This window comes from Streptomyces dioscori (genome assembly GCF_003024195.1).
Taxonomy (GTDB): Bacteria; Actinomycetota; Actinomycetes; order Streptomycetales; family Streptomycetaceae; genus Streptomyces; species Streptomyces dioscori.
This window is the reverse complement of record NZ_KZ679057.1, coordinates 57,672-115,342: the sequence shown is the minus strand read 5'-3', so window position 1 is coordinate 115,342 and position 57,671 is coordinate 57,672. Positions and strand designations below refer to the sequence as shown.

General features: G+C 70.0%; 44 protein-coding genes, 1 pseudogene and 1 riboswitch (1 of these 46 only partly in view). Of the genes and pseudogenes, 13 read left to right on the top strand and 32 right to left on the bottom strand.

Annotation, left to right across the window (positions count from 1 at the left end):
- The 4 genes from C6Y14_RS38255 to C6Y14_RS38240 form a co-directional block, all read right to left on the bottom strand.
- Positions 1-51, bottom strand: the 5' portion of a protein-coding gene (locus tag C6Y14_RS38255) for a thymidine kinase (protein WP_107021513.1). The gene continues 600 nt to the left of window position 1, outside the view; 51 of the gene's 651 nt are visible here — the first part of the coding sequence; the start codon lies at positions 49-51; the stop codon falls past the left edge of the window.
- 82 nt (positions 52-133) lie between these two features.
- The gene (locus tag C6Y14_RS38250) at positions 134-1,321 is read right to left on the bottom strand and encodes an alkaline phosphatase family protein (protein ID WP_107021512.1); all 1,188 of its coding nucleotides are present in this window, start codon (positions 1,319-1,321) and stop codon (positions 134-136) included.
- Positions 1,321-1,908: a DUF5998 family protein gene (locus C6Y14_RS38245; RefSeq protein WP_107021511.1), complete on the bottom strand. Its 588-nt coding sequence runs from the start codon at positions 1,906-1,908 to the stop codon at positions 1,321-1,323. Before C6Y14_RS38245 ends, C6Y14_RS38250 begins: the two co-directional genes overlap by 1 nt.
- A gap of 40 nt (positions 1,909-1,948) precedes the next feature.
- Entirely contained in the window at positions 1,949-4,996 is a 3,048-nt protein-coding gene (locus C6Y14_RS38240; RefSeq protein ID WP_107021510.1) for a bifunctional acetate--CoA ligase family protein/GNAT family N-acetyltransferase, read from the bottom strand.
- A 254-nt stretch (positions 4,997-5,250) separates the two neighbouring features.
- Here C6Y14_RS38240 and C6Y14_RS38235 point away from each other — a divergent pair, with 254 nt between their 5' ends.
- Positions 5,251-5,532, top strand: a complete 282-nt coding sequence (locus C6Y14_RS38235) for an HPr family phosphocarrier protein (protein WP_107021509.1) — start codon at positions 5,251-5,253, stop codon at positions 5,530-5,532.
- A 364-nt stretch (positions 5,533-5,896) separates the two neighbouring features.
- Here C6Y14_RS38235 and C6Y14_RS38230 read toward each other — a convergent pair whose 3' ends face one another.
- From C6Y14_RS38230 to C6Y14_RS38215, 4 genes are all read right to left on the bottom strand, one after another.
- Positions 5,897-6,589 carry a GntR family transcriptional regulator gene (locus C6Y14_RS38230; RefSeq protein ID WP_107021508.1) on the bottom strand — a complete coding sequence of 231 codons (693 nt, stop codon included), beginning with the start codon at positions 6,587-6,589 and terminating at the stop codon, positions 5,897-5,899.
- A 254-nt stretch (positions 6,590-6,843) separates the two neighbouring features.
- Positions 6,844-7,617 (bottom strand): M23 family metallopeptidase, encoded by a 774-nt coding sequence (locus tag C6Y14_RS38225; protein ID WP_107021507.1) that lies wholly within the window; start codon positions 7,615-7,617, stop codon positions 6,844-6,846.
- A 13-nt stretch (positions 7,618-7,630) separates the two neighbouring features.
- Positions 7,631-7,784: riboswitch (cyclic di-AMP (ydaO/yuaA leader) on the bottom strand.
- 263 nt (positions 7,785-8,047) lie between these two features.
- Complete coding sequence (locus tag C6Y14_RS38220) at positions 8,048-9,436, bottom strand: M16 family metallopeptidase (protein ID WP_107021506.1); 1,389 nt, start codon at positions 9,434-9,436, stop codon at positions 8,048-8,050.
- The gene (locus C6Y14_RS38215) at positions 9,433-10,821 is read right to left on the bottom strand and encodes a M16 family metallopeptidase (protein WP_404828890.1); all 1,389 of its coding nucleotides are present in this window, start codon (positions 10,819-10,821) and stop codon (positions 9,433-9,435) included. Before C6Y14_RS38215 ends, C6Y14_RS38220 begins: the two co-directional genes overlap by 4 nt.
- Positions 10,822-11,351: 530 nt before the next feature.
- Here C6Y14_RS38215 and C6Y14_RS38210 point away from each other — a divergent pair.
- Positions 11,352-13,802, top strand: a complete 2,451-nt coding sequence (locus tag C6Y14_RS38210) for a DNA gyrase/topoisomerase IV subunit A (protein WP_107021505.1) — start codon at positions 11,352-11,354, stop codon at positions 13,800-13,802.
- Here C6Y14_RS38210 and C6Y14_RS38205 read toward each other — a convergent pair.
- Entirely contained in the window at positions 13,799-14,917 is a 1,119-nt protein-coding gene (locus C6Y14_RS38205) for a CobW family GTP-binding protein (RefSeq protein WP_107021504.1), read from the bottom strand. The two genes, C6Y14_RS38210 and C6Y14_RS38205, sit on opposite strands and share 4 nt — an antisense overlap.
- A gap of 359 nt (positions 14,918-15,276) precedes the next feature.
- Between C6Y14_RS38205 and C6Y14_RS38200 the strand changes: the two genes are divergently transcribed.
- From C6Y14_RS38200 to C6Y14_RS38180, 6 genes and pseudogenes are all read left to right on the top strand, one after another.
- Positions 15,277-15,777 (top strand): DUF6082 family protein, encoded by a 501-nt coding sequence (locus tag C6Y14_RS38200; protein ID WP_263973121.1) that lies wholly within the window; start codon positions 15,277-15,279, stop codon positions 15,775-15,777.
- Positions 15,778-15,950: 173 nt separating this feature from the next.
- Entirely contained in the window at positions 15,951-16,187 is a 237-nt protein-coding gene (locus tag C6Y14_RS38195) for a hypothetical protein (protein ID WP_107021594.1), read from the top strand.
- A 450-nt stretch (positions 16,188-16,637) separates the two neighbouring features.
- Positions 16,638-16,805, top strand: a complete 168-nt coding sequence (locus C6Y14_RS44360) for a hypothetical protein (RefSeq protein WP_159074390.1) — start codon at positions 16,638-16,640, stop codon at positions 16,803-16,805.
- Positions 16,806-16,996: 191 nt separating this feature from the next.
- A pseudogene (locus C6Y14_RS38190) lies at positions 16,997-17,936 on the top strand (sucrase ferredoxin).
- A 158-nt stretch (positions 17,937-18,094) separates the two neighbouring features.
- Complete coding sequence (locus tag C6Y14_RS38185) at positions 18,095-19,780, top strand: ATP-binding protein (RefSeq protein ID WP_107021593.1); 1,686 nt, start codon at positions 18,095-18,097, stop codon at positions 19,778-19,780.
- Complete coding sequence (locus tag C6Y14_RS38180; protein WP_107021502.1) at positions 19,777-20,457, top strand: response regulator; 681 nt, start codon at positions 19,777-19,779, stop codon at positions 20,455-20,457. The genes C6Y14_RS38185 and C6Y14_RS38180 overlap by 4 nt, the downstream gene beginning before the upstream one ends.
- A gap of 33 nt (positions 20,458-20,490) precedes the next feature.
- Here the strand turns inward: C6Y14_RS38180 and C6Y14_RS38175 are convergent, their stop codons facing one another.
- The 6 genes from C6Y14_RS38175 to C6Y14_RS38150 all read right to left on the bottom strand — a co-directional run bounded on the left by C6Y14_RS38175 (position 20,491) and on the right by C6Y14_RS38150 (position 27,412).
- Positions 20,491-22,083, bottom strand: a complete 1,593-nt coding sequence (locus C6Y14_RS38175) for a solute symporter family protein (RefSeq protein WP_107021501.1) — start codon at positions 22,081-22,083, stop codon at positions 20,491-20,493.
- Positions 22,080-22,568: a DUF485 domain-containing protein gene (locus C6Y14_RS38170; protein ID WP_225891485.1), complete on the bottom strand. Its 489-nt coding sequence runs from the start codon at positions 22,566-22,568 to the stop codon at positions 22,080-22,082. The genes C6Y14_RS38175 and C6Y14_RS38170 overlap by 4 nt, the downstream gene beginning before the upstream one ends.
- A 104-nt stretch (positions 22,569-22,672) precedes the next feature.
- Positions 22,673-23,353 (bottom strand): response regulator transcription factor, encoded by a 681-nt coding sequence (locus C6Y14_RS38165; RefSeq protein ID WP_107021499.1) that lies wholly within the window; start codon positions 23,351-23,353, stop codon positions 22,673-22,675.
- Positions 23,350-24,501 carry a sensor histidine kinase gene (locus C6Y14_RS38160; protein WP_107021498.1) on the bottom strand — a complete coding sequence of 384 codons (1,152 nt, stop codon included), beginning with the start codon at positions 24,499-24,501 and terminating at the stop codon, positions 23,350-23,352. Before C6Y14_RS38160 ends, C6Y14_RS38165 begins: the two co-directional genes overlap by 4 nt.
- Positions 24,498-25,031, bottom strand: coding sequence for a DUF1453 domain-containing protein (locus C6Y14_RS38155; protein WP_107021497.1), 534 nt, complete (start codon positions 25,029-25,031; stop codon positions 24,498-24,500). The genes C6Y14_RS38160 and C6Y14_RS38155 overlap by 4 nt, the downstream gene beginning before the upstream one ends.
- A 257-nt stretch (positions 25,032-25,288) precedes the next feature.
- Complete coding sequence (locus C6Y14_RS38150; RefSeq protein WP_107021496.1) at positions 25,289-27,412, bottom strand: DNA gyrase/topoisomerase IV subunit B; 2,124 nt, start codon at positions 27,410-27,412, stop codon at positions 25,289-25,291.
- Between the two features lie 441 nt (positions 27,413-27,853).
- Between C6Y14_RS38150 and C6Y14_RS38145 the strand changes: the two genes are divergently transcribed.
- Entirely contained in the window at positions 27,854-28,084 is a 231-nt protein-coding gene (locus C6Y14_RS38145) for a DUF7455 domain-containing protein (RefSeq protein ID WP_107021495.1), read from the top strand.
- Positions 28,085-28,216: 132 nt separating this feature from the next.
- On the opposite strand, the gene C6Y14_RS38140 is transcribed toward C6Y14_RS38145, so the two are convergent.
- The 7 genes from C6Y14_RS38140 to C6Y14_RS38110 all read right to left on the bottom strand — a co-directional run bounded on the left by C6Y14_RS38140 (position 28,217) and on the right by C6Y14_RS38110 (position 39,087).
- On the bottom strand, positions 28,217-29,032 hold the full coding sequence (locus C6Y14_RS38140; protein WP_107021494.1) for a serine protease: 816 nt from the start codon (positions 29,030-29,032) through the stop codon (positions 28,217-28,219).
- A gap of 135 nt (positions 29,033-29,167) precedes the next feature.
- Positions 29,168-30,706: an RNA polymerase sigma factor gene (locus C6Y14_RS38135; RefSeq protein WP_107021592.1), complete on the bottom strand. Its 1,539-nt coding sequence runs from the start codon at positions 30,704-30,706 to the stop codon at positions 29,168-29,170.
- A gap of 407 nt (positions 30,707-31,113) precedes the next feature.
- Positions 31,114-32,001: a FadR/GntR family transcriptional regulator gene (locus C6Y14_RS38130; RefSeq protein WP_199855007.1), complete on the bottom strand. Its 888-nt coding sequence runs from the start codon at positions 31,999-32,001 to the stop codon at positions 31,114-31,116.
- A 162-nt stretch (positions 32,002-32,163) separates the two neighbouring features.
- Positions 32,164-33,981: an ABC transporter ATP-binding protein gene (locus C6Y14_RS38125; protein WP_107021492.1), complete on the bottom strand. Its 1,818-nt coding sequence runs from the start codon at positions 33,979-33,981 to the stop codon at positions 32,164-32,166.
- A gap of 127 nt (positions 33,982-34,108) precedes the next feature.
- On the bottom strand, positions 34,109-34,867 hold the full coding sequence (locus C6Y14_RS38120; RefSeq protein WP_107021491.1) for an NUDIX hydrolase: 759 nt from the start codon (positions 34,865-34,867) through the stop codon (positions 34,109-34,111).
- A 124-nt stretch (positions 34,868-34,991) separates the two neighbouring features.
- Positions 34,992-37,076, bottom strand: a complete 2,085-nt coding sequence (locus C6Y14_RS38115) for a glycogen debranching N-terminal domain-containing protein (protein WP_107021490.1) — start codon at positions 37,074-37,076, stop codon at positions 34,992-34,994.
- A 229-nt stretch (positions 37,077-37,305) separates the two neighbouring features.
- Positions 37,306-39,087, bottom strand: coding sequence for a DUF4192 domain-containing protein (locus tag C6Y14_RS38110; protein ID WP_107021489.1), 1,782 nt, complete (start codon positions 39,085-39,087; stop codon positions 37,306-37,308).
- Positions 39,088-39,219: 132 nt separating this feature from the next.
- Here C6Y14_RS38110 and C6Y14_RS38105 point away from each other — a divergent pair, with 132 nt between their 5' ends.
- On the top strand, positions 39,220-41,382 hold the full coding sequence (locus C6Y14_RS38105) for a RecQ family ATP-dependent DNA helicase (RefSeq protein ID WP_107021488.1): 2,163 nt from the start codon (positions 39,220-39,222) through the stop codon (positions 41,380-41,382).
- A gap of 221 nt (positions 41,383-41,603) precedes the next feature.
- Positions 41,604-42,230 carry a hypothetical protein gene (locus tag C6Y14_RS38100; protein ID WP_107021487.1) on the top strand — a complete coding sequence of 209 codons (627 nt, stop codon included), beginning with the start codon at positions 41,604-41,606 and terminating at the stop codon, positions 42,228-42,230.
- Positions 42,231-42,668: 438 nt separating this feature from the next.
- Here the strand turns inward: C6Y14_RS38100 and C6Y14_RS38095 are convergent, their stop codons facing one another.
- The 3 genes from C6Y14_RS38095 to C6Y14_RS38085 all read right to left on the bottom strand — a co-directional run bounded on the left by C6Y14_RS38095 (position 42,669) and on the right by C6Y14_RS38085 (position 44,866).
- A complete protein-coding gene (locus C6Y14_RS38095) occupies positions 42,669-43,298 on the bottom strand; it encodes a hypothetical protein (protein ID WP_107021486.1) in 630 nt (209 codons plus the stop codon).
- A 68-nt stretch (positions 43,299-43,366) separates the two neighbouring features.
- Positions 43,367-44,068: a ribonuclease HII gene (locus C6Y14_RS38090; RefSeq protein ID WP_107021485.1), complete on the bottom strand. Its 702-nt coding sequence runs from the start codon at positions 44,066-44,068 to the stop codon at positions 43,367-43,369.
- Between the two features lie 174 nt (positions 44,069-44,242).
- On the bottom strand, positions 44,243-44,866 hold the full coding sequence (locus C6Y14_RS38085) for a TetR/AcrR family transcriptional regulator (protein ID WP_107021484.1): 624 nt from the start codon (positions 44,864-44,866) through the stop codon (positions 44,243-44,245).
- 207 nt (positions 44,867-45,073) lie between these two features.
- On the opposite strand from C6Y14_RS38085, the gene C6Y14_RS38080 reads away from it, so the two are divergent.
- Positions 45,074-46,621: an MFS transporter gene (locus C6Y14_RS38080; RefSeq protein ID WP_107021483.1), complete on the top strand. Its 1,548-nt coding sequence runs from the start codon at positions 45,074-45,076 to the stop codon at positions 46,619-46,621.
- Positions 46,622-46,766: 145 nt separating this feature from the next.
- Here the strand turns inward: C6Y14_RS38080 and C6Y14_RS38075 are convergent, their stop codons facing one another.
- From C6Y14_RS38075 to C6Y14_RS38055, 4 genes are all read right to left on the bottom strand, one after another.
- The gene (locus C6Y14_RS38075; protein WP_225891499.1) at positions 46,767-48,230 is read right to left on the bottom strand and encodes a DUF4153 domain-containing protein; all 1,464 of its coding nucleotides are present in this window, start codon (positions 48,228-48,230) and stop codon (positions 46,767-46,769) included.
- 667 nt (positions 48,231-48,897) lie between these two features.
- Complete coding sequence (locus C6Y14_RS38065; protein WP_107021481.1) at positions 48,898-49,809, bottom strand: ADP-ribosylglycohydrolase family protein; 912 nt, start codon at positions 49,807-49,809, stop codon at positions 48,898-48,900.
- A gap of 215 nt (positions 49,810-50,024) precedes the next feature.
- Entirely contained in the window at positions 50,025-50,684 is a 660-nt protein-coding gene (locus C6Y14_RS38060; RefSeq protein WP_107021480.1) for a histidine phosphatase family protein, read from the bottom strand.
- Positions 50,685-50,820: 136 nt separating this feature from the next.
- Entirely contained in the window at positions 50,821-51,426 is a 606-nt protein-coding gene (locus tag C6Y14_RS38055) for a YdbC family protein (protein ID WP_107021479.1), read from the bottom strand.
- A gap of 153 nt (positions 51,427-51,579) precedes the next feature.
- Between C6Y14_RS38055 and C6Y14_RS38050 the strand changes: the two genes are divergently transcribed.
- Positions 51,580-52,113 carry a TerD family protein gene (locus C6Y14_RS38050; protein ID WP_107021478.1) on the top strand — a complete coding sequence of 178 codons (534 nt, stop codon included), beginning with the start codon at positions 51,580-51,582 and terminating at the stop codon, positions 52,111-52,113.
- Between the two features lie 153 nt (positions 52,114-52,266).
- Here the strand turns inward: C6Y14_RS38050 and C6Y14_RS38045 are convergent, their stop codons facing one another.
- The 3 genes from C6Y14_RS38045 to nrdR form a co-directional block, all read right to left on the bottom strand.
- On the bottom strand, positions 52,267-53,382 hold the full coding sequence (locus C6Y14_RS38045) for a hypothetical protein (protein ID WP_199855006.1): 1,116 nt from the start codon (positions 53,380-53,382) through the stop codon (positions 52,267-52,269).
- Between the two features lie 196 nt (positions 53,383-53,578).
- On the bottom strand, positions 53,579-56,482 hold the full coding sequence (locus C6Y14_RS38040) for a vitamin B12-dependent ribonucleotide reductase (protein WP_107021477.1): 2,904 nt from the start codon (positions 56,480-56,482) through the stop codon (positions 53,579-53,581).
- Positions 56,483-56,635: 153 nt separating this feature from the next.
- Positions 56,636-57,187 (bottom strand): transcriptional regulator NrdR, encoded by a 552-nt coding sequence (nrdR, locus tag C6Y14_RS38035; protein WP_107021476.1) that lies wholly within the window; start codon positions 57,185-57,187, stop codon positions 56,636-56,638.
- Positions 57,188-57,671 lie beyond the last annotated feature (484 nt).

Below are 57,671 nucleotides of genomic sequence, written 5' to 3'. Positions count from 1 at the left end.
CGTCGACTTCCCGCAGTCCATGGTTCCGGAGAAGAACACCAGCTCGGGCATGGGGAGTCGAGCACCTTTCAGCAGGGACGAGGCAGCGGTGAAGTCAGGAGTGGGCAGGTGATGAAGCCCGGCGGGCGGAGGGTCAGGAACGCACTTCCAGCAGTGGAATGTGTTGTTCCGCCGGGGTCATCGAGCCGTGGTTGCCGACCATCAGCGACTCCTTCGGCTCCCGCTCGGACGCGGTGATCAGCACGTCGTCCCGGGCGGCCGCGACCACGTCGCCGATGCGCGCGTACACCCGTTCGTCGACGTGCGGGCCGAACCAGCCCGCCGCGATCGCCTCGTCGCGCGAGGCCACCCAGAACTGCTCGCCGAGCACCTCGCGCCAGCAGGTCAGGACGTCCGACTCGGCTCCCGGGACCGCGTACACATGCCGGGCGCGGCCCTCGCCGCCGAGGAGGGCGACGCCCGCGCGCAGCTCCCAGTCCTCGTCGAAGTCGATCCGGTGCTGCTCGTCGAAGGGGACGTCGATCATGCCGTGGTCGGCCGTGACGTACAGGGCCGCGCGCGGCGGCAGTTGCTCGGCCAGGCGCTGGACCAGCCGGTCCACGTACATGAGCTGTCCGCGCCAGGCGTCGGAGTCGATGCCGAAGCGGTGTCCCTTGCCGTCGACCTCGGCGTAGTACGTGTAGACCAGCGAGCGGTCCCCCGCGGCCAGTTGCTCGGCCGCCATGTCCATGCGGTCCTCGCCGGTCAGCCGGCCGTGGAACGTGCCGCCGCTGAGCGCGATCTTGGTCAGGGGGGTGTTCTGGAAGTGCGGGGCCGACACCTGGGCCGTGTGCACGCCCGCCGCGTCGGCCAGCTGGAACACCGTGGGGTACGGCTGCCACTTGCCCGGCTTGGTCCAGGGGATCCAGCGGAGCTGGTTCATCAGCTCGCCGGTCTCCGGGTTCCGCACGGTGTAGCCGGGCAGTCCGTGGGCTCCCGGAGGCAGGCCCGTGCCGACCGAGGCCAGCGAGGTGGCGGTGGTCGCGGGATAGCCCGCCGTGATCGGCCGGCCGGTGCCGCCGCGCGAGCTGCCCAGCAGGGAGCTCATGAACGGGGCCTCGTCCGGGTGTGCCTTCAGCTGTTCCCAGCCGAGGCCGTCGATCAGGAAGACGCAGTTCCGGTCGGCGGGGCTCAGTTCGCCGAGCGAGGCGGTCATGTCCGGTACGTCCATGCCCGCGGCCAGGGTGGGCAGGAGGTCGGCGAGCGACCCCGTTCCGTACTCGGGCACGGGCGCGGATTCGACGGTGAGCGGTTCCGGATCGTCCCAGACTTGCTGGGACATCAGCGGGTGACGTCCGCGGTCGCCTCGGAGAGCGACTGCGCGAAGGCGAGCGTCTGACGCACGGCGTCCGGCCCGTCGCCGGCCTCACTGACGCGCAGGCTCAGGTCGTCGGCCGTCGAGCTGCCGGTGTAGCCGTGGTCCGCCTCGCAGTTGGAGTCGCCGCAGGCCGCGGGCTCCAGGTCGATACGGGCGACCGCGCCCCAGCCGATGGTGAGGACGACCTCGCGCGGCAGGGTCCCCACCACGTACTTCTCGGGGTTCGCCACGACCCGGCTGAGCACGACGGACGAGATCCGGCCAAGCTTCACGGACTCGGTGGACGTCGTCGCGTACGGCGTGGGCGACGTGCTGTCCGCCGCCTGCTCGTCGGTGTGGCTCACGATGAAACGGTTACCCGTGAGAACGAGCACCGTCACATGCCGACGCACCTCGTTCGCGTCGAACGTCGTCTCCTGGTGGACCAGATACGACCGGATGGGCTCGCCCCCTACCGCGGCCTCCACCGCCTCGGCCACGAGGGCCGGGTAGTAGCCGCTGCGCTCGATCGCCGCTCGCAGCCCCTGGGTCGTCGTACTGGTCTTGGCCATACGTCCATTCTACGGGGGCGCACTGACTGCGAGGCACCGCTCAGTACACAGGAAGGGTGCGGGGGCCGAGGTCGTCGCGGGCGGGCGGCGGCGCGAGCCGTACGGAGGCGCCGAGCACGCTCAGCCCGCGCGGGGCGACGACGACCGGTTCCAGGGACACGGAGACGACCTCCGGGTGGTCGTCGACGAGTCGTGACAGGCGCAGCAACAGTTCCTCCAGTGCCGCGACGTCCGCCGGGGCCGAGCCGCGCCAGCCGAAGAGGAGGGGTGCGGTCCGGATGGAGCGGACCAGCGAGGCGGCGTCTCGGTCGGTGACCGGAATCAGTCGGTGCGCGGTGTCTCCGAGCAGTTCGGACGCGGCTCCGGCGAGCCCGAAGGAGAGCACCGCTCCGGCGGCCGGGTCGATGACCGCCCGTACGACCGTGTCGACACCGCGCGGTGCCATGGCCTGTACCACCGGGCGCAGTTCCTCGGGCTCCCCGAAGAGGCTGGTCAATTCGGCGTACGCGCGCCGCAGTTGTTCCTCGTCCGCCAGGTCGAGGCGGACGCCACCCAGGTCGGCGCGGTGCCGCAGATGGGGGGCGGTGGTCTTCAGCGCCACGGGGTAGCCGAGGGACTCCGCCGCGGCGACGGCCTCCCCGGGTGTGGGCGCGGGCAGGGCGCGGCGGACGTCGATGCCGTACCGGGCGAGGAGGGCGCAGGTGTCGTCGGGGCCGAGGGTGAGCGCGCCCTCGGCCGGGCCGCCCGCTTCCGTCGCAGGCACCACCGCACCCGGCTCCGTCGTAGGCATCACCGCGCCCGGCTCCGTCTGTCCCGCACCCGGTTCCGTCCGTCCCGCGTCCGGCGCTGTTGCGGTGGTGCTGCCCTCGCCGTCGACCAGAAGGCGGCTGATCCGGTCGGCCGCGCCCTTCTCGTCGATGTCCTCGTACTCGGGCACCCGGCCCGGATCGGCGGACTCCTGCCGCCACTGGCCGTACTTCACCGCTTCCGCGAGCGCGCGCACGGCCCGCTCGGCGGCGGGGTAGGCGGGGATGAGCCGGGAGTCCGCCTCGGCGCTCTCCACCGGCTCGGGGAGGACGGGAGCGGCTTGCGGGGCGGGGCCGGCTGCTGCTGACGCGGTGCCGCCCGGGGTGGTGGCATCCGGTGTGGCGCCGACCGATGTGGTGGCATCCGCTGTGGCGCCGTCCGGTGGGGTGCCGACCGATGCGGCGCCTCCGGTCGGTGCGGTGCTGGCGGCCGCGGACAGGGCCTCCGCGAGTCCGCCCAGCTCCACGTGCACCACGAGGACCGGCTTGGCGGGAGCCGCCGCCGAGGCCGACCGGAGGGCCTCCGCCAGCGCGGCGTCCGCCGCGGAGCGCTCGCCCACCGCCGGAATGGCCGTGACCACGACGGCGTCGCAGGCGTCGTCGGCCAGGGCGTGCGCCAGCGCGGCCCGGAAGTCCTCGGCGGAGGCGCCCGTCGTCAGGTCGCGGGGCGGCAGCGGTTGCAGCCCCTGGGCGAGACACGCGTCGTACGTCAGCAGTCCGAGCGACTCGGAGTTCCCGAGGATGGCCACCCTCGGGCCCGTGGGCAGCGGCTGGCGTGCCAGCAGCAGCCCCGCGTCGACCAGCTCCGTGATCGTGTCCACCCGGATGACCCCGGCCTGCCGCAGCAGGGCGGACACCGTGGCGTGCGGCAGCCGGGTGGCCCGTACCGCGTGCCCCTGGGGCGCGGCTCCGCCGTGCCGCGCGCCCTGGACGACGACCAGCGGCTTGGCCGCTGCCGTACGCCGGGCGAGGCGGGTGAACTTCCGCGGATTGCCGATCGATTCGAGGTACATGAGCGCGACGTCGGTGTCCGGGTCGTCGTACCAGTACTGAAGGACGTCGTTGCCGGACACGTCGGCGCGGTTGCCGGAGGAGACGAAGGTCGACACGCCCGTCACCCCGGTGACCCCGCCGCCGCGCCGGTGCAGCCGGGACAGCAGCGCGATCCCGATGGCCCCGGACTGGGCGAACAGGCCGATGCGTCCGGTGCGTGGCATCTCCGGTGCGAGCGAGGCGTTGAGCCGGGTCCGGGGGGAGGTGTTGATGACTCCGAAGGCGTTCGGCCCGATCAGCCGCATTCCGTACGTCCGCACCTGGCGTACGAGCTCGCGCTGGCGTTCCCTGCCCTCGGGGCCGCTCTCGGCGTACCCCGCGGAGACCACGACGAGCCCCTGCACCCCGTGCTCGCCGCACTCCGCGACCGCTTCGGGGACCCGCTCGGCCGGGACGGCGATCACCGCGAGGTCGACGGGCTCGCCGATGTCGCGCACGGAGCGGTAAGCCGGGACGCCGGCCAGCTCCTTCTCCTGAAGTGCGCCGTTCACCGCGTACAGGCGCCCGGTGAAGCCCGCGTCGCGCAGGTTGTCCAGGATGCTGCGGCCCACTCCCCCAGGTGTGCGGCCCGCGCCGACGACCGCGACGGAGCCGGGTGCCAGGAGCCGGGCCACGGAACGCGCCTCGGCCCGCTGCTCCCGCGCGCGCTGCACGGCGAGCGAACGGTCGGTGGGCTCCAGGTCGAACTCCAGGCGTACGACGCCGTCCTCGAAGCTGCGCTTCTGCTGGTACCCGGCGTCCGTGAAGACTTTGATCATCTTGGTGTTGGCGGGCAGCACCTCGGCGGCGAAGCGGCGGATGCCGCGCTCACGGGCGACGGCCGCGACATGTTCGAGCAGGGCGGAGGCCACGCCGCGGCCCTGGTGGGCGTCCTGGACGAGGAAGGCGACCTCCGCCTCGTCCGCGGGGGCGGAGGCGGGCCGGCCGTCCGCGGCGATGCGGTCGTACCGTACGGTGGCGATGAATTCGCCGCCGACGGTCGCCGCGAGTCCCACCCGGTCCACGAAGTCGTGGTGGGTGAAGCGGTGGACGTCCTTGGCGGACAGACGCGGGTACGGCGCGAAGAAGCGGTAGTACTTCGACTCGGCGGACACCTGCTCGTAGAAGCTGACGAGGCGGTCCGCGTCGTCGGCCGTGATGGGCCGGACGCGCGCGGTGCCGCCGTCGCGCAGCACGACGTCGGCCTCCCAGTGAGCGGGGTACTCGTGCCGGTCCGTCGGGGTCTGCATGGGGCCCAGAGTACGACTCGGGTACGACAACGGCGGGTTCGCGTAGGGCGGGGACCCGGGGCAGTCTTGGGCACCCGGGGCTGTTCTGGGGCCGGGGGCAGCCTTGAGGGTCAGGGGCAGCCTTGCGGGCTGGAGCCGGTCCGGGCGCGCACCCCGCGCCCGGTCCGGGCGCGCACCCCGCGCAAGGCACGCCTCACTGTTCACCGTATGGAACACTGGTCTAGACAACCTTGACACCTGAAGGGCAGCATCACATGGCTGAGCGCCGCGTCAACGTCGGCTGGGCCGAGGGCCTGCACGCCCGTCCCGCCTCCATCTTCGTCCGGGCGGCCACGGCCACCGGCGTCCCCGTGACGATCGCCAAGGCCGACGGCAACCCCGTCAACGCCGCGTCCATGCTCGCGGTCCTCGGCCTGGGCGCCCAGGGCGGCGAGGAGATCGTCCTGGCCTCCGACGCCGAGGGCGCGGACGCCGCGCTCGACCGCCTGGCGAAGCTGGTCGCGGAGGGGCTCGACGAGCTCCCCGAGACGGTCTGACCCTCAGGTCCCCTCGGACCCCCCAGGTCCCCTCGGACGACCCCCCAGGTCTCTCGGGCCCCCTCCGGTCCCCCGGACCTCATCGGTCCCATCGGATCCACAGGTCCCATCGGATCCCGTACGGCGGAGCCGCGTCACCCACACCCCGGGCGACGCGGCTCCGCCGTTTGCGTGTACGGGGGCATGCCGGACCGTGCGGAACCGGGGCCATTCATTTCCTGCGCGCGGCATCTTGATTTCCGCGCGTCTCCGCCCGCTCCCGCGCGCACGGAAATAGCGTGCTCCACAATTTTGGGCACACGGAAGAAAAGGGCACCGAAAATAGGGACCCGCCGAATATCTCTCTTTGTATACGGCGCTTCTGTTAATGCCGCAGGCCCACTGTGTTTACGGGATGTTGCGAAGTCCTCACACGCTCGGCGCGCTCCCCGCCGGGAAAACGCAGCCGGTGCGCGGACATCGCCCGCTCCGTGTGCAGCGCCGTGATCGCCCTGGCCCGGTCGCTGTCACCGCGGGCCACGGCGTCCACGATGGCCCCGTGCTCGGTCCAGGACTCGGCGGGGTGTGCGGGCGCCTCGACCGAGTACATCCAAGCGATCTTGTGCCGCAGCTGGCCGAGCGTCGAGGTCAGCGCCGGACTGCCGGAGGACTGCGCGAGCGTCTCGTGGAACCAGCCGCCGAGCGAGCGCAGGTCCTCGCTGTTGCCCTGCCTGGCCCGCTCCTGGCCGAGCCTGACCAGGCCGCGCAGCACCTTGAGATGGGCCTCCGTACGCCGCTGGGCGGCCCGGGCGGCGCCCAGCGGCTCCAGCAGCACACGCATCTCCAGGAGGTCGGCGGCCTCCTGCTCCGTGGGTTCCGCGACGCACGCGCCCGCGTGCCGGCGGGTGATCACGAAGCCCTCCGCCTCCAGCGTGCGCAGTGCCTCGCGCACGGGGACCCGCGAGACGCCGTAGCGGCGCGCGAGCAGTTCTTCGGTGAGCCGGCTGCCGCGCTCGTAGACACCCGCGACGATGTCGTCCCGGATCGCCGTGCATACCGAGCGCGCGGGAATACGCATGACCGGACCTCCGCCTTAATCCCCGCGAAACGCGGTCGATTGACGCTTGTTCGGTGACTCTATTGCAGAGAACGGGAAATTCCGAAGGCAGCCGGGAATCCATGGATATTTTTTGGACACACCGCGCTTCTGAACAGGCAGTCGTCCGGTACGAAAGTGACCGGAAGCCGTCCGGACGCGCGCAGGCCCCGGCTCGGTGAGCCGGGGCCTGCGACGAAGGTGCGGTGCGGGTGCGCTACGGAAGCGCCGTGCTGTCAGACGTTCACGCCGTGCCCGCGGAGGTAGGCGATCGGGTCCATGTCGGATCCGTACTCTGCGGTCGTCCGCGCCTCGAAGTGCAGGTGCGCCCCCGTGACGTTGCCGGTCGCCCCGGAGAGGGCTATCTGCTGCCCCGGAGTGACCGTCTGGCCGACCGAGACACCGATGGACGAGAGGTGCCCGTACTGGGTGTACGTGCCGTCGACCATCTTGATGACGACCTGGTTGCCGTACGAGCCTCCCCAGTCGGCCTCCACGACGGTGCCGGAGCCCACCGCGTGCACGGCGGTGCCGCTGGCGGCGTGGAAGTCGATGCCGGTGTGGCTCCCGGAGGACCAGATGCCGCCACCTGCCTGGTAGGAGGTGGAGACGTACGAGCCGGTGATCGGCGCGGTGTAGGCGTTGAGGCGCTTGCGCTCGGCCTCGCGGGCCGCACGGGCCTTGGCCTCGCGCTCCTTCTCGGCCTTCGCCCTGGCCTCCTCCGCACGCTTCTTCGCGTCGGCCTCGGCCTTCTCACGGGCGGCGGCCTGCTCGGCGGCCTGGCGCTGGGCGACGGCCTGCGCGTCGATCTCGTGGGCGACCGAGTCGCCCATGGTGACGGCCTTCAGGGGGCCCGTCTGCTCGATCTCGCTCTCGGCGGCGAACGCCGGGGCGGCCAGCGTGCCCACGACACCGGTGGTGGCCAGGGCGGCGACGCCGACGGTCCTGCGGGTGGTGCGCGTCATGCGGCTGGGAAGACGGTGCTTCCCCGTGGCGCGGGTGAACGCCATGAAGTGGCTGGTCCTTTCCTTCCTTCTCGCCTACCGGGTTAGCTGACGGGTTCGGAGCAGGAAGGTCTCCTACGGACCCCCTCCTGGAGGGCGTCCGATTCACCCCAGGGACGTGGGTCCCCGGCTCCCCTGGCTCGCGCCATGCGGGGACTCGGCGATGACTGTCCGGTGCCGCGGACGCGGCGCGATGCCTGACGAACAGCCGGACCGACGCTAAGCGGCGCCTCTTTCGATAGACAAACGGATCACCGTTTTTGAGGCGCATGCCACAGGGCAGACAGGCAACTTCCCTGCAATACGGACAAACCAGGGGCGGAGAAGGACAGGAAAGGGCCCGGGTGACTCGTCCGGTCACCCGGGCCCCGGCCGTGACAGGTCCCGCTCGCTCACAGATCCCGCTCGCTCACAGGTCCTGCCCGGTCACCGATCCCTACTCGGCCGTCACGACGCTGACTTCGCCGACACCGAGCGCCCTGACGGGCTCCTCGATCTGCGCGGCGTCCCCGACGAGGACGGTCACCAGACGGTCCACCGGAAACGCGTTCACGGCGGCCGCGGTGGCCTCCACGGTGCCGGTCGCGGCGAGCTGCTTGTACAGCGTCGCCTGGAAGTCGTCCGGCAGGTGCTGCTCGACCTGGTCGGCGAGCGTGCCCGCGACGGCGCCCGCGGTCTCGTACTTCAGCGGTGCCACACCCACCAGGTTCTGCACGGCGACATCGCGCTCGGCGTCCGTCAGGCCCTCGGCGGCGAGGGTGCGCAGCACCTTCCAGAGGTCGTCGAGCGCCGGCCCGGTGTTCGGGGTGTCCACGGAACCGCTGATGGCGAGCATCGAGATGCCCGTCCCGTCCGGAGCGGAGCGCAGCACCTGGCCGAACGCACGCACTCCGTAGGTGTATCCCTTCTCCTCCCGCAGGACGCGGTCCAGGCGGGAGGTGAGGGTGCCACCGAGGCAGTACGTGCCGAGCACCTGGGCGGGCCACACGCGGTCGTGCCGGTCCGCGCCGACGCGCCCGATGAGCAGCTGCGTCTGGACGGCTCCGGGCCGGTCGACGATGATCACGCGGCCGGTGTCGTCGGCGGTCACCGAGGGCACGGGCCGGGCCTGGGCCTGCGATCCGGTCCAGGCGCCGAGCGTGTCCCCCAGCAGCGCGTCGAGGTCGACGTCCGTGAGGTCGCCGACGACGACCGCGGTGGCCGTGGCGGGGCGTACGTGCTTCTCGTAGAAGGCGCGCACGGCCGCCGAGTCGATCGCGGTGACCGTCTCCTCGGTGCCCTGCCGCGGACGCGACATGCGGGAGTCCGCCGGGAAGAGCTGCCGGGACAGCTCCTTGGCGGCCCGGCGGGCCGGGTTGGCGGTCTCGTGCGGGATCTCGTCGAGCCGGTTGCGCACCAGCCGCTCGATCTCGCCGTCATCGAACGCGGGTGCCCTGAGGGCGTCGGCGAGCAGGCCGAGCGCCTTGGGCAGCCGGGAGACGGGGACTTCGAGGCTCAGCCGTACGCCGGGGTGGTCGGCGTGGGCGTCCAGGGTGGCGCCGCAGCGCTCCAGCTCGGCGGCGAACTCCTCGGCGGAGTGCTTGTCCGTGCCCTCCGAGAAGGCCCGCGCCATGATCGTGGCGATGCCGTCGAGCCCCTTGGGCTCGGCCTCCAGCGGGGCGTCCAGGAGGACCTCCACGGCGACGACCTGCTGGCCGGGGCGGTGGCAGCGCAACAGCGTCAGGCCGTTGCCGAGGGTGCCGCGCTCGGGCGCCGGGAAGGCCCAGGGCCTGGCCTCGCCGGCCTGGGGCTGCGGGTGGAACTCCATCGTGGCGAGCTCGGTCACTTGGCCGCCTCCTCGTCGGTGTTGTCAGCGGCGCCGGTCTCTTCGGACGCGCCGGTCTCCTCGGGCGCGTCGGCCTCGTCCGCGGCGAGCGGCTCGTAGACCAGTACCGCGCGGTTGTCGGGGCGCAGGCGGGCCTTGGCGACCTCCTGGACCTCCTCCGCGGTGATGTCGAGAACGCGCTGCACGGCGGTCAGGGCGAGCTGGGGGTCGCCGAACAGGACCGCGTACCGGCACAGTTCGTCGGCGCGGCCCGCGACCGTGCCGAGCCGGTCCAGCCACTCGCGCTCCAACTGGGCCTGGGCGCGCTCCATCTCCTCGGCCGTGGGGCCCTCCTCGGCGAACCGGGCGAGCTCCTCGTCGACGGCGGCCTCGATGACGGGGACCTCGACGTCACCGGACGTCTTCACGTCGAGCCACCCCAGGGAGGGCGCTCCGGCGAGGCGCAGCAGGCCGAACCCGGCCGCGACGGCGGTGCGGTCACGGCGTACGAGCCGGTTGTAGAGCCGGGACGACTCGCCGCCGCCGAGCACGGTCAGGGCGAGGTCGGCGGCGTCGGACGCGCGCGTGCCGTCCTCCGGGAGCCGGTAGGCGGCCATCAGCGCGCGGGCCGGGACCTCCTCCTCGACGACCTCGCGCAGCTGCCCGCCCATGGTCTCCGGGAGCGAGCCGTCGCGCGGGGCGGGCTTGCCGTCGTGCCCGGCGACGGACCCGAAGTACTTCTCGACCCAGGCGAGCGTCTGCTCCGGGTCGATGTCCCCGACGATCGACAGGACGGCGTTGTTGGGCGCGTAGTAGGTGCGGAAAAAGGCGCGCGCGTCCTCAAGGGTGGCCGCGTCCAGGTCGGCCATCGACCCGATCGGGGTGTGGTGGTAGGGGTGGCCCTCCGGGTAGGCGAGGGCGGTCAGCTTCTCGAAGGCGGTGCCGTAGGGGACGTTGTCGTAGCGCTGCCTGCGCTCGTTCTTGACGACGTCCCGCTGGTTTTCCATCGACTCCTCGTCGAGGGCCGCGAGCAGCGAGCCCATGCGGTCGGCCTCCAGCCAGAGGGCGAGCTCCAGCTGGTGCGTCGGCATGGTCTCGAAGTAGTTGGTGCGCTCGAAACTCGTCGTGCCGTTGAGCGAACCGCCCGCTCCCTGGACCAGTTCGAAGTGGCCGTTGCCCTTCACCTGGCCGGAACCCTGGAACATCAGGTGCTCGAAGAGGTGGGCGAGCCCGGTACGGCCCTTGACCTCGTGACGCGAGCCGACGTCGTACCAGAGGCACACCGCCGCGACCGGGGTCAGGTGGTCCTCGGAGAGCACCACACGCAGGCCGTTGGCCAGGCGGTGCTCGGTCGCTGTCAGGCCGCCGGAACCGGCCTCGGCGGTGGCCGTGTGACCCATGGGCATGTACGTCCCTTCGATCGCGGAAAACTGCTGAATTCCTGCTAGTCGTGCCACTGTATGCAAGCGCGCGGACGGCTGGCGAAGTTCCCGCATCGGCTACGCCGAGAGCGAGCACGCGCACCCCGGCAGAGCCGCCCCCGTCAGGGGCGCCCTGTAAGGGACGCGGGGAACTGCGCGACCAGCCACGACGGACCCGCACCCGACAAACACCCTGGCCGCTCCCCCCAAGGGGCGCGGGGAACTGCGCGACCGGCCACCACCGGCCCGCACCCGACAACTCCCGGCCCGGTGCCCCCGTGGAAACGGAACGCGGTAGCGTCCTCAGACCTCCGCGGTCAGCCGCGGCCACGCGCGTGGAGCCTCCGGGGCCGCCTCGAACGCGGCCCGCCAGGCCTGTTGAGGCGGTCGAGCGCCCGGCCCGACAGGCCCGTACGGACGGGTCGTGGTCCGCGTTGTCAGTACTGCGGTCCACAATGGACCGCGTCAGAACCCGTTCATGCCCCGGCAGAGACTGTGAAGGAGTCGCAGCAGCGATGGCCCGCCGCAGCACGAAGACCCCGCCTTCCGACGACTTCGAGGAGCGCATCCTCGACATCGACGTCGTCGACGAGATGCAGGGCTCTTTCCTTGAGTACGCGTACTCGGTCATCTACTCCCGAGCCCTGCCGGACGCCCGCGACGGCCTCAAGCCCGTGCACCGCCGCATCGTCTACCAGATGAACGAGATGGGGCTCCGCCCCGACCGCGGCTACGTGAAGTGTGCCCGCGTCGTCGGCGAGGTCATGGGTAAGCTCCACCCGCACGGCGACGCGTCGATCTACGACGCGCTGGTCCGTCTGGCCCAGCCCTTCTCCATGCGGCTGCCCCTGGTCGACGGCCACGGCAACTTCGGTTCGCTGGGCAACGACGACCCGCCGGCCGCCATGCGGTACACCGAGGCGAGGATGGCCGACGCCACCTCTCTCATGACGGAGTCGATCGAAGAGAACACGGTCGACTTCGCCCCGAACTACGACGGCCAGGAGCAGGAGCCGTCGGTCCTCCCGGCCGCGTATCCGAACCTCCTGGTCAACGGCGCGTCGGGCATCGCGGTCGGCATGGCGACGAACATGGCGCCGCACAACCTCGGCGAGGTCATCGCCGCCGCCCGCCACCTGATCCGCCACCCGGGGGCCGATCTCGAAACGCTCATGAAGTACGTCCCGGGCCCCGACCTGCCCACCGGCGGCCGGATCGTCGGCCTGAGCGGCATCAGGGACGCGTACGAATCGGGCCGCGGCACCTTCAAGATCCGCGCGACGGTGTCCGTGGAGAACGTGACGGCGCGCCGCAAGGGCCTCGTCGTCACCGAACTGCCCTTCACCGTCGGCCCGGAGAAGGTGATCGCGAAGATCAAGGACCTGGTCGGCTCGAAGAAGCTGCAGGGCATCGCCGACGTCAAGGACCTCACCGACCGCTCGCACGGCCTGCGCCTGGTCATCGAGGTCAAGAACGGCTTCGTGCCGGAGGCGGTCCTGGAGCAGCTCTACAAGCTGACGCCGATGGAGGAGTCCTTCGGCATCAACAACGTGGCACTGGTGGACGGCCAGCCGCTCACGCTCGGCCTCAAGGAACTGCTGGAGGTGTACCTCGACCACCGCTTCGAGGTCGTGCGCCGCCGCAGCGAGTTCCGCCGCACCAAGAAGCGCGACCGGCTGCATCTGGTCGAGGGCCTGCTCGTCGCCCTGCTGGACATCGACGAGGTCATCCGCCTCATCCGCTCCAGTGAGAACTCCGCCCAGGCCAAGCAGCGCCTGATCGAGCACTTCTCACTGAGCGAGATCCAGACGCAGTACATCCTGGACACGCCGCTGCGCCGGCTGACCAAGTTCGACCGGATCGAGCTGGAGACCGAGCGCGACCGCCTCAACGGCGAGATCGACGAGCTGACCGGCATCCTGGACTCGGACGCCGAGCTGCGCAAGCTGGTGTCGGCCGAACTGGCAGCGGTGGCCAAGAAGTTCGGCACCGACCGGCGTACGGTGCTGCTGGAGTCGGCCGGTTCCGCCGCCACGGCCGTTCCGCTGCAGGTGGCCGACGACCCGTGCCGGGTACTCCTGTCGTCGACTGCACTGCTCGCGCGTACCGCCAACGGTGACCCCTTCGGGGAGAGCGAGGGCAGGCGCGTCAAGCACGATCTGATCGTCTCCGCCGTCCCGGCGACCGCACAGGGCGAGATCGGCGCGGTCACGTCCAGCGGACGGCTCCTGCGGCTCAACGTCATCGACCTCCCCCAGCTGCCCGAGACCGCCTCGGCGCCCAACCTCTCCGGAGGCGCGCCGATCTCGGAGTTCCTGGCCCTGGAGGGCGATGAGCAGGTGGTCTGCCTGATGACGCTCGACGAGTCGTCGCCCGGCCTGGCGCTCGGCACCCAGCAGGGTGTGGTCAAGCGCGTGGTCCCGGACTACCCGTCCAACAAGGAGGAGCTGGAGGTCATCACCCTCAAGGACGGTGACCGGATCATCGGCGGGGCCGAGTTGCGCACCGGTGAGGAGGACCTGATCTTCATCACCGACGACGCGCAGCTGTTGCGCTACCAGGCGTCCCAGGTCCGCCCGCAGGGCCGGCCGGCGGGCGGCATGACGGGTGTGAAGCTCACGGACGGGGCCAAGGTGATCTCCTTCACGGCGGTCGACCCGGCCGTGGACGCGGTGGTGTTCACCGTGGCGGGTTCGCGGGGCACGCTGGACGACTCGGTCCAGACGACGGCCAAGCTGACCCCCTTCGACCAGTACCCGCGCAAGGGCCGCGCCACGGGCGGCGTGCGCTGCCAGCGGTTCCTGAAGGGCGAGGACTGCCTGAGCCTGGCCTGGGCGGGCCCCGCTCCGGCGCGGGCGGCGCAGAAGGACGGCACGCCGGCCGAGCTCCCGGAGATGGACCCGCGGCGCGACGGCTCGGGGGTCTCCCTGGCGAAGACGGTTTCGGTGGTGGCGGGCCCGGTCTAGCCCGCGCCGCCCGGCAGGTCGCCCCACCCGCCTTGACCTGCCGCTTCCACCTCTTCCTCGGCCTCCGGCTCCTGTACGTAACGCAGGACGCCCCACATGCTGCGTTCGTCGGCGTGTGGGGCGTCGTCCTTGCATGCCTCCAGTTTCTTGCCGAGCGCGACGGCGTCGATGCCGGAGCCGATGAGCACGAGCTGGGTGAGCCGCTCACCCGGAGCCCAGGGTTCCGGATAGAAACGCAGGAATCGGCCGACCGCGTGCACGGCATACCGGTTGCCTGGATCGGCGGCGCCGAAGTCGACGTACCCCTTGATCCGGTACAGACCGTCGGGCCTGCTGTCGAGGAAGTCCATCAACCGCCGGGGCCCGAGGGGCACTTCGGAGGTGAAGGAGACGGACTCGTAGGCGGAGTGCAGGTGTCCGAGGTGCTCGTCGGCGCCACCGTCACCACGGTCACGGTCCTCGTGCCGGTGCAGGTCGTCGAAGGACAACTGGCCGATACGTTCCTCGGTCGGCCGGCAGTCGAAGAGGAACTCGGGGTCGATCCTCCCGTACGACGCGGATACGACGGCGGCACCGTCGGCGAGCGTACGCACCAGCCCCGTCACACGGTCGGGGTCCGGCGCGCGGTCCGCCTTGTTGACGACGACCAGGTCGGCGATGGCGAGATGCCGGTCGATCTCAGGATGCTTCTCGCGGGTGGCGTCGAACTCGGCGGCGTCGACGACCTCCACGAGCCCCCCGTAGACGATGTGCGGGTTCTCGCTGGCCAGGAGCATCTTCACCAGCTCCTGGGGCTCGGCGAGACCGCTCGCCTCGATGACGATCACGTCCATCCGGGACGAGGGCCGGGCGAGCCGGTCCAGATACAGATCGAGTTCACTGGCGTCGACGGCGCAGCACAGACACCCGTTCCCGAGGGAGACGGTGGAGTCCCCGAGCGCCCCCGCGACAGCCATGGCATCGATCTCGATGGCACCGAAGTCGTTCACGACGGCACCGATACGGCTGCCTCCGCTGCGGTGCAGGAGGTGGTTGAGCAGCGTGGTCTTACCGGAACCGAGGAAACCGGCGAGGACGAGGACCGGGATCTGCTGGGGGCTCGCCTGACTCGACACGCGACCTCTCTCACACCAATTGCGTGCTCCGGCTCGCAAACCGGCTCGCACGACGGGGGACGAATGCCCGCCAAGGATACGAGCCGCCCTACAAAGCGCCGGAAGTGAACGATTGTTCGCGGCGCTCGCGGGGCACACGTTGGGCAAGGCGCCGAGTTGCGCGACCCGCGCTTACCTCCGTGCGCCGCCTCTCCGCCTCCCAGCCGATCAGAGCCGCTCGGCACCATTGGACGTTGGCAAGCGCGCCGCCCACCGCTCGCCGGTTCGCTCCCCGTCACCTGCACCCGGCGACCGGCGGACGGTCGCTTGATTCGGGGGTTGACATGTACACATATGGAATTAGGGGGCTTGGCCCTGCCGTGACGGCGGGCCTCGCATTCGCAGCGGGGGCTCTCACGGCGTTCGCCGCGCAGCGCCTGCACGACGAGAACACTCTTCTTGCGCACCTCGATCGGATGCACCAGGAACAGCAGCAGCACTACCAGCGCATCGACATGGCGGACAAGCATCGACTCCAGTTCGATCTGCTGTGCAAAGCCGTACAGGATCCTGACCTTTCCGCAGTACTGGACACGTACGAAATCGAGGTATCCCAGACTCAGCTACGGCAGTACCTGTTCGCCAATGCCCTGTACGGGAACATTCTTCACGCGTTCCGCATGGGCACCGTGAACCTCGACGAAGCCCTCGGCCATATGCGCGGCATCTGTCAGAGCAGGATATTTCGGGAGTATTGGGAAGTCACACTTCACCACCGGGCGAGCCTCCCAGCCGACTCGCAGGAACGATTGCTCTCAGGCCATGTCGACGAAATCGTCACAAGGGCGAGCGACGAGAATGACCAATGGTGGGTTTCCTGACGCTTTCCAGAGGCACACTTCCGCGCACGCGCGCCCCCTCGGCACCCCAAGGCGCCCACCTCCACGACCGAAAAATATCGTCACTTTCTACATCGACGCTAGGTTTGACAAGCCGGAATACAAGGTGAGCAAAACGCTACAATTCATCATATAACATCCGAATGGAACCCCCGTTGAAGATTGTCCGCAGACTCGGCGTCCCTCCAACGGCTCGGGGAAGCATGTCTGGCCAGACGTGTCCAGACATCTTCGAGCTCAGCGATGGAAGTTTCGCCATTATCGGCACAGACGCCACGGCAACCCTGGACGGGAACCTTCCCACAGACGCCGCACGAGCAGAATACGAGCGCATCGTGGTCATTGACCGCAAAACCCTGATTCACGCCAAGAAAGACATCCCCGACGCCTGATCCGTTGACGAAGGCCGCTACGGGCCAACGGGATAAGGAAGCGCACTGGCACCACCAAGTGCGGGCCCCCAAAAACTGACGCCACAACGTCGAGGCCGCCAGCATGCGACGGACGCCGAACGAGTACGCGGTGAGCCCAGCCTCATCGTGCGGCTGACTAGGCGGCATCCATGACTCTCCGCCCAGACACCAGGACATGATCCAAGCGGGCGAACCCGGCCACACATCCGGCCACCCCGAAGAACGTCAGCGAGGTCCGCACCCGATCGGTGCAGGACCTCGCAGTCTTTTTCAAGCCATACTTTGGCTTATCCTCCGGGGCCGACAAGCCGAACCGGGTCGCTGAGCGCAACGCTTCGTGATCAGCATGTGGCTGCCACTCCGGCGCGACTACCTCGCCACATCACGCTCCACACGGCGCCCCGAGTCGGCGCCGGGAGATCTTCTCAAATGGAAACGTTCGCATGGCACGTCGCGGCGGCGCGCCCAGCCGTCGACTCACTGCCCGATCACAAGGCCTCCGAACGGCTCCGCGTGGCCGCGATCGCCGCGTCGACCGTCGCTCCGCTGCACTTCAACCTCTCCCACGAGGCAGCGTTGACACGGACCGCCTCCTGATCCGACGCTCGTCGATCCGCACGCTCGTCGCCCCCTGCCGCCCGAGAGGCGCGACCGTCAGGGCAACGGACTGCCGACGCACCGGGGGAAACGGCCATCTCAGCCAACTCAACTGCTTCCGGCACTTTCGGCACAGGGACATCACCGGCCCCATCGGTCACCAGGAGCCAAGTCAGGTTAGGCTCACCTCTGTGAGTACGTGCGCGAAGGTCTCACAGGACCTGGAGGAGCCCCTCGCGGGGACCGCCGCCACGGCGAGGACGTGGCTGCTGGTCGAGCAGCCCGGCCCCTGGGGCGCCGAAGCGCTGACATCAAGTCACCTGGATCCCGTACTGGGCCGTGCCCTGAAGCAGGCCGCCGAGGCCACCGGCGTGCGCATCGCCCTGATCCGCCGCCCGGGACGCCACGCGGACTGTCACAAGGTCGCCGAGCGCCAGGTGTACGCGGCCCACACCACTCCGGGAAACGTATGGCTGCACAGCGCCATGACATCGGACCCCGAGCAGCTGCTCAAACTTGATTTCACCGAGCTGGGCAGAGGCCTGCCCGGTACCTTCGACACCGCGCTCGATGGCCGCCCCCACGACGGTGAACCACTGGCCCTCGTCTGCACCAACGGCAAGCGTGACCGCTGCTGTGCCCTGCTCGGCCGCCCCCTCGCCGCCGAACTCGCCGCCTCCGGAGTGGCGGGAGCCTGGGAGGTCACGCACCTGGGAGGGCACCGCTTCTCACCCACCCTCCTCGTCCTGCCGTTCCGGTTACGCATACGGGCGCGCCGAGGCCCATGCCGTGAAAGAGGTCCTCCAGGGCGTACGCGAAGGGCGTGTCGTCACCGAGGGGTGCCGCGGCAGCTCCGCCTGGGAACGCCCCGGCCAGGCGGCCGAGCTGGCCGTGCGTACAGCGGTGCGCGAGGACGCGGCGGGCGCGCTGAACGTGGTCCGTACCGAGGGCGAGACACCCCACTGGGAGGTGACGGTTGCCCACACCGACGGCCGCCAGTGGCTCGTCTCGGTCAGTCAGGGCGCCTCGTCGCCGCCGCGTGCGGAGAGCTGCGGCTCGGCTCTCGGTTCCCCGGCCCGGATGGACGTGACGGTGGTGCGTGAGCTGTCACGTACAGCCGCCGACTGGTGACGACACGCTCCGCGGCCCGTGCGCCTGTTGATGCGGCGGTCCCCGCCCCCTCAAGCCGTCAACCTGTTGACCCGCTGACCCGCTGACCACGGCATCCGAACGAGATCCACGCCACTTCGTCTACGGCCCGGCCCACCGTTCCCCGTACCGTCATGGGTATGAGCTCCACTCCCCCTGCTCGACGACTCCGCCTCGGCATGCCCAGGCGGATGTTCTCGCAGGTGCTGCTGATGCAGGTGGCGATCGCCGCCGGAGTCGCCGTACTCGCGACAGGGCTGTTCCTCGCTCCTCTCAGCGATCAGCTGGACGACCAGGCGATGCGTCGCGCGCTCGCGATCGCGCAGACCACGGCGGCACAGCCACAGCTCGCCGACGAGCTGACGTCGACGCGTCCCTCGGCGGACGGGCCAGTCCAGGCCGAGGCGGAGCGGATCCGCGAGGCGAGCGGGGCCGAGTATGTCGTGGTCATGGACATGCACGGGGTGCGCTGGTCGCACACCAACCCCGCCGAGATCGGGGGACGCGTCTCCACCGACCCGCAGCAGGCGCTGGCCGGCCGGGAGGTCATGGAGATCGACGACGGCACACTGGGCCGCTCGGCACGCGGCAAGGTGCCGCTGCGCGACGCCGATGGTGACATCGTCGGCGCGGTCTCGGTCGGTATCGAGTACGACAGCGTGCGGGCCCGTCTGATCCACGCCATCCCGGGGCTCTTCGCCTACGCGGGCGGGGCGATGGCGGTGGGCGCGCTGGCCGCCTATCTGATTTCACGACGGGTCCAGCGGCAGACCCGTGACCTGGCCTTCTCGGACATCGCCGGACTGCTGGCGGAACGTGAGGCCATGCTGCACGGCATCAGGGAGGGCGTCGTCGCGCTGGACCGCGAGGGCAGGATCCGGCTCCTCAACGACGAGGCCCGGCGACTGCTGGGCCTGGGCGACGAAGCCGTGGGGCAGTCTCTCGGCACGGCGCTCGGCGAAGGACGTACGGCCGATGTGCTGGCCGGGACCGTCAACGGAACCGATCTGCTCACCGTCCGCGGACAGCGGGTGCTGGTCGCCAACCGCATGCCCACCGACGACGGCGGCGCCGTGGCCACGCTGCGGGACCGCACGGAACTGGAGCAGCTGGGCCGCGAGCTGGATTCCACGCGCGGTCTCATCGACGCCCTGCGCGCCCAGGACCACGAGCACGCCAACCGGATGCACACGCTGCTCGGGCTGCTGGAACTGGAGATGTTCGACGACGCCGTGGAGTTCGTCGGCGAGGTCGTCGGCGACCACAGGGCCACCGCGGAACAGATCACCGAGAAGATCCACGACCCGTTGCTCGCCGCCCTCCTGGTGGGCAAGGCAACTGTCGCGGCGGAGCGTGCCGTGGCCCTGACGGTCTCCGACAGGACACAGTTTCCCGACCGGCTGATCGATGCCCGGGGGCTGGTCACGATCGTCGGGAACCTCGTCGACAACGCGCTCGACGCCGTCGCCGGCACCCTCCACGCGCGCGTGGAGGTCGAATTGCGCGCGGAGGGGCGTACCGCCGTGCTCAAGGTGCGGGACACCGGGCCGGGCATCCCCGCCGGTCAACGTGAGCTGATCTTCACGGACGGCTGGTCCACCAAGGAACCGCCGGCCCACCGAGGACGCGGGATCGGCCTGTCGCTGGTGCGCCGGCTCGCCGAACGGCAGGGTGGCAGCGCACAGGTCGCGCAGGCGGAGGGCGGAGGCGCGGAATTCACGATCGTCCTGCCGGAGGCCCTCGCGGAACCGGCGCCCACATCCGGGCCGGAGGCCGACCCGGCACGGGAGAGATCCGCCACGACCACCAAGGAGGAGCCGCGATGATCGAGGTACTGGTCGTGGACGACGACGTCCGGGTCGCTCGGGTCAACGCCGCCTACGTGGAGAAGGTCGCGGGTTTCCATGTCGCGGCCGAGGCGCACTCGGCGGCGGAGGCCCTGCGGCAGATAGAGGCACTGCCCCGGCTGGACCTGGTGCTGCTCGACCACTACCTGCCCGACGACACGGGTCTCGCGGTCGTCCAGGAGATGCGGCGGCGGGGCCTCCAGGCCGACGTGATCATGGTGACCGCGGCCCGTGACATCACCACGGTCCAGGCGGCCATGCGGCACGGCGCCCTGCAGTACCTGGTGAAACCGTTCGCCTTCGCCGGGCTCCGCGCGAAACTTGAGGCGTACGCCGAACTGCGTCGCACCCTCGACGGCGGCGGCGAGGCCGAGCAGGCCGAGGTCGACCGCATCTTCGGCGCCCTCTCCACCGGCACGGAACCGGATCTGCCCAAAGGGCACTCCCCCACCACCGCGGAGGCGGTGCGCCAAACCCTGGTGAACGCGGAAGGCCCGCTGTCCGCCCAGGAGCTCGCTGAGCGGACCGGCCTCAGCCGGCAGACCGCCCAGCGCTATCTGAAGCTTCTTGAGCGCACCGGCCGGGCCACCCTGAGCCTGAAGTACGGTGACGCGGGCCGCCCCGAACACCGCTATGTCTGGGCGACCCGGCCCTGACGGAGAGCCCGCCGGAGCATCCACGGGTGCGCCTCAGACCGCCCCCGCTCCCGTGAGCGCCCGCACCTCGGTCTCCGCGTGCTTGGCCTCGTCCGGCGCCTCCGTCGACGTGATCGTGCCGAGCAAGCCCGCGAGGAAGCCCAGCGGAATGGACACCAGGCCCGGGTTGTCCAGCGGGAAGTACTGGAAGTCGGCGCCCGGGAACAGTGAACCGGGACCGCCCGACACCACGGGCGACAGCACCACGAGCACCAGGGCAGGCACCAGGCCCCCGTACACGGACCACACCGCGCCGCGTGTCGTGAAGTTCCGCCAGAACAGCGAGTACAGCAGGACGGGCAGGTTCGCCGACGCGGCGACCGCGAAGGCCAGTCCCACCAGGAACGCCACATTGAGGTCGCGTGCCAGCAGGCCGAGCGCGATGGCCACGACGCCGACCCCGACCGCGGCGGCCCGTGCCACGGCCACCTCGCTGCGCGGTTTGGCGTGCCGTCGCCGCAACGACGCATAGAGGTCGTGGGCCACGGAAGCCGAGGAGGCGAGCGTGATACCGGCGACCACCGCGAGGATCGTGGCGAAGGCGATCGCGGCGACGATCGCAAAAAGAACCGTTCCTCCAGTGGAGGAGGCCCCGCCGCCCAGATCGAGCGCCAGCAGCGGAACCGCCGTGTTCCCGGCCGCGTTCGACCCGCGTACGGCATCGGGGCCGACGATCGCCGCCGCACCGAACCCCAGCACGATCGTCATCAGGTAGAACCCGCCGATCAGCCCGATCGACCAGACGACCGAGCGACGGGCTGCACGGGCGGTCGGCACGGTGTAGAAACGCGACAGGATGTGCGGCAGGCCCGCCGTGCCGAGCACCAGAGCCAGTCCCAGGCTGATGAAGTCGAGGCGCGACGTCCAGTCCCCGCCGTACTTCAGACCCGGCGCCAGGAACGCCTTCCCGTGCCCGCTCCGCTCCGCCGCCGTACGCAGCAACTGGTCGAAGTCCCCGTGGAACCGCACCAGGACGAGCACGGTCAACGCGATCGCCCCGCCCATGAGCAGGACCGCCTTGACGATCTGGATCCATGTGGTGGCCCGCATCCCGCCGAACGACACGTACACGACCATGAGCGCGCCCACGCCGATGACCGTCCAGGTCTGTGCCGCCTCGCTCGTGCCTCCCAGCAACAGCGCGACCAGGCTGCCCGCTCCCACCATCTGGGCGACCAGATACAGAACCGACACGGTCACCGAGGACGTTCCCGCCGCGATGCGCACCGGCCGCTCACTCATACGGGCGGCGACGACGTCGGCGAGTGTGAACCGTCCGCAGTTACGCACCAGTTCGGCGACCAGGAAGAGGACGACCAGCCACGCGACGAGGAACCCCACCGAGTACAGCAGCCCGTCGTAGCCGAAGAGCGCGATCAGTCCCGAGATACCGAGGAAGGAGGCGGCGGACATGTAGTCGCCCGCGATGGCAAAACCATTCTCCATCGGCGAGAAGAGCCGGCCGCCCGCATAGAACTCCTCCGCCGAACCGTGCCGGTGACGGCTCACCCAGGTAGTGATCCCCAAGGTGATCGCGACGAACACGCTGAAGAGCAGCAGGGCCAGCGTCTGATGGTTTCCCGTCACCTCCCACCGCCCGCGACGCTGCGCGTCAGCTCCTGTGTGTCCCAGCGCAGGTCGAGCGCGGCGCGGTCCCTGCGCAGCCGCGCGTGCCGCGCGTACGCCCAGGTGAAGAGGAACGTCGTGAGGAACTGACCGAGCCCCGCGACCATCGCCACGTTCACCGCGCCGACGACGGGCCGCGCCATGAAGGCCGGCGCCGTGGTCGCCGTCACCACATACGCCACGTACCAGGTGAAGAACACCGCGACGGCCGGAACCACGAACCTCCGATAACGGCTGCGCACCTCCTGGAAGGCGGCACTGCGCTGCACCTCCAGATAGACATCGGCGGCGCGCGCGCTGAGGTCGTCCTGCTCCCCGCGCGCGGGCGGCACAGCGGAAGCGGGCGCACCCGTACCGTCCAACTCGCCCCACCCGGAGGCGAGCGCGTCGTACCAGGGGTCGTCGATCCGGACCTGTCCGGGGTCGGGACCGTCGTGCTTCTCCACCGAACTCTCCTTGTCCGCCGCCCGTTTCGGCCGCGTGCCCAAGGATGGACAGAACGGGAAGATCCCTGACTCTTCTCTCCGCGCACTTCACCCCATCAGGTGACTCACCCCCCTGGTGGCCGCACAAGTCCTTTCCCGAAGGCGTAACGGACGGCCTGAGCACGGCCCTTGAGCCCCGTCTTGGCGAAGAGGTTGTTGATGTGGGTCTTCACCGTGGCCGTGGACACCTGCAGCCTGCGGGCGATCTCCTGGTTGCTCAGGCCCTCGGCGATCAGCACCAGCACCTCCGTCTCCCGCAGGGTCAGCCCGTCCGGAGTCTCCTGCGCGGGCACGGTGACCTCCGGTTCCGTCAGTCGCTCCAGCAAACGGCGCTGGATGCGAGGCGAGAATCCCGCGTCCCCGGACAGCACGCTCCGCACGGCTCGGACGATCTCGTCGCCGGTCGCGTCCTTGGTGAGATAACCGCGAGCGCCCGCCTTCAGAGCGGGAAACAGCGACTCGTCGTCCCCGAACGTGGTGAGGACGACGACCTGGGTCCTCGGATACTCGGACCTGATACGCCTGGTCGCCTCGGCTCCGTCGCAGCGGGGCATGCGCAAATCCATCAGCACCACGTCCGGGTCCAGCTCGGCCACCAGACGTACCGCCTCGTACCCGTCGGCGGCCGCCCCGACGACCTCGATCCCGGGCAGCAGACCGAGCAGCATCACGATGCCTTCGCGCACCACGGTCTGATCGTCCGCCACCACGACCCGCGCCGGTGCAGCACCGTGCTCCTCCGTCATACGGGCACCTTCAGCGTCACCACGAACCCCTCCTCGTACGGCCCGGCCTCCAGCGAACCGCCCAGCAGCTCGGCCCGCTCCCGCATCCCGAGCAGACCGTATCCGGCGCCGGTGTGGGTGAACTCTCCCGGCGGCGCCCCCGAGTCCCGTACGTGCAGCGTCACTTCGTGACGGCCGTACTCCATCCGTATGCGGACCTTGGCGCCCGGCGCGTGCTTCCGGACGTTCGTCAGTGCCTCCTGGGCGACTCGGCGGACCGCCTGGGACACCTCGGCCGACAGCGGTTGCCTTTCACCCGTGACGGTGACGTCGGCGCCGTCGGACTCGGCGACGAGCTCGCTCAGGAACTCCTCCAGCGGAGACAGCTCACCACGCAACGCGGAGAGCGCCTGCCTGGTCTCGGCGAGCCCTTCACGGGCCATTCTTCGCGCGGCCACGACACGGTCGAGGACCTGGTCCTTCTCGCCTCCTCCCTCGATCAGCAGCCGGGCCGCCTCCAGGTGCACGAGCTGGGCCGAGAGACTGTGCGCCAGTACGTCATGGATCTCGCGTGCGATCCGGGCCCGCTCCGCCAAAGCCGCGGACTCCGCCTCGGCCGCCCGCGCCGCTCGCTCCTGGGTGAGCAGCCGCTGGGTGGTGCCCCGGGCCTCGGCGTCCAGCCGGAGCACGTAGCCGGCCAGGGCGATCCCTCCTGTCGTGGCCACGGTGGGCAGCAGGCCGTCGTGATGGACGGCCGCGTACGCCCCCAGCGCCGCACAGGTTGCGGGAAGGGCGGCCAGCAGGGGCAACCGCTCCATCGCTATGACGCCGCACACGCACCACAGGACGAGTGCGGGCGTCCCGAGCCCGACACCGTGCGCCACCACGGCTACGGCGAACAGCAGGGCCAGCAGCCCTAGGGAGGGCAGGAGCCGGTGGTCGAGCGTGGTCCTCGTGAAGCCCCAGACCCCGAATCCGCACGCGAGGACCCCCAGGACGGCTGCCGCGACGCCCCAGCCGTGCAGGTCGCTGTCCTTGAAGGTCGCCACCAGCAGAATCCCGACGGCTAGGACGCGTGAGGCCAGCGTGAGCGCGTACCGGGCCCTGTGCACCCCCGCCCCGGAGAGCGCCTCGCGGGAGGGCCAGCGCCGCCAGACGTTCTCCGTCACACGCGCTCCTTCGACAAGGGGCGCGGCACGTCTGCACCGTATGCCGCGCGCTGCCCGGCCTGCCCGGGCAGCGGACGCAGTCCCTGCGCCCGCCAGGCCAGGATGCCGGAGCGGACGAGCAGCGTCAGAGCGAGCCCGAGAAGCAGCGCTGAGGTGTCCTGGTGGAGGCCGAACGCGGCGCCGAGGCCGGCCAGCCCCGCTCGCAGGGCTATGCCCGTGATCCAGACGCCGACGCCGGCTCTGCTGCCCCTGCTCCACACCGCTCCGTCCGGCGCGGCCCAGATACGGGTGGTCCATGCCCAGCCGAGGCCGGTGACCAGGGCGATGAGGAGTTCGACGCCGAGAAGGAGAGCCGATGCCGTCCGATGGCCGGGATCCAGCAGACCGGGCTCGCGCACCGCGAGGAAGATGAGGACTACGGGCGCGACCCACCAGCGTCTGTCCGCGTCCAGCCGCCGGGGGCGGAACTGGCGGGCGATCACCAGGACGACTACGGCGACGATCGCCAGGACATCGACAAGCCCGGACATCACGGCCTCCGAGAGCGAGGAGCGGAAGGTGTCGGCAGCGATTGCTGTCGACGCCTTCGACGCTACGGAAACGCGCCGGTCCGCGAATCGGAGCCCGGGTGGATCGTGGGTGGATCCCCTCGACCGCTGGTCTCCACCCGCGGGTGGAGGTGATCCCCGTCGCGCCGCCCTGCCGCCTCACAGAGCTGTGCGGTCCGACGGGGCCGGCCGGAGTTCCGGCCGGCCCCGTCGGACCGCAGATGCGTCGGCGGGACCGCCTACGCGTCGATGCGCGAGCGGTCCAGCGTCGCCGCGGAGCTGGAGATGAACTCCTTGCGCGGAGCGACGTCGTTGCCCATCAGCAGGTCGAACACCTGCTCAGAGGCTTCGAGGTCGGTGATGTTGATCCGGCGCAGCGTGCGGTGGCGCGGGTCCATGGTCGTCTCGGCCAGCTGGTCCGCGTCCATCTCGCCCAGACCCTTGTAGCGCTGGATCGAGTCCTTGTACCGCACGTTCTTCCGCTGGAGTTCGAGCACGGTCTCCCGGAGCTCACGGTCCGAGTACGTGTAGATGTACTTGTCCTGGCCCTTCTTGGGCTGGCTCAGTTCGATCCGGTGCAGCGGCGGCACCGCCGCGAACACCCGGCCGGCCTCGACCATGGGCCGCATGTAACGCTGGAAGAGCGTCAGGAGCAGACAGCGGATGTGCGCGCCGTCGACATCGGCGTCCACGAGCAGAATGATCTTCCCGTACCGGGCGGCGTCGAGATCGAAGGTGCGTCCCGAACCCGCCCCTATGACCTGGATGATCGCGCCGCACTCGGCGTTCTTCAGCATGTCCGACACGGACGACTTCTGAACGTTGAGGATCTTTCCGCGGATCGGCAGGAGCGCCTGGAACTCGGAGTTCCGGGCAAGCTTGGCGGTACCGAGCGCCGAGTCGCCCTCGACGATGAAGAGCTCGCTGCGCTCCACGTCGTCACTGCGGCAGTCGGCGAGCTTGGCGGGCAGCGAGGAGGACTCCAGGGCCGTCTTCCGCCGCTGGGCGTCCTTGTGCTGGCGCGCCGCGATCCTCGTACGGGCGGCGGCCACCGCCTTCTCAAGGACGACCCGGGCCTGGGCGGCCGCGTCCCGCTTCGTGGAGGTCAGGAACGCCTTGAGCTCCCTGGAGACCACGTTCGTCACGATGCGGCGAGCCGCGGAGGTGCCGAGCACTTCCTTCGTCTGCCCCTCGAACTGCGGTTCCGCGAGACGCACGGTGACAACGGCGGTGAGGCCCTCCAGGGCGTCGTCCTTGACGACGTCGTCCTCGGCGACGCGCAGCAGCTTCTTGGTACGCAGCACCTCGTTGATGGTCTTGGCGACAGCCTGCTCGTAGCCCGCGACATGGGTGCCGCCCTTGGGCGTGGCGATGATGTTCACGAACGACTTGAGCGTCGTGTCGTAGCCCGTCCCCCAGCGCATCGCGACGTCCACACCCAGCTCACGGGTGACTTCGGTCGGAGTCATCTGACCGTGGTCGTCGAGGACCGGGACCGTCTCCTTGAAGCTGCCCTGGCCCGAGAAGCGGAGTACGTCGCAGACGGGCTTGTCGGAGGCCAGGTACTCGCAGAACTCGCTGATGCCGCCGTCGAAGCGGAAGGACTCCTCGCCCTTGCTGCCACCCTCGCCGAGCCCGTACTCGTCGCGGACGACGATGGTCAGGCCGGGTACCAGGAAGGCGGTCTGCCGGGCGCGCTGATGCAGGTTCTCCAGGGAGAGCTTGGCGTCCTTGAGGAAGATCTGGCGGTCGGCCCAGTACCGCACCCGCGTGCCGGTGCGGGCCTTGGGGACCCTCTTGAGCTTGCGCAGCCCGGAGGACGGGTCGAAGGCGGCGTCTGCGCCCTCGCCCTTGAAGGCGCCGGGCGTGCCCCGCCGGAAACTCACCGCGTGTGTGTTGCCCCCACGGTCCACCTCGACGTCCAGGCGGGCCGAGAGCGCGTTCACCACGGAGGCGCCCACACCGTGCAGGCCGCCGGAGGCCGCGTACGAGCCGCCGCCGAACTTGCCTCCGGCATGCAGCTTGGTCATCACGACTTCGATGCCTGAAAGGCCGGTTTTGGGCTCGACATCGACCGGGATGCCCCGGCCGTTGTCCCGCACCTCGACAGAGCCGTCGTCATGCAGGGTCACATCGATGTGGTCGCAGTAGCCCCCGAGGGCTTCGTCCACGGAGTTGTCGATGATCTCCCAGAGGCAGTGCATCAGACCGCGGCTGTCGGTCGAGCCGATGTACATGCCCGGGCGCTTCCGCACGGCCTCTAGACCTTCGAGGACGAGCAGGTGCCGCGCGGTGTAGTTGGAACCGTCCCGGTCTGCTCCGGTCAGCAGGGCTGTGGACGGCACGGACGTCTCGGCGGTCACGCGGTTCGCTCCTCGCTGAATTTCAGTTGGGGCCCTTTTGGGTAAGGGCCCGGCTTCGGTCACCGGTCTGAGGGTACCGAGGCCTGGTAGAGCCGTTGTAACGCCACCCTCGTCCCAAACGCAGACTAGTCCAGGGTCGCATGCTTGTTCGATCCCTCGTTGGAGTGAAGTACATATCACGTTCCCTTCCAGGCATGAACCATTTAGGCTCCGGGCACGTCCTCAAGAACAACCGGCAAGCCAGCCGGTGAGGACTGAACCTGACAGAGCGCGAACCCGTAAGACACGAAGACACGCAATACGGCTCATTCGCCGCCAACCGGCAGCAGACAGCCGACTCGGAAAGATTTTTTTCGAGGAAGAGCCACGAGCGGGAACGTTTTCGGCCTGGTTGGATGTTGACCCTGGTACGACAGCTCGTCGAGCTAGAGAAGAGGCGACGTGACTACTGTTCTGACCCCCGCGAGCCCACTGACGGCCGCTGACCGCTGCGACCGTTGCGGCGCCCAGGCATATCTGCGCGTCGTCCTCCTCAACGGTGGTGAACTGCTCTTCTGCGCCCACCACGGGCGCAAGTTCGAGCCGGAACTCAAGAAGATCGCCGCTGAGATACAGGACGAGACGGAGCGGCTGACGGCCGCCCCGGCAAGCGCCAATGACGAAGAGCACTGACACTTCGCGCAGACGACGAGCCATCTCCGGCACAGGCCGGTGACCGGGCGGCCGCCCCTGATTCCAGGGGCGGCCGCTCGCGCTCGTGACTGCGGAAGGCGCAGCCGACCCGCAGAGGTCGTCGGGCGGCTCTCAGCGACCCGTTCGGAGCGCTGTGACGACCCCTGAGGCCCGCGTATAGACCCCGGGGCTGCCGACCCGTCCACAGCCGCTTCCCCACGACACAAGGCCGATCAGCCGCCCCTGAGCGACCAGAGGCCCGCCGCTGTCACCCTGGCAGGCGTCCCGGCCGCCACCCGTCTCTCCCGCGCACAGCATGGAGCCGGCGAGGTACGTTCCGTCCGCACTGCCCGGATAGGCCTGCTCGCAGACCGCGTCGGACAGCACCCGGACACGCGAGGCCCGAAGGGCACTCGCGTAGTCGCCGTTCCCTGTCGTGTCGCCCCAGCCGTAGACCACAGCACCCGTACCGGGCTGGTACGCGGCGTCTTCGGCGCCCGCCATGCGAATGACCGAACCGGCGGCGAGCGGTTCCGCGAGGGTGAGTACGGCGAAGTCCCCGGCATTCGTGTAGCTGTCATGCCGCGGATTGATCCAGATGTCGCGTACCGCGATCTCCCTGCCCCCGTCCCCCCGCAGGTCTCCGCGACCCGCTACGACTCTCAGATCCCGGACCTGCCGAGGGGGAGCGCCCAGTACTTCCTCGCCCAGGCAGTGGGCGGCCGTCAGCACCGTCTCCCGCCCGATCACCACTCCCCCGCAGAACTGTCCCGCGCGTGTTCCCCCGAACCGGTCACGGCTGGCCAGCGCCACCATCCAGGGGGTCTCGGCGATCTCCACCGGGTAGCCGCCGATGACGACGTCGGCTGTCGCGGGGGCCGGGGACGCCAGCGGTATCACGGCGGCCGTGGCCGCGAGGGCCAAAGCACGGGTGAACGTACGACGCATGCGCGCTCCTCACTCTGGGGTTGTCACGAGACACCCAGAGTGATCCACCCGGCGGCGCTCCGCACTCCGCACGAACCAAGGGCCCGGCTCCCCTGACGGGAGGCCGGGCCCTCGATGACGTACTGCGGCCGAGGCCTAGTCCAGGTAGTCGCGCAGCACCTGCGAGCGCGACGGGTGACGCAGCTTCGACATCGTCTTGGACTCGATCTGGCGGATGCGTTCGCGCGTCACGCCGTACACCTTGCCGATCTCGTCGAGAGTCTTCGGCTGACCGTCGGTGAGACCGAAGCGCATCGAGACGACGCCCGCCTCGCGCTCGGACAGGGTGTCCAGGACGGAGTGCAACTGCTCCTGAAGGAGGGTGAAGCTAACCGCGTCGGCCGGGACGACCGCCTCGGAGTCCTCGATGAGGTCACCGAACTCGCTGTCGCCGTCCTCGCCCAGAGGGGTGTGGAGGGAGATCGGCTCACGACCGTACTTCTGGACCTCGATGACCTTCTCGGGGGTCATGTCGAGTTCCTTGGCCAGCTCCTCCGGAGTGGGCTCGCGGCCCAGGTCCTGAAGCATCTGGCGCTGCACGCGCGCGAGCTTGTTGATGACCTCGACCATGTGCACCGGGATACGGATGGTGCGGGCCTGGTCGGCCATGGCGCGGGTGATCGCCTGGCGGATCCACCACGTGGCGTACGTCGAGAACTTGTAGCCCTTGGTGTAGTCGAACTTCTCCACCGCGCGGATGAGACCGAGGTTGCCCTCCTGGATGAGGTCCAGGAAGAGCATGCCGCGGCCGGTGTAACGCTTGGCCAGGGAGACCACCAGACGGAGGTTGGCCTCCAGGAGGTGGTTCTTGGCGCGGCGGCCGTCCTCGGCGATGATCTCCAGCTCGCGCTTGAGCTTCGGCGCGAGCTTGTCGGCGTTGGCCAGCTTGTCCTCGGCGAACAGACCGGCCTCGATGCGCTTGGCGAGCTCGACCTCCTGCTCGGCGTTGAGCAGCGGGACCTTGCCGATCTGCTTGAGGTAGTCCTTGACGGGGTCTGCGGTGGCGCCGGCCGCGGCGACCTGCTGAGCGGGCGCGTCGTCCTCGTCCTCGTCGGACAGCACGAAGCCCTGGGCGCCGTCCTCGGTGGGCTCCTCGCCGGCCTTGGCCGTACCCGGAGTCTCCTCGGTCGCCTCGTCGTCGCCCTGCTCGGCGTCGGCGCTCTTGGCGGTGGTCTTCTTCGCCGCCGTCTTCTTGGCGACGGTCTTCTTCGCGACCGTCTTCTTGGCGGTGGCCTTCTTGGCCGCGGCCTTCTTGGCGGTCGCATCCTCGGCGGGATCGTCGACCTCGGGCATCACCGGCGTGGCGGTGGCGGTGCCCTTCTTGACCGTCGCCGTCTTCGCCGCGACGGTCTTGGTGGCGGTGCGCTTGGCGGGACTCTTCGCTGCGACGCTCTTCCGGGTGCGCTTCGGCTCCGCGGCACTGACCATCAGCGTCACACCCTCTTCCTCGAGGATCTGGTTGAGGCTGCGCAGTACGTTCTTCCACTGAGTGGCCGGAATCTGGTCAGCTTCGAAGGCCCGACGCACGTCATCGCCGGCGATCTGCCCCTCAGCCTTTCCCCGCTCAATGAGCGCCATGACAGAGACGGACTCGGCGATCTCCGGCGGGAGCGTACGGGATGTGCTGGCCGACACGAACAACCTCTCGGAACGTTGGAAAACGGCTTCCGGCCCCGTCCACTGCGGAGAGGAGCCGACGACCGCCGACTTTGGAATGGGCCGACGGCGCGGGCGGGAGCCGGGAAGAGTCACAGCGCCTGAAGCGGCGCCCATATTCCCTACTCGGCTGTCACCTCTTAGGTCATCGCGCTGCCCCGAAGAGTGTTACGCCCAATCTGCGTGGCCCGAGTCACACCCCGTAAGCGCCCAAAAGTGGCCAGATACGGTCAGAGGTGGTCAGCGGACGATCCCAGCATCCCATCGCACCGCCGGGCCCCGCCGGATCCTCCAGGAATCCGGCGGGGCCCGGCGGCAGACGGTTCGCCGGCCGATGGGTGCCACGCGGGACGAACGCTCCCGACCACGCCACCCGCGGTACGCGATCAGTGCTCGCGCGGCGCGGGCACGACGCGCTCCACCTCGGGGTGGACGGTGAGCAGCTGCCGCATGGCCGCCTCGGCGCCCGAGGCGTCGCCCGCCGCGAGCGCGTCGGCGATCCGGGCGTGGTGCGAGAGGGAGGCCTCGTTCGGCCGGTCGCAGCCCGCGATCGGGCCGCCGGACACCTGGAGCGCGGCCGACACGATCCCCGAGAGGTGCTCCAGCATGCGGTTGCCCGCGACCTGGATGAGCAGCGAGTGGAACTCCGCGTCGGCCCGCGAGAACGTGAGCGCGTCACCCTGCCCCATCGCGTGGCCCATGATCTCGACCATGTCGGTGAGCCGCTGCTGGACCTCCGGCCGGCCGTGCCCGGCGGCGAGGCGGGCGGCCAGCGGTTCGATCGTCCAGCGCAACTCGCTCAGCTCACGACGCTGGTCGTCGCGCTGCGGGCCGAAGGCGCGCCATTCGATGATGTCCGGGTCCAGGAGGTTCCAGTCGCTGACCGGCCGTACGCGCGTGCCGACATTGGGGCGGGCGCTGACCAGGCCCTTCGCCTCAAGAACCCGCAGGGACTCACGGACGACGGTGCGGGAGACCTCGAATCGCTGGCCGATCTCCTCGGGGACGAGCGGGCGGTCGGCGCCCAGATCACCGGAGACGATCATCTGACCCAACTGCTGAACCAGTTGGCCATGCAGGCCGCGGCCGCGACTTCCGGCGGCACGTCGGCCCATGCGGCCCAGGTCCGGGTCCGTGGCATCCCACACAGAGCCGCCGACGCGGTCTGCGCCGGGGCCCTCCGCGTAGGGGTAGCGGTCGAGTTCGCCCGGACCGGTCAGGCCGGAGTCTGCGGAACGGGCGGCGGTCATCATGGCGTGCGCAAGGGTAGTCACGGATCCTTTGTCGGCGTCGTCTCCAACTCCCTTGAGGTCTTTGGTGAAAAGCACACGAAAGGGTGATCGCTCACCCCGTCGCAATTGACGCCTTATCGGAAAGAAATGGGCGTTCTGCGTGGAGTTGTGCACATGAGGGGAACACACGTGCACGGACGGTCGTCATCGGACCCGGCTCCGCAGGGCCGTGAGCAGATATGCGCAGAGCAGAGCCGTGAGTGACAACATCAGTGCGCCGGCGACGGGTTGAGCGATCACCTCTGCCGCGGCGACCAAATAGTGCTCACCCCCGAACGGCCACCGCACCAGTACGAGCTCACGCGACCGCGTCGACAACCCGGCAGCCGTCCGGACCGACGGCCCCTCCAGAACCTTCTGCACGATCGGTACGACCAGGATCGGCACGGCGAGGACCGCCGCGAGGCCGGCGGTGGTGGACCGGAAGATCCCCGCCGCCAGAACCCCCGCCCAGGCGCAGCCGATCACGAGACCGACCCAACTGGCTCCCGAAGAAATCCAGTCCGGCGGAACTCCGGTCAGCTCCCGCCCGTAGACGATGTAGAGCAGTTCGGCGTTCAGACCCACCACGCCGAGGGCGAGCGTCGTCGCGGTGGCCGCCGCGACGACGAGCTTGGCGGCCAGCAGCCCCAGGCGACGGGGGACGGTACCGCGATCAGCGGCCAGAGCGGGGTGCCGGAACTCGTCACCGAAGGCGAAGGCGCCGAGCAGCCCCGCACCGAGTGCCGCGGGCGGCAGGGGGAAGTCCCGCGGCCACGCGGCGAGCAGCCGCGGCTGCGGCGTGTGTCCCGCCCTGGCCAGGAGTACGGCGATGAGGGCGGAGACGACGAGCACGGCGGCCGCGGTGAGCCAGCCCGTACCGACCCCGGCCGCGCGCCGCACCTCGTAGCGCAGCGGACGCAAGGGCCCCGCGCCCGGGCGGACGGTGATGGGCGGCGGCAGGGGTGACAACTCGCGCGCGCCCCGCATCCCCGCGCTCCGCACCGACACCCCGACCTCACTCCCGGCCTCAGCCTCGCGAGGACTTTCCCCCGACGCCAGCGTCAGCGCCTGCTCCGGCTCCGGCTCCGGATGTGAAACGGGCGTCGCCCCCATGTCCCCGACCTCATCGGCGAGTTGGTGTACGAGGATGCCGTGGCGGTAGGCGGACTCGCCGACGTCGGCGCAGGTGCTGCCATACACGGAGAGGCGATTGCCGTCCTCCCGCACGACCTCCACGGAGCACCGGGCGGTGCGGGCCTCCTTGATCAGCAGAGCCCCGAGCCGGGCGGCGTGCGGGCTCCGGACGGCGACTCTGGGCCGGAGCCGGGTACGTGCGAAGTCCGCGGCCTCCTGGTCGGCGACGAGCCTGCCCTTCTCCAGCGTGACGACCCGGTCGGCGGTCCGCGCCGCCTCCCTGGGATCGTCCGTGGTGAACAGCACGGTGCCGCCCGCACCGGCGTGGGCGCGCAGCACCCCGTGCAGCCAGCGGCTTTCGCGAGCGGAGAGTCCGTCTGTGGCGCCGTCGAGCACGAGGGTGTGCGGATCGGACAGCAGCGCGCAGGCGAGGCCCAGTCGGCGGTCCATACCTCGCGAGAGAGTCTCCAGACGTTCGTCGCGCAGGCTGACGAGGCCCACCACCTCCAAGACGTCATCGGCGCGGCGTGCGGGTACGCCGGCCGCGGCCGACAGCATGCGGAGTTGACCTCGGACCGTGCGCGCCGGGTGGCCGGGAACCTCGCCGAGGAGAACGCCCACCTCGCGCGAGGGATGGGCGATGCGGTGCAGCGGGCGGCCTCTGAAGTAGGTGATTCCGCGGCCCTGTTGCAGTTCGAGCATCAGCCTGAGGGCGGTCGTCTTGCCTGCGCCCGGGGCTCCGAGGAGCGCCGTGACACAGCCGGGCGACGCCTCGAAGGAGACGTCGTCGACAGCCGGGGGAAGCTCCTTGCGGGCGTTGCTGGTCAGTCCGATGGCCTGGATCACCCAAAGCAAGATAGCGCGATATGTACCGTTTTCCGGTCACCTTAGGCGCGGCCTGAAGCAGCCCCCGCTCCGGTCCGGCCAGTTACCCGGAGTGCAGGCACCGTGTCCGACGTCTCCCGGGTCGGCGTCAGACTTCGGGGCGGAGCATCGGGGGGTTGAGCAGGGTGGCGCCGCCCGCCCGGAAGAGCTGGGCGGGGCGGCCGCCCTGCCGGGTCGTCGTCCCGCCCGTGGGGACGAGGAATCCCGGCGTACCGGTCACCTTGCGGTGGAAGTTGCGCGGATCGAGCGCCACCCCCCACACCGCTTCGTACACCCGGCGCAGCTCGCCGACCGTGAACTCGGGCGGGCAGAAGGCCGTGGCCAGCGACGAGTACTCGATCTTGGACCGGGCGCGCTCCACACCGTCCGACAGGATCCGGGCGTGGTCGAAGGCGAGCGGCGCGGCCTGTTCCCCGTCACGTCCGTAACCGCCCTGCTGAAGCAGATCCTCGACAGGAGCCCAGCGCGCGCTGTTCGCGTCTCCGCCGGCTCTGGGCGCGGGCAGGTCGGGCGCGAGAGCGAGATGGGCGACGCTGACAACCCTCATGCGCGGGTCACGCTTGGGATCGCCGTAGGTCGCGAGCTGCTCCAAGTGTGCCCCGTTCGCCTGTGCGGGAGCGTCCGGGGCGTGCGCGCACAGCCCGGTCTCCTCCATCAGCTCCCGCGCCGCGGCCTGCGACAGGTCCTCGTCGGGGCGCACGAAACCACCGGGCAGCGCCCACCGCCCCTGGAAGGGCGGCTCGCCCCGGCGGATCGCCAGCGCGCACAGGGCGTGACGACGCACGGTCAGCACGACCAGGTCGACGGTGACGGCGAACGGCGCGAAAGCTGACGGGTCGTAGGGCATGCCGCGATCATAGTCGTCTGCCTGACGATAAACACTCTCTTCACCGGTCGCTCACATGGCTGATCCGACGCTCCCGGGCAGGAACCGCGGCCCCCGTGATCCCAGGTCCGCGGCAGGCCGGCCTTCACGCCCCCAGCTGCAGCCCGTCGGCCGCATCCTCGACCAGAGCAAGACCGAGCCTGCTGACGCGTACGGAGAAGGGGGCGCCCGCGACCCGCAGGCCGGTCAGCCCGATCTCTCCCAGCGGGGCACTGCGCACCGGACGCAGCGTCACCGTGCGAGCCGGGGCGTCGGGACGGATCCCGGTGAGTGTCGCGAGCAGGAGGACGCCGGCGGCCGCGGCGGTGGCCGCCGGTCGGCAGGCCGTCGGGTGCGGTACGGGGGAACCGCCTTCCGCGCGTTGCTCCCCCGCGTACATCTCCGGCAGCCGGTGACCGAAAGTCTCGGCCGCCGCCAGCACGCCCAGCAGTAGCGAACTCGCCTCCTTCTCGTAGCCCGCGGCTGCCAGTCCCGCCACGGCGAGAGCCGTCTCGTGGACGCGCACGGACCCGCTCCGGTGCCCGAACGGATTGTAACTCGTCTCCTTCACACCCAGGCTGCGCAGCCCCCAGCCGGAATCCATGTCGGGTCCGCCGAACAGACGCGCGAGTTGTTCCGTCTGCACCTTGTCGAGCAGGCCCGGGGCCGGTGCGCCGGCGCCGAGCAGTCCGGTGTCGAGCAGGTGGACACCGCCGGAGCCGAGGTGCGGCACGAGCCGTCCGCCCGGCAGTCGGGCCGCCGCCGGCCTGCCGCCCCCTCTGTCCTCGATCCAGAAGTCCTCCCTGAACGCGGTCCGCATCTCTCCCGCCCACTCCCGCAGCTCGGCACCGCCTCCCCTGCCGTACGCGTCGAGGAGGTCGGCGCCCAGCAGAGCGGCCCGGTGAGCGTGCGCCTGCGTCTCGCAGCGCCATGGCCCGCCCGGTGGCGGATCCGCCAGATACATGCCGTCACCGACAGCTGTCCGCAGCCACTGCAGACACCGTTCGGCCGCGGGCAGCAACTCCTCCGTCTCCGGCTCGGAGAGCCCCCAGCGACGGGCTTCCGCGAGCACCACGGGAAAAAGCAGCGTCGCTTCCTGCCCTGTGCAGCTCGGTGGCAGCTGGGCGCCGACCTGCCGACGCGGGCCGGGAATCAGTCCGGATCGCGGTCCGGCGGACGCCAGTTGGGTGCGGGCGAGAGTCCGCAGGGTTCCCGCGGCGAGGCGCGTGCCCAGCGGCAGAGTCATGCGCGCTGCCGCCAGGGCCTCGGACGGCGCCATGCCGCAGCGCCAGGGTGCGCCGGCCGCCAGGTGTATGTCGGACGGCTGAGCGGGATCACGCAGGAGAAGAGCCTGCAGATCCCCGATACTCCTGCGCAGCAGCGCCTCGGCCCTTGGATCGTCACTCGCGGCCCGAGCCGGAGCGAAGGGGCTCATGGCACTGCGCGCAACGGCTCGGACGGGCCCCGCCCCTGCCGGACCTACCTTCAGCTCCACGCTTCGGGTGCCGCCGGGAGGCAGTTCGAACTCCCAGCGCAGCAGCCCGGCGGAGGCCAGCGCATCCGAAGGCGGCGGTTCGGCAGTGACAACGGAGTTGTTGGTGGCGCACGACCACCGCATCCCTGAATCGTGGACACTGGCCGCCAGATCGGGACCGGCTCTCCCCGCCGCGACCGCACCCAGTTCGGCCAGGTCCGTGCCGAGCACCACCTCGACGGGGAGGCGCAGCGGTCGATCGGTCGCGCTGCGCAGGGTGATCCGCTCTGTCCCGTCCGCATGTCGCATCCGTTCGACCAGGACGTCCGGGTCGGGTCCACTGTCGGCGGAGAGGCTCAGGACCGCCACGAACCGCGCCTGGTCGGGCGCGACCATCCGGGCCTGGACCGCGAGCGGCTCCCGGCCCGCCACCCGCAGCCTGCATCGGGAGAGCATCCGCCGACCCGACCGGTAGAAGCCCTCCAGCCCGTGCCCCGTCAGTTGCCCCTGTTCCGTGGAGATCGCGAGTCCCGGCAGGGCGACACAGATCAGTGCGGTGTGGGCGGGTGGCAGAGTCACTGTGCCGCGCTGCACGTCCGGCGCCGTATGCGGGGCCAGGGCAGCGCCGCGGCCTATGGAGGGCTGCGCGGACCTCCCGAAGCGCGACGGGTCGCTGTTCGGAACGGAAGGTGTGGAGGACGGGATGGGCAGAGGCATGGGGCGGCTTCTTCTGTGCTCCGTCCGCTGAGTGGGTGCTCGGCGGTGATGAGGGCTCGGCCATGTGCGGGGACTCCGACGGGGCGCGGCCTGTGCGACGGCACGGCACGGCCGAGGGCTGCGCCACTCAGGTGAACGGGGCGGGCCTGCCCCGAGTCACGCCCTTGTCCGGGGAAGCGCTCTGATCGAACCCGCCCGGCCGATCCGTCGACACCGGCGCCCGGCCCGCCTACACACCGTTGTCCGGCGTCCTCGGCGTTCCAGGCCGCCCGACGCTCCCGGCACCCCCCGCGTTCCCCGCGCTTCGGCGAGAGCGAGCCGCGCCACCTGTGCTGCCAGCACCGCGGCCGGTGCTGCCGCCACCTCGGCCGGTGCTGTTGCCGTCTCGGCCCGAGCCACCCTCTGTGAGGGCTCCGGGGCCGGGAGAGGTGGACTTAGGACGCCGCGTGCCACCGGTACCGGCCGGTCGGGTACCAGGCCGGTCGGCCGCGCCCTCAGTAACCCGCGACCTGCGTCGGCGGCGGGCGGACCCCTTGACAGGCCCCGCCGGGGCGACTCCGAACAGCCCATCGGCGTCCGACGGCACCACAGGCACCGCAGGCACCGCAGGCGAGGCGAGCACCTCACCGTCGACACGATCGGCACGCTCCCCCCGTAGACAGCGGCGGATCGACTCCGGGTCCAGACCCTCGTTGCACGCCTGGTGGAGCAGCCTGGCGAAGAGGTACCCGGAATCCGCTCCGAGCGCCATGGCCAGGGCTTCGCGGGCCTCCAGTTCGTCGCCGGAGGACCAGGCGACCCACCCGGCGAGCGTGAGCGGCGCCGCTGCGTGCTCCCCGTACGAGCCGACGCAACGGCGTGCCAGGGCCCTCCACAGGCGCAGGGCCGGTCCGGCCTCGTCCCCTTCCATCCACTCCGCCGCCCGGTCCCGTGTCGTGCGGTCCTGCAGACCGAGGATCAACGTGGCCGCCTCCTCGTGACGCAGTAGCTCGTCGTCCCGGAGATCCGCCGGCAGTGTGCCGGGACCGGCGGCGGAGGTGGCGTCGGCGAACCGGCGCATGACCTGGTCGGCCAGCTCCAAGGTCCTGGCCGCCACACCTGCGCGGCTTCCCTCGTCCAGAATCCGGGGGATCAGCGCCATGCTCACCGCGTCGAGGGCGGATTCCTGATCCAGCGCCGCGTTGCTCTCCCATGGAGTGAGCCTCGCCCGCAGCTGCCGCAGGGTGCCCCGCACCTGGAGCCCGGCGTAGGTGGCGGCCGCGGCCAGCACGGACGTGCCCGGCAGCCCCATGGACGTACCGTCCGACGGGCAGCAGTGTTCGCTGGGGCAGCAGTACGACCAGAAGCGGCCGTCCGAGATGCACAGCGCCTCGACCACCGGCACGTCGAGCGCTCCGCAGGCCTTGCGCAGCAGTTGTGCGAGCGGACGCAGACGTTCCATCACGGCCCGGCCCGACTCTCCTTCCCCGGGTTCCTGGCAGAGGAAGGCGACCATGCTCTCGGGCAGGGCGCCCCTGCGCTCGCTGCCCTTCACCAGGCCGTGCGTCAGCTGCTGCGCCACGGACGGCCAGTCGTCCGCGTGGCCCGGGATGCCGAGTCGGGCCCGTCCGCCGAAACGGCCGCGCCCGTCCCTGTCGTGCAGGGCTACGAGCACGATGCTGTCCTCGGGCCGGTACCCGAGCAGGTACGGCAGGGCATCGGCCAGTTCGGCCGGAGTGCGGAGGGTGACCTGGTGGTCCGGACACAGGCTGCCGGTCCCGCCGTGTGCGGCGGCGCCCGCGCCGTGTGCCGAGTCGGCGGAGGTCGTACCGGCATGCCCCTTCCGCCGCCCGGCGCGGTCCGCGCCCGGCCCGCCTCGTCCACCCCACCCCTCGTGCCCGTCCTGCCGATCTTCCCCGCTCTGCCCGCTCTGCCCGCTCTGCTCGTCCGTGCTCTTCTGCTTGGCGATCTCGTCGCGGTGGCCTGTGTCACCGTCGCCGAGGTTCCCGGCCGGTTCGCTGTGGTTCGTCATGCCGTGACCATCCCGCGAAACCCGCAATTCCGCTTTGCCCTGTGGATAACCACGACCATGGCCACGTCAGAAGTTGTCCACAGCGGACCGGCTCATTCGCGCGATGTCCGACCCATCGGGTTGCATGGGGCCATGAGCAACGAAGAGCTGCGCACAGCGGCCGACACCGTCCTCGCCCGCCTCGTCGGCGCGCCGGGGGGCGACGCCCGGCTGCGCGAGGACCAGTGGCGCGCCATCGAGGCCCTCGTGGCCGACAAGCGCAGGGCCCTGGTCGTGCAGCGCACCGGCTGGGGCAAGTCCGCCGTGTACTTCGTCGCGACCGCGCTGCTGCGGGAGCAGGGAGCCGGTCCCACCGTGATCGTCTCCCCCCTCCTCGCTCTCATGCGCAACCAGGTCGAGGCAGCCGCACGCGCCGGCATCCGGGCGCGGACCATCAACTCGTCCAATGCGGAGGAGTGGGACACGATCCAGGACGAGGTGGCCGAGGGTGAGGTCGACGTCCTTCTGGTGAGCCCCGAGCGGCTCAACAACCCCGACTTCCGGGACCAGGTGCTGCCCAGGCTTGCGGCGGCGACCGGTCTCCTCGTGGTGGACGAGGCGCACTGCATCTCCGACTGGGGCCACGACTTCCGCCCGGACTACCGCCGCCTGCGCACCATGCTCGCCGACCTTCCCTCGGGCGTCCCGGTCCTCGCGACCACCGCCACGGCCAACGCGCGCGTGACGGCCGACGTCGCCGAGCAACTGGGCACCGGTGGGAGCACGGACGCCCTCGTCCTGCGCGGCCCCCTGGACCGCGAGAGCCTGAGTCTCAACGTGCTGCAACTGCCGGACGCCGCCCACCGGATGGGCTGGCTCGCCGAGCACCTGGGCGAGCTGCCCGGCTCAGGGATCATCTACACACTCACCGTGGCCGCCGCCGAGGAGGTCACCGCCTTCCTCCGGCAGGCCGGGCACACCGTGACCTCGTACACGGGGAAGACGGAGAACGCGGACCGCCAGCAGGCCGAGGAGGACCTGCTCGCCAACCGGGTCAAGGCCCTTGTCGCCACCTCGGCGCTGGGCATGGGCTTCGACAAGCCCGACCTCGGCTTCGTGGTGCATCTGGGTTCGCCGTCCTCACCCATCGCCTACTACCAGCAGGTGGGCCGCGCGGGCCGTGGTGTCGAGCATGCCGAGGTGCTGCTGCTGCCCGGCAAGGAGGACCAGGCGATCTGGCAGTACTTCGCATCGATCGCCTTCCCTCCGGAGGAGCAGGTCAGGCGCACCCTCGATGTTCTCGGCCAGGCGGGCCGTCCGCTGTCGCTCCCCGCGCTCGAACCCCTGGTGGAGCTGCGCCGGTCACGGCTCGAAACGATGCTCAAGGTCCTGGACGTGGACGGTGCCGTGAAGCGTGTCAAGGGCGGCTGGATCTCCACCGGCACCCCATGGACGTACGACACCGAGCGCTACGCGTGGGTCGCCAAACAGCGCGCGGCCGAGCAGCAGGCCATGCGCGACTACGTGACGACGACCGGCTGCCGGATGGAGTTCCTGCGCCGGCAGCTGGACGACGAGGGAGCCGCCCCGTGCGGTCGTTGTGACACCTGCACGAAGCCGCGGTTCTCCGACGCCGTGTCCTCGTCCGCACTGGACTCGGCGCGTGGCGAGCTCGGTCGCGCGGGTATCGAGGTGGATCCCCGGAAGATGTGGCCCACGGGCCTGCCCGCCGTGGGCGTCGACCTGAAGGGACGCATCCCGGCCGGGGAACAGGCCTCGATCGGACGGGCGCTGGGAAGGCTTTCGGACATCGGCTGGGGCAACCGGCTGCGGCCGATGCTCGTACCCCAGGCCCCGGACGGGCCTGTTCCGGACGACGTGGCACAGGCCGTCGTCGGCGTGCTGGCCGACTGGGCGAAGGGGCCGGGCGGCTGGGCCTCGGGCGGTTCAGGCGCCGTGCCACGCCCGGTCGGCGTGGTCACCATGGCCTCGCAGCGCCGGCCGCAGCTGGTGCAGACGCTGGGTGCACGGATCGCCGAGGTCGGCCGTCTGCCGCTGCTGGGCTCCATCGAGTACGCCCCGGGAGCCGACGCCGCCCAGGTCTCCAGAAGCAACAGCGCGCAGCGGCTGAAAGCTCTCGACGGCGCGCTCGTGGTGCCGCCCGGTCTGGCCGCGGCGCTCTCCGAAGCCGATGGACCTGTCCTGCTCGTGGACGACTCGACCGACACCGGCTGGACGCTCGCGGTGGCCGCGCGCATGCTGCGGCGGGCCGGCGCCCAGGGGGTGTTGCCGCTGGTACTCGCCGTGCAAGGTTGATTCCCGCGGTGCGGTGGTAAATACCGAGCAGGGATATAAGCAACGGATCGCCAGATAACGGTCGGTGGCCCCAATTGCTCGTTGCCGCAACCAAGTTCGACAGGAAGAATTGGCCTCGCGCCCCGCGTGACCTCCCGAGGTCGTCCGTTCGGGCTGTGCTGCGGCGCGCTCCCCCAGTCCGACCTCGCCCGCTGTGTGGGCGCGTAGCCGAAGGGAGGACCGTGACCTTCGGATTCGCTCCGTCCTCGGCGGCATCGATGTCGACGGCCGCCACTTCCGCCAATCCACTGACCCGGATGCTCGAACCCGCCGAATGGGCCGCTGCGGGGATTCCGCTTCTGCGCAATCCCCGGGAGGTCGTCAGCGGACTGCACTCCCGGCATCGGCCCGGCCCCACGACCGCGATCGTGGCTGTGCTCGACCCCGACGAACGGCTGAACGCGAGCGCTTCCTTCATCAGGCGGCCGGCTCCGGCGGACGGCTGGATGTTCCGCAACGCACTGCTCGCGCAGCTGCGCCGGGTCATCCCGCACGACCTGCGACGCCGGACACCGGTGCGTACCGCCGTGCTGCTCTACTGCCGTGACGGCGACGCGCGGTGGACGGAGGAGGACGGCGCGTGGATGTGGGGGCTGCGAGACGCCTGCACGCTGCATGGCCTGCGCTGCGGGGCCTACATCACACTGACACGTGACGGCTGGCAGGTGCTCGGCGAGGGACGCGGAGGACGCCGGCCCAACGCGGACTCGCCGCCGGAATCACTGGAGTCCCTCGCGGCGGCCGAGTCCATACAGCCGCGCACCGGCGGGTCCGCCTCGGAGGTACTGCGCCGCGCGGCCGCGCGCTGAGCACGGGCGCAGGCACAGGCACAGGCACAGGCTTCGGTACGACCGAACGCGACATCGACGCATCAGCACATGGGCGCATGGACACATGGGCGTATGGACACACCGGCACGGACACAGCCGTACCGACACCGACGCGATGCCGGACCTATGGCCGGACCTGACGCCGAAGCCGACAACGCCGGCGGACTTCGGCGTCACGCAGAACCCACGACCTCAATGCAGACGCGACCCCGGCACAGACACGGTTCCACCGCGGACACAGCCGCCTGCGCGCTCGGGCCCGGGCTCACGCTGACGCCCACACCGCACCACGACGACGACAGCACGCCGGCACATCCCCCGTACCGGCACACGTCGGACCGTCCTCTGTGCATGCTCCGAGCGGATGTCACCGCGATGGCATCCGAGTCGTGAGAGCCCCTGGAAGAACGGGGGTTCTCAGACTCCCGCGCCCAGCACCGCGTTGATCTGCTGCGGGTCTCCGCAGACGATCAGCAGGGTGCCGGCTCGGCCCAGGGCCAGCGGCAGCGCGGTGGCAGCGGTCGCGTCGGGCCCGCCATTGACGGCGACAACGACCACGGGCCGGGACGCGGCACGACCGACAGCGGAGGCGTCGGCGTAGAACACGTCGTCTCCCGCGTCGTGTTGGGCCCAGTACGCGGCCTCGCCGAAGGAGAGCTCGTGCGCGGCCCACGGATGGGGTTCGCCGGTGGTGATCACCAGCACCTCACCGGGGGCCCTGCCCGAGTCAAGGAGCAGGTCGACCGCTTCCTCGGCGGCGTCCAGCGCACCCTCGGCCGAGGCCGGGATCAGCTGGATCGTCGGGGTCGAGGCTGCGGCTGGGGCCGCCGGAGCGGCAGGCCCCGGCTTGGCCACGGCCGTGTCGCGCGGCGTGCGTTGCACAGGCGGCATCGGCCGGACAGGACCCGGACGGCCTGGACGCGGAGGTGCCGCGGGGCGGGGGCCGGGTACGGGGCGGGGGGTCGGCGCGGTCCGGCCGGTGGCCGGACTGACGCGGGGACCCTGGGCACTCTCGTGAATCTGAGGCTCCTCGGGAATGAGAGGCATGAGCTGATTTTTATCAAACGCCGGTGCGACTCGCTTAAGCGGGTGGCACATGAGTGCGAACGGAACGGTCAGAAGTCGAAGCCGAGTTGCCCTTCGATCTCCGGAACGCTTACGTCCGCCCAACTGCGGACCTTCTTGAGGTGCCGCCACTGGGGCAGCGCATCAAGATACGCCCACGACAGCCGGTGGTACGGGGTGGGGCCCCGCATCTCCAGTGCGGCCCGGTGAACCGGTGACGGATACCCGGCGTTGGCCGCAAAACCGAAGTCTGCATGGTCGACACCCAGTTCGGCCATCATTTTGTCGCGCTGGACCTTCGCGATCACCGAGGCCGCCGCCACGGAGACGCAGGACTGGTCGCCCTTGATCACCGTACGGACCTGCCACGGGATACCCAGATAGTCATGTTTCCCGTCGAGAATGACCGCGTCGGGACGCACCGGCAGCGCTTCGAGAGCGCGGCAGGCGGCCAGCCGCTGCGCGGCCGTCATCCCCAGCTGGTCGATCTCTTCCGGAGAAGCATGCCCCAGGGCGTACGACGTCACCCACTCCGCCAGTATCTCGGCGAGTGCTGTGCGCCTCTTGACGGTGAGGAGCTTGGAGTCGGTGAGGCCTTCGGGCGGGCGACGCAGGCCCGTGACCGCCGCGCAGACGGTGACCGGGCCGGCCCAGGCGCCGCGCCCCACCTCGTCGACACCGGCGATGACCTTGGCTCCGGTCGTGGCGCGCAGGGAGCGCTCGACGGTGTGGGTCGGTGGTTCGTACGGCATGACACGCTCAGCCTACGCCGCCCGGAACCGCGCACGACACCCGGTCCCCCGGGCGGCCCCAGGGCTGCCCCAAGGTCGCCCCGAAGCCTGCCCGGCGTCCCCCGGCGTCCCCCGGCGCCCCTTGGCTCCCGCCCGCGTCCGCCCGCGCTCGCCCGAAGCGCCCGCGAAGCCCGCTCAGACACCTTCCGGTCGCAGCAGCGGGACCATGAGCTGGTCGATCATCTCCTCGATGTCCCGCTCGTTCCATTCGCTCGCGCACACCTTGGAGCGGTACATCATCATCGCCGGAATGGCGTCGAGGACATAGGAGTTCGCCGCGTCCGGCCGGACCTCTCCCCGCCGGATCCCACGGTCGACGACCTCGCCGAGCAGGCGGATCGTCGGCTCCACGACCCCCGACAGGATCACCTCGTGAAAACGCTGGGCCTGGGACGAGTCGCATTCGTGAATCACCGAGCGCAGCGCGAATCCCGGGCGCGAGAACATCGCCGCGCGCGCCCGCTTGCACAGTTCCAGCAGGTCGTCGCGCACACCGCCAAGATCGGGAACGTCCACGAGCGACGGCAGCCCGGCCCGGAGCGCGTCCGCGACGAGATCCTCCTTCGACGGCCAGCGGCGGTAGACCGCCGCCTTCCCCGTCTGGGCGCCGGCCGCGACGCCCTCCATCGTGAGGCCGTTCCAGCCGACCGTACTGAGCTGCTCCAGCGCGGCATCGAGGATCGCGCGTTCGAGTACGGCGCCGCGTCTGCGCGGGGAGGCCGCCTGAGCGGGGGCGGCCGTCCAACTCGAAGTAACCATGAGCCTGTCTCCATGTGAGCGGGCGAGGGGCGCGGACGTTCGGACACCTGCACGTACGCGCCGTACGGACTGGGGTCCGTGAGCGGTCAAGTGACATCAATCGGCGGCGACTTCAGTGAACGCTTGCGTTCACTGTCGGGGACTCACTACCTTTTGACGCGACAGTGAACGCGAGCGTTCACTAACGCACTCGTGGGGGACTCAATAGTGACAACCTCTCCGTTGATCAAAGATCAGAAGCCGGGAGCGGCCCGCCGGGAGGGGCATCCCGGCATCGCGCTCACCGTCATCGCGGCCTGCCAACTCATGGTGGTACTCGACGCGACGATTGTGAACATCGCGCTCCCGCACATTCAAGGCGCGCTCAAGTTCTCCACCACGGATCTCACCTGGGTGGTCAGCGCCTACACGCTCACGTTCGGCGGTCTGCTGCTGCTCGGCGGCCGGGCCAGCGACATCCTCGGCCGGCGCCGGGTCTTCATGTCCGGCATCCTGCTCTTCACGGTCGCCTCGCTGCTCGGCGGACTCGCCCAGGAGCCCTGGCAGCTGCTGGCGGCACGCGCCCTCCAAGGGGTGGGCGGCGCGATCGCCTCCCCCACCTCGTTGGCGTTGATCACGACGACGTTCCCCGAAGGGCCGGAGCGCAACCGGGCGTTCGGGGTGTTCGCTGCGGTCTCGGCCGGCGGCGGCGCGATCGGGCTGCTCGCCGGCGGCATGCTCACCGAGTGGCTCGACTGGCGCTGGGTGCTCTTCGTCAACGTACCCATCGGTGTACTGATCGCCGTGGTCACACCGCTCTACATCAGCGAGTCCGAACGGCATCCCGGGCGCTTCGACATCGCGGGCGCGCTGACCTCGACGCTCGGTATGGCCTCGCTCGTCTACGGCTTCATCCGGGCCGCGGAGGAGGGCTGGCGGGACAGTCTCACCATCGCGTCCTTCGGCACCGCGGTCGTCCTTCTGGTGGCCTTCGCGCTGGTCGAGTCCCGGGCCAAGGAACCGATCACACCGCTGCGGATGTTCGCCGACCGCAACCGCTCGGGTACGTACGTCATCATGCTGAGCCTGGCCGCGGCGATGTTCGGCATGTTCTTCTTCATCGTTCTCTTCGTACAGAACGTGCTGCAGTACACGCCCATCGAGGCCGGCCTGGCCTTCCTCCCCATCACGGTGGCGATCGGCGTCGGCGCGGGTCTGTCGCAGCGGTTCCTGCCGGTGCTCGGCCCGAAACCGTTCATGGTGGTCGGCTCGACACTGGTGGTGTTCGGACTCGGCTGGCTCACCCTCATCGATCCCGGAAGTTCGTACGTCAGCGGTGTGCTCGGTCCGATGCTGCTGTTCGGCTTCGGCATGGGACTGAACTTCGTGACGCTGACCCTGACCGCGGTCTCCGGCGTCGCCGCGCACGAAGCGGGCGCCGCGTCCGGACTGCTCAACGCCACGCAGCAGGTGGGCGGTTCGCTCGGCCTCTCCATCCTCACGACGGTCTTCGGTACGGCGAGCCGTGACGAGGCGGAGAAGCAGGTCGCGGACTTCATGGCCAACGCCTCGGCCGAGCAGAAGGCGGAATTCGCCACGACGCACCAACTGCCCGCTCCCTGGAGTCACGAGGTGCTCGCCCAGGGCATCTCCACGGCCTTCCTGCCGGCCGTCGCCATGGCCGTGCTGGCTCTGGCCGTCGCCACACTGGTCATCCGGGTCCGCAAGAGCGACCTGGAGGCGCTGTCGGGCACAGCGGGGGTCCCGGCGGGCTGACCGGCCAACGTCACGGACACGAGGAGCAGGCCGGTCCGCCGTACTGGAAACGGCGGACCGGCCTGCTTGGTTCCCCTGCGATCGAGACGGCGGCATCAGCGGTACAGGAGGTGCACGCAGGTGTACGCACCCTCCGCGTCCTTACTCAGCGGTACGCCAGGTCCTGGTCCAGGCGGCTGCACACGCGCCAGTCGGCCTCGGGGGACGGCTTCCGCTCGTCGAGGATGTTCCGGGCGCGTGCCTCGCCATAGCTCGTGGCGTACCAGGGGTCGGCGTTCTCCCCCAGGTCCTCGTCGATGGTTTTCAGGGCACAGGACCGGAGCGGCTCATCAAGTTTGTCCAGAGCCGGCACGGCATCGGCGGACAACCCGCGCGCGTAGTCGAGGTCGAACGTGCCCGTCCGCTCGTACCGCTGGACATTGCGCTCGGCGATCAGGCCGTCGGGCGACACCAGCCCGAAGACGAGCACTGTCGCGGCGGCACTGGCCAGCACCACGCGCGGCAGCCAGCGGGCTCCGAGGACGCCGGCCGCCATGATGAGCACGATGACCAGGCCGAGCCAGAGTTCGACGGTCACCACGGAGATCCGCAGCCGGGTCAGCCCGTACGCCTCCACGTACATGTCCATACGCCGCACCGCCGAGGCCACGACCACGAGGGCGAGGGCACAGAGGATGCCGAGGACGGCGCGTACCAGCGTTCCGTCGCGCGGGTCGTCCCGGGGCGCCCAGCGCAGGGCCAGGACGATGACGAGCAGGGTGAGGAGCGTGACCAGGAGCAACTGCCAGAAGCCCTGACGCGCGTACTCGGCGTACGTCTGGCCGGTCTTGTCCAGGACAGCGTCGTATCCGCCGAGCAGGACGACGAGCTGGACGGCGTTGAAGACAGCGAAGAGCGCGATGAGCACGACCAGGGGCAGTGCCCACTCGGCGCGGCCGCGGGCGCGTCCCGGGGGCACCGCGACGCGGTCCCACCGAACCGGTGCCGCGGCCGTGTGCGCCGCCGCCAGAGCGCCGACCACGCCGATCACAAACAGAAGGACGTGCCAGGGGCCGCCGGAGACCGACGCGTCGGGCACGAGGTCCGCCAGGAGGTCGGCGAAAGCCGCGTCCGCACCGGCGAAGAGGGCGCCGAAGACCACCAGCAGAACGACGGCCACCAGGATCGCGCGCAGCATCGGGCCCACGTTGCCGCGTGCCCCGCCGGTCCGCTCGCGCAGCCCGCGCCAGCCCCAGCCCGGACCGGTGACCAGCGAGGTGTAGAGGCCGATCGGGCCGAACAGCATCCCTGTCCAGGTACGGCCGCCGTGCAGGGCGAGCGAGCCCACCGCCAGAGCCGCGACGACGGCGAGGAACGACGGCCAGCCGGCGTCTCGCAGCGCCGGAACCACCAACAGGGCGAGCGCGCCACCGCCCCACACCAGCGTCCAGGGACGTGGCCGTCGGCCCGCTCTCCCGGCCGCGAAGTACACGCCGAGCGTGATCGGTATCGCCACCAGCAGGAGATTGAGCGCCAGGCCCTCTCCGAGCAGGAGCATGCTGAGCAGACCGGTGGCCAGGGCGGCCCAGAGGGTCGCGGTACGGACGGGTGCGGGAGTTTCCGCCTGGATGTCCGCGAACCAGGACTCGACGGCGGGGCCGTCCCAGCCTCCGTCCTCGCCGGGGTCCGTCGCGACGGAGCCGTTCTCACCCGAACCGGAGTCCGCGCCCCCGCCCGAACCGGAGTCCGCGTCCCCGCCCGTGGCCTCGCCCGTGGCCTCGCCCGAACCGGAGCCCGCGCCCCCGCCTGTGGCCTTGGCCGCATCCGGGTCCGGGTCCGGGTCCGGGTCCGGATCCGGATCCGAGCCCACGGCCGCCCCCGCCCCCGTGCTCTCGGCGCCGGAGCGGGCCGCGGGAACGGTGCCCTCCGGCTTGGCAGACTCCCCCGGCTCCTCGGTCTCCGACTCTCTCGGCTCGGCCTCGGACGGTTTGTCGGACACAGGACCCCCTCCCCGACCGGTCCGGGCACCACGCAGCGCACGGCTGCGCGGGGAAGCTCAGGAACCGGTTCTCGTCGGCGCCGACTCTCGATGATCAATGCTTGATGATCAACGATCGGCGTGGCGGAAAGGGTAACCGCGGGCCTCTCGGGACAGCGGGGCGCGGCTTGTCTGTGGCAGGGCTGTGACAGGGACCGGCACTTGGGGCGGGCAAAAAGAGGGCACACGCGCGTGGCCACGAACTGAGCCCGGCACCCCGCCCACCCCAGGGCAGCCCCAGGGCAGTCCTGGAACAGCCCTAGATCGCGTCCGCCGGTGTCAGCCAGCCCGGCAGCGCCTCGGTGTGCTCCAGCCACTCCGCAGGAGGCGCCCCGGCCGTGCCGGCGGCCACCACGCCTCCGACGATGGCGCAGGTCGTGTCCATGTCGCCCCCCACCTGGGCGGTGGCCCAGAAGCCGCCTGCGTAGTCGCCGAGGGCCCGCGCCGCCGACCAGAGCGCGAAGGGCACCGTGTCGTGCGCGGTCGTGCGTCGGCCGCAGCCGAGGACGGCCGCCACTGTGGTCGTGTCCCCGTAGTCGAGCATGTCCCGGGCGCGCCGCAGACCCGCTCCCACGGCGCTGCGCGGCACGAGACCGATGACGCCGTCGAGCAGCGCGCCGGGCCCGGGCGGACCCCCTGGCGCCGCGGCCAGCGCGGCGGCGGCCGCCACGGCCATGGCGCCGACCACCGCTTCGCGGTGCTGATGAGTGGGATACGCCGAGATCTCGGCCTGGTGCGTGGCCTGCTCCGGGTCGTCCGCGTACCAGGCGCCCAGCGGCGCGATCCGCATCGCCGCACCGTTGCCCCATGAGCCCTGTCCCTTGAAGAGGGCCGAGGACAGTTCGCGCCAGTCGCCGCCCTCCCGGATCTGCCGCAGCAGCCGGTCCACCGCGGGACCGTAGTCCCGGTCGGCGTCGTGGCGCTCGGCGAAGGAGCGGGCCAGTTCGTCCTGGTCGATGCGGTGGTGGGCGGCCAAAGTGGCCACTACGGAGGCGGCCATTTCCGTGTCGTCGGTCCATGTCCAGGGCCCTGGCGGCAGTGTGCGGTCCTGGAGCAGCGGATAGTTCGCGGGTACGAAGAACTGTGAGCCCAGCGCGTCCCCGACCGCGAGACCGCGCAGGCTGGCCAGGGCGCGGTCGAGGCGCCCGGCGGGAGAGGAGTCAGCGGTCATCGCCCTGCCACTCTAGTTCGTTGCTCACGGATTCCAGACAAAGGACAACAGACGCGGATAAAAGATAGCCGCCGCCTGACACAGGCACCGAATGGCGAATGACGGATCGCGGATCGCGGATCGCGGATCGGTGATGACGGATGACGGACACCGAATGGCCGATGACAAACGGCGGATGAAGGAGCCAGCGCCACTCCGTTACCGCCATGAGCCCCTTAGCCGATGGCCCCGTACGACTCCGGATCACGCCAGCGTTCGAAGGGACGGTCGATCGTGTAGCGGCCGTCCTCCCCGAGGACGAGCATCCGCATCTCCGCGTTCCCGGGGTTCGACAGCGACTCGAACTCGGCGACCGTCCAGTGGAACCAGCGCATGCAGAACAGCCGCATGGCCAGACCGTGGGTCACCAGGAGCACGTTGGGCGGGTGGTCGGGTGCCTCGAAGCTCCGGAAGAGGCTCTCCAGGAAGTTGCCGACCCGGTCGTACACATCGGCGCCTGACTCGCCCTGCGCGAAGCGGTAGAAGAAGTGCCCGTACGCGTCGCGATAGGCCTTCTGGAGACGTACGTCGTCCCGGTCCTGCCAGTTCCCCCAGTCCTGCTCACGCAGCCGGGGCTCCTCGCGGACGCGGACCTGGGCGGGGTCGAGATGGAAGGACCTGAAGGTCTCGTGGGTGCGGCGGTACGGGGAGACGTAAACGCTTACCTGCTCGTTGCCGAAGACCTCTCTGAGCCGCTTGCCCGTCTCCTCCGCCTGTCGCCACCCCTTCTCGGTGAGTGCCAGAGCGTGGTCGGGTTCACGCTCGTAGACGGAGTCATCGGCATTGCCCACCGACTCGCCGTGCCGGACAAGAACGATGCGCCGTGGACGTGCCATACCGGAACCCTAGATCGGGTCACGCCCGATCGAGCACTCGTACGGGCTTCATACGTCACAGGTCACACAGATCGCGGTCTCGTGAGACGCCCTCGGACGGCGTCGGAGCGCCCTCAGGACACCGCCGAAGATGCCATCAGACGGTCCAGGTCGGTTCCAGCTGGATGATGTCCCCCGTGAGCGCCACGACGTCCGCCTCTATCTGGGCGCGCAGAGCGAGCCGCTCCACCCGCTCGGCGCGGTACTTGCCGTGCTCGGCAGCCGACTGCCACATCGACAGGACCAGGAACTCGGGGCCGGGCGCCTCCCCGAACAGGCCACGCACCATGCCGGGCGAGCCGGCCATCGCCGGGTTCCAGACCTTCTCCTGCATCAGCGCGAAGTGCTCGGCGCGCTCCTCGTGCACGCGACAGTGCGCCACCCGCACGAGATCGGCCTCCGTGAAGCGCGGCTCGAAGCCGGTCTTCACGTCGAAACGGTGGTCGAAGAGTGTGGCGTACTGGTCCTTGAAGGTGCCCGACTGGGACGCGGCCAGCCGGTCATGGGAGCGCGCCATGAAGGAGTCGTAGAAGGCACGGCTCTCCCAGAAGGCGAAGATGTGGGCCACTCCGGGCCTTCCCCGGCTCCAGCCCCCGCCCTGCCCCCGGAATCCCGGCTCCCCCAGAAGTCCCGCCCATTTTCGCTGTCCCCGTTCGAAACCGCGGCGGTCCACCACGGTGCAGCGAATCCACTTGACCAGCACGGCGCCATCGTAAGGCCCAGGAACGTGGCGTCGGTCACGGTCGGGCGCACTGCATCCGCGCGAGCGCCCCCGGGTGCGTGGCACGATAAGCAACACGCCTCAGCTGCCCGGCAGTTGAGGCGTCCGACGCAGGGGCACCAGGAGGGATGTGCGGTGAACGGCCTCAACAAGGGCATCAGCAAGGTCGAGGTTTCGGTGAAGTGGGATCCCAGTCCCACCGGCGAACCGGCCATCGATCTCGACATCGTCGCCGCCACCTATCTCGCGACCGACACCCAGGAAGATCCCGACTACGTAGTGCACTTCGGCAGCCGTTCCCCGGACGGCACCATCTACCTCAACCGGGACAGCAAGGACGGCAAGGGCTTCGGCTGGGACGAGGTGATGACCCTGGAGCTGAGCCGTCTCAACAAGCGCTACGCGCGCGTGATGGTCGGCGTCGCCATACAGCAGCGCACCGGACGGCGCACGTTCGTCGGCGTCACCAACCCGGCCCTGCGGATCCGCGAGGGCTACACCGTCCTGTCCGAGGGCGACTTCGGCGCCGTCCTCGGGGCCACGGCCACGACGGTCGCCGAGTTCGTACGTGACGACTCCGGAGAGTGGACCTTCCGTCCCGCCGTCCAGGGCTTCGACGCGGACCCGGCGACCTTCGCAAGGATCATGGGCAACGCCGACGCGTCCTGAGGCCACGCGGCTCTCGCGCACGCGCATGCGCACGCTCCCGCACTGAAAGTACGCGGACACGCCGAAGGGGCGGTACAGCCTGTGGCTGCACCGCCCCTTCGGCATGTGGGTCCGCTGTGGATACTGACGGAGAGCACTCATTCCTGACGTGCGCTATTCCTCGGCATCTGGCTCTCGATCGGGGAACGCGCGCAGCCTCAGCTGTGGCGCCCTGTGGTCGGCGAGCCACCGCATCCGGTTGTCATCCGCCGCGATCCCGGCACGTGCGGCCTGGGTCCACTCCTCGCGGTCGAGCACCTCAAGGTAGATCGCCCGGAGCGCTTCCTGTTGTGCCGCTGTGCACCCCGCAGCCTTGGGAGGCTCCGTAGTCAGGTGCTGAGTGAGCACCGCGATCGTGAAGTAGCGCTCCATGGTCGGGCTGAGCAAACCCACATGACGGGCATGAGCTTCCAGGACCACTCTCGAATGGGGGTAGTGAGCGAGGGTGAGTCCCATCCCCCCGCAGTCGCTCATGAGATGGAGTAGCCGACCGATGTGGTCGACCATCTCGCTGTCAGTGTCGAGCTCTGCAAGCGCCTCATGGAGTCTGGCGACTGTGGCGACCTCGCCGGCGAAGTATCCGTTGAGGAAGTCGCCGTCACAGGCCCTGCGCAGCAGCCATCGTCGGGCAGCTGGGTCATCGAGTCTGCAGAGAGCCTCAACGGCATAGACACGTCCCCAGCCGGTGACTCGCTCGGCGAGCCAGAGCAGGGCTTCGACTCCTCCTGTCTGCCGCTCGAAGGCGTACGCCGCCAGCGGCCCGAAGCGGTCGGAGAGCAGCCCGATCGTCTGTATCAGTGGGATGTCGTCAGCTGTTCCCACAACGGCGAGCAGGGCAAGCCCGACAGTGACTGAGCAGCGATCGGTGCCATAGCGGACCAGCCAGCGGCCCGTTTGACGAGCGCGTTCCGTGTCCACCCGCGCAGCCGCGGCGGCGATGTGCTCGTTGTGGTGAATCGGGACATAGACGTCGTGGAAGACGTCGGCCAGTTCGCTGGGCAAGGCAGAGGGCCTCGCGAAATGCGCGTCCAGAATGAGCGCAATATCCTTGCCGGCCAAGTGCCGGCCTCTGGGCGCCTTCGGGCCTCGGCGACGGTGCAACGCGTCGTCGGGAAAGGGGTACCCGTCGCGCGGAAGCGGCTCGTCCGGAACCAGTTGATGCAGCCGCAGCGCGTGGTCGAACAGCGTTGTCGGTGATCCGGGCAGTCCTGTCCCGGTCGTCCCGCTCATCGGCGGACGGAGGACTCGATTCTCTTGATCATGGCCCGGAGCATGCCACGAGAGCAATCGCCGCGACAAGCCCTCGACCCGGCCGCGCGTTGCATCAAACACAACAGCCAGGCGTCACGCTAGTCGAGGGCGGTGGAGCCGCGAGACCGGCTCCACCGCCCTGACCAGTTATTTCACGCCCTGAAGGCGCCCGGTGTCAGCTGCAGCCGCTCGTCGAACCGCAGCCCTCGCAGATGTAGCAGGAACCGGCCCGCTGCATCTTCGTACCGCAGGAGAAGCACAGGGGGGCGTCCGCCTGGATGCCCAGCTGCATCTCCACCAGTTCGGCACTGGTGTGGGCCTGCAGCGGAGCGGGCTTGACCGCTTCGACCTCGGCCTTGGGGGTGACGACGGCCTTCAGCTCCTGCGCGCGGGGCGCGGACTGGGCCAGCCCCTCGACGTCGACCTCGTCCTCGCCGGCCTCGTACGAGCCCGTCTCCAGGTGTCGCTGCCGCTCGTCGGCCGAGTGGATGCCGAGGGCGGAACGCGTCTCGAAGGGCAGGAAGTCGAGCGCCAGGCGGCGGAAGATGTAGTCGACGATCGACTGCGCCATCCGCACGTCCGGGTCGTCCGTCATACCGGCCGGCTCGAAGCGCATGTTCGTGAACTTGGAGACGTACGTCTCCAGGGGGACGCCGTACTGCAGGCCTACGGAGACGGCGATCGAGAAGGCGTCCATCATGCCCGCGAGGGTGGAGCCCTGCTTCGACATCTTCAGGAAGACCTCGCCGAGACCGTCGTCCGGGTAGGAGTTGGCGGTCATGTAGCCTTCGGCGCCGCCGACCGTGAAGGACGTGGTGATGCCGGGACGGCCCTTGGGGAGGCGCTTGCGGACCGGGCGGTATTCGACGACCTTCTCGACCGCGGTACGGATGGTGTCCTCGGCCTTGGCCGTGACGGCGTCCGTGACGGTCTTCTCCTTCTCCTTGGTCTTCGCGGAGAGGGGCTGGCCGACCTTGCAGTTGTCGCGGTAGATCGCGAGCGCCTTGACGCCCATCTTCCACGCCTCGAAGTAGACCTCTTCGACGTCCTCGACGGTCGCCGTCTCCGGCAGGTTGACCGTCTTGGAGAGCGCGCCGGAGATCCACGGCTGGATCGCGGCCATCATGCGGACGTGGCCCATCGCGGAGATGGAACGCTCGCCCATGGCGCAGTCGAAGACCTCGTAGTGCTCGGTCTTGAGGCCCGGGGCGTCGATCACATTGCCGTTCTCGGCGATGTGGGCGACGATCGCCTCGATCTGCTCCTCCTGGTAGCCCAGGCGGCGCAGGGCCTGCGGGACGGTGCCGTTGACGATCTGCATCGAGCCGCCGCCGACCAGCTTCTTGAACTTGACCAGGGCGAGGTCGGGCTCAAGGCCGGTGGTGTCGCAGGACATCGCGAGACCGATGGTGCCGGTCGGGGCGATGACCGAGGCCTGCGCGTTGCGGAAGCCGTTCTTCTCGCCGAGACGCAGCACGTCCTGCCAGGACTCCGTGGCGGCGGCCCAGATCGGCGTGTCCAGGTCGTCCACGCGGGGGGCCACGGCGTTGGCGTCGGAGTGCTGCTTCATGACGCGCTGGTGCGGCTGCGCGTTGCGGGCGTAGCCGTCGTACGGGCCGACGACCGCGGCGAGCTCCGCGGACCGCTTGTACGAGGTGCCGGTCATCAGCGAGGTGATGGCGCCGGCGAGGGAGCGGCCGCCGTCGGAGTCGTACGCGTGACCGGTCGCCATCAGCAGGGCGCCGAGGTTGGCGTAGCCGATGCCCAGCTGGCGGAAGGCGCGGGTGTTGTCGCCGATCTTCTGCGTCGGGAAGTCCGCGAAGCAGATCGAGATGTCCATCGCCGTGATGACGAGCTCGACGACCTGCGAGAAGCGCTCGACGTCGAAGGACTGGCGGCCCTTGCCGTCGTCCTTCAGGAACTTCATGAGGTTCAGCGAGGCGAGGTTGCAGGACGTGTTGTCCAGGTGCATGTACTCGCTGCACGGGTTCGAGCCGTTGATACGGCCGGACTCCGGGCACGTGTGCCAGCGGTTGATCGTGTCGTCGTACTGGATGCCCGGGTCGGCGCACGCCCAGGCCGCCTCCGCCATCTTGCGGAAGAGCTCCTTGGCGTCGACCTCCTCGATGACCTCGCCGGTCATGCGGGACGTCAGGCCGAACTTCTCGCCGTTCTCGACGGCCTTCATGAACGTGTCGTTCACGCGGACCGAGTTGTTGGCGTTCTGGTACTGGACGGACGTGATGTCGTCGCCGCCCAGGTCCATGTCGAAGCCCGCGTCGCGCAGGGCGCGGATCTTCTCCTCTTCCTTGACCTTGGTCTGGATGAAGTCCTCGATGTCGGGGTGGTCGACGTCGAGGATGACCATCTTGGCGGCGCGGCGTGTGGCGCCACCCGACTTGATCGTTCCTGCGGAGGCGTCGGCACCGCGCATGAAGGAGACAGGACCCGAGGCGTTGCCGCCGGAGGAGAGCAGCTCCTTGGAGGAGCGGATCCGGGAGAGGTTCAGGCCGGCGCCGGAGCCGCCCTTGAAGATCATGCCCTCTTCCTTGTACCAGTCGAGGATCGACTCCATGGAGTCGTCGACGGCCAGGATGAAGCAGGCGGAGACCTGCTGCGGCTGGGGCGTGCCGACGTTGAACCACACCGGCGAGTTGAAGCTGAAGATCTGGTGCAGGAGGGCGTACGCCAGCTCGTGCTCGAAGATCTCGGCGTCAGCCGGCGAGGAGAAGTACTTGAAGTCCTCTCCGGCCTTCCGATACGTCTTCACGATGCGGTCGATGAGCTGCTTGAGGCTCACCTCGCGCTGCGGAGTGCCCACGGCACCCCGGAAGTACTTGCTGGTGACGATGTTGACCGCGTTCAACGACCAGAAGTCGGGGAACTCGACGCCACGCTGCTCGAAATTGACCGAGCCGTCGCGCCAATTGGTCATGACGACGTCACGGCGCTCCCAGGACACCTCGTCGTACGGGTGCACGCCCGGGGTGGTGTGGATGCGCTCGATACGCAGTCCCTTGGTGGCCTTGGTGCCCTTCGCGCGGGAACCTCGTGCCGGACCGCTCGCCGTCTCTGTCATGCCGCCTCCCTGTATCAGGCTAAAACGCCCTGAAGTGCCTCGTTCTTCCCGGGGCACGGTGTGTGTTCTGGTATCGCGAGCAGCGCCTACGCGTCCGCTCGCAACAGGTATGTGGTCGCCGCCGATCGGCAGGGCCGGTGCGGGCCCTTCTCGTCAGTCGGCGGCGCTTGCGGGCACGGGGACTTCGACAGCCTCTCCGGACCCGCGGTCGCTTCCTTTGCACCCCTCGCACACGTCGTCGTCGGCCGTGGCGGGGCCCTGCGTCTCTTCCCTGAGTTCCGTGATGGCGGACTCGAAGTCCTCCAGCGAGTCGAACGCCCGGTAGACGGACGCGAACCGCAGATAGGCGACGAGGTCGAGCTCCTGGAGGGGCCCGAGTATGGCCAGTCCCACGTCGTGGGTGGTCAGTTCGGCACTCCCGGTGGCCCGCACCGCTTCCTCGACCCGCTGGCCGAGCTGAGCGAGCGCGTCCTCCGTGACGGGCCGCCCCTGGCACGCCTTGCGCACGCCGTTGATGACCTTCGTACGGCTGAACGGTTCGGTGACTCCGGACCGCTTCACCACCATCAGGGAGCACGTCTCCACGGTCGTGAACCGACGGGAGCAGTCGGGACACTGGCGACGCCTGCGGATCGACGTGCCGTCGTCCGTCGTACGACTGTCGACGACACGGCTGTCGGGGTGCCTGCAGAAGGGGCAGTGCATCGAATCCAACCCTCCTCGCACAGCACGACTCGATAGCCTCGGCAGGCCCTTGAGCCCCTCGAAGCAGCCCCCAGCATAGGCGATGACCTAGGAGCTGGAAGACCGGGGGACCACAACTTCTGGGCCGCTGTGGAACTCGGACCACTATATGTAGGGCCTGACCCGAATTTCACGCTCTACGCGCGTGTCGCTCCCGTATTGGCATGTGCCGCGCGTCCATTCCGGCCGGGAGCGTACGGGGATACGGTGTGCGGCAGCGGTACGGGGGCCGGTTCCCCGCCCCTGGGGCACCTGATGGCAGACTGGTCCTCGCCCCGCTCCGACCCACAAGGCCACGGCATCGGCGGCGAACAGTACGAGAAAATGCGGCACCGAGCACCTTCGTCCGCCCCGTGCAGCGGTAGCCATACACCCAGACGCGTGATCACGTAAGGCCATTCGCGTTTTTTCACTCGAACGTGTGTTTGGCGCAACCTTTCGAAAG

Excerpts from the sequence above, each read along its gene's own strand:
- C6Y14_RS38250 (WP_107021512.1), bottom strand. The coding sequence starts at position 1,321 with ATGTCCCAGCAAGTCTGGGACGATCCGGAACCGCTCACCGTCGAATCC.
- C6Y14_RS38245 (WP_107021511.1), bottom strand. The coding sequence starts at position 1,908 with ATGGCCAAGACCAGTACGACGACCCAGGGGCTGCGAGCGGCGATCGAG.
- C6Y14_RS38240 (WP_107021510.1), bottom strand. The coding sequence starts at position 4,996 with ATGCAGACCCCGACGGACCGGCACGAGTACCCCGCTCACTGGGAGGCC.
- C6Y14_RS38235 (WP_107021509.1), top strand. The coding sequence starts at position 5,251 with ATGGCTGAGCGCCGCGTCAACGTCGGCTGGGCCGAGGGCCTGCACGCC.
- C6Y14_RS38230 (WP_107021508.1), bottom strand. The coding sequence starts at position 6,589 with ATGCGTATTCCCGCGCGCTCGGTATGCACGGCGATCCGGGACGACATC.
- C6Y14_RS38225 (WP_107021507.1), bottom strand. The coding sequence starts at position 7,617 with ATGGCGTTCACCCGCGCCACGGGGAAGCACCGTCTTCCCAGCCGCATG.
- C6Y14_RS38215 (WP_404828890.1), bottom strand. The coding sequence starts at position 10,821 with ATGCCCATGGGTCACACGGCCACCGCCGAGGCCGGTTCCGGCGGCCTG.
- C6Y14_RS38210 (WP_107021505.1), top strand. The coding sequence starts at position 11,352 with ATGGCCCGCCGCAGCACGAAGACCCCGCCTTCCGACGACTTCGAGGAG.
- C6Y14_RS44360 (WP_159074390.1), top strand. The coding sequence starts at position 16,638 with ATGGAAACGTTCGCATGGCACGTCGCGGCGGCGCGCCCAGCCGTCGAC.
- C6Y14_RS38185 (WP_107021593.1), top strand. The coding sequence starts at position 18,095 with ATGAGCTCCACTCCCCCTGCTCGACGACTCCGCCTCGGCATGCCCAGG.
- C6Y14_RS38180 (WP_107021502.1), top strand. The coding sequence starts at position 19,777 with ATGATCGAGGTACTGGTCGTGGACGACGACGTCCGGGTCGCTCGGGTC.
- C6Y14_RS38165 (WP_107021499.1), bottom strand. The coding sequence starts at position 23,353 with ATGACGGAGGAGCACGGTGCTGCACCGGCGCGGGTCGTGGTGGCGGAC.
- C6Y14_RS38155 (WP_107021497.1), bottom strand. The coding sequence starts at position 25,031 with ATGTCCGGGCTTGTCGATGTCCTGGCGATCGTCGCCGTAGTCGTCCTG.
- C6Y14_RS38140 (WP_107021494.1), bottom strand. The coding sequence starts at position 29,032 with ATGCGTCGTACGTTCACCCGTGCTTTGGCCCTCGCGGCCACGGCCGCC.
- C6Y14_RS38120 (WP_107021491.1), bottom strand. The coding sequence starts at position 34,867 with ATGCCCTACGACCCGTCAGCTTTCGCGCCGTTCGCCGTCACCGTCGAC.
- C6Y14_RS38115 (WP_107021490.1), bottom strand. The coding sequence starts at position 37,076 with ATGCCTCTGCCCATCCCGTCCTCCACACCTTCCGTTCCGAACAGCGAC.
- C6Y14_RS38110 (WP_107021489.1), bottom strand. The coding sequence starts at position 39,087 with ATGACGAACCACAGCGAACCGGCCGGGAACCTCGGCGACGGTGACACA.
- C6Y14_RS38105 (WP_107021488.1), top strand. The coding sequence starts at position 39,220 with ATGAGCAACGAAGAGCTGCGCACAGCGGCCGACACCGTCCTCGCCCGC.
- C6Y14_RS38095 (WP_107021486.1), bottom strand. The coding sequence starts at position 43,298 with ATGCCTCTCATTCCCGAGGAGCCTCAGATTCACGAGAGTGCCCAGGGT.
- C6Y14_RS38090 (WP_107021485.1), bottom strand. The coding sequence starts at position 44,068 with ATGCCGTACGAACCACCGACCCACACCGTCGAGCGCTCCCTGCGCGCC.
- C6Y14_RS38085 (WP_107021484.1), bottom strand. The coding sequence starts at position 44,866 with ATGGTTACTTCGAGTTGGACGGCCGCCCCCGCTCAGGCGGCCTCCCCG.
- C6Y14_RS38065 (WP_107021481.1), bottom strand. The coding sequence starts at position 49,809 with ATGACCGCTGACTCCTCTCCCGCCGGGCGCCTCGACCGCGCCCTGGCC.
- C6Y14_RS38060 (WP_107021480.1), bottom strand. The coding sequence starts at position 50,684 with ATGGCACGTCCACGGCGCATCGTTCTTGTCCGGCACGGCGAGTCGGTG.
- C6Y14_RS38045 (WP_199855006.1), bottom strand. The coding sequence starts at position 53,382 with ATGAGCGGGACGACCGGGACAGGACTGCCCGGATCACCGACAACGCTG.
- C6Y14_RS38040 (WP_107021477.1), bottom strand. The coding sequence starts at position 56,482 with ATGACAGAGACGGCGAGCGGTCCGGCACGAGGTTCCCGCGCGAAGGGC.
- nrdR (WP_107021476.1), bottom strand. The coding sequence starts at position 57,187 with ATGCACTGCCCCTTCTGCAGGCACCCCGACAGCCGTGTCGTCGACAGT.